Raw genomic sequence first — 55639 nt, 5'->3', positions numbered from 1 at the left:
ATGATGACCGATCAGCATCTTCACGCCAGAGCGCTCGACTTCATCGACCAGCGACTGCGCTTCCGCTACTGTCGGCGCGATCGGCTTTTCCAGGAGCGTCGGCACGCCCGCCGCGAGACAGACGCGCGCATGCTCGACATGCAGCTGATTCGGCGTCGCGAGCACGACGCCATCGGGGCGATCCCGCGCCAGCAGTTCATCGAGCGTTTTATAGAGCGGCACGCCTGCCTTCGCGGCGATGCCCGCGGCGGCGGGCGCCGGATCGACGATGGCCGAAAGCGTGCACGTCGCGCTGCCCTGCGCGACGCCCATATGCGCCTGGCCGATATAGCCCGCGCCCGCCACTGCGATACGAGTCTTGCCTGAGTCTGTGTTCACGTTGATTCACCGGGTTGTCAAAAAGAGCGCGCACGAGGGCACGCGGACGGCGCGGGTTTCGCGCCGCCGTGATGAAGCCATTGATTCGATGGGGATTTACGAGGTGCGCGCCTTCGCTACCGATTCGGCGCGCAGATGGTCGTACTCGGATTTCTCGACGGGCCGCGCATCCGGCTCGCCCAACTGGCTGAGCGGAATGCGATACGTCTCGCGCGCGCTCCAGGCGGCGATCGCGGAGATGATCGTCACAACGAGCGTGATCGTGCCGATGGTGAACGGAATGTTCGTCGATCCCGGCGGCGCGACGCTCGCGAACAGCGCGGGCAAGAGCGCCGTGATCGTCGTGCCGACGTTCTGCGCGATCGCCATCGCGGAGACGCGCGTGCGTGTCGGGAACAGCTCGGGATAAAAGCTCGGAAAGATCGCGTTATAGCCCTGATAGACGATGCCCCACATCAGCAGCGAAGCGACGATCGCGAGGCCCACGTTGTGGATGCTGATCGAATAGAGATACAGATACGACAGCAGGCCGGAGGCGATCGCGCCGACGATGATCGGCGGCTTGCGCCCGATCTTGTCGGAGAGATTGCCGACGATCGGAATCACCACCACGGCGAGAATATTGCCGACCACCGGAATCCACAGATACACGCTTTTTTCGAAGCCGACGCCGTAAGCCGCCTGCACCGCATAGGCCGCGCCGAAGATCGTCGCCACCACGGGAATCACGTTCATCAGCGCCATGCAGACGACGCGGATCATGTCGCCCAGGTTGTACTTGAAGGCATCGACGATCGGCGAGCGCGGCACCGCGCCCTTCTCGCCTTCCTTCTCGAAGGCGGGCGTTTCGTGCACTTCGCGCCGGATGATGTAGCCCGCGATCAGCACGAACGCCGAAAGCAGGAACGGAATGCGCCAGCCCCAGGAATTGAACGCGTCTTCGGGCATGTAGTACGCGAGCGGCAGGAACACGGCGGCGGCGAGGATCTGGCCAGCCTGCACGCCCTGCAGCGTGAAGCTCGCGTAATAGCCGCGACGGCCGAACGGCGAGTGCTCGAGAATCATCGAGCTCGCACCGGAAATCTCGCCCGCGACCGCGAAACCCTGAATCAGCCGCAGAATCACGAGCAGCGCGGGCGCGAGCATGCCGACGCTGTGATACGTCGGCAAAAGGCCGACGGCCATCGTCGAGAAGCCCATCAGGAACATGCACAGCACGAGCACGTTCTTGCGGCCGTGAGTGTCGCCCAGATGGCCGAGCACGAACGCGCCGATCGGCCGCGCGACGTAGCCTACGCCGTAGGTCGCCAGCGACGCGACGATCGCCACTTTCGGATTGCCCGATGGAAAGAAGAGCTGGGGAAAGATGAGCGCGGCGGCCTGCGCGTAGATGAAGAAATCGTAGTACTCGAGCGCGGAGCCGATCCAGCCGCTCGCGGTGGCCTTCTTCGTCTGCTTGTGGTGGTCGGCGTGCGACCCGCCTTTGGCGTCGGGTGAAAGAGAGTTCGTGTCCATGACGTCTCCTTGTTGTGATCGTTCTACGGCTCTCCGGCCATCTTCACGACGATGTTCCTGCATCGATATCACTTCTCGCCGGACAACGTCCGATACGCCGCGCGCAACGGACATCCATCCATGATCGTCCCTCAACCGAAAGCTTTCGATGAGGCAAAACCCGCGCGCCGCGTCGGGCGGAACGGCTCAGGCGCTAAATTACTATGTCTCGCAGAAAACATAATTCGGCTCACGGGAAACTCAGAATGCGCTCACAGCGAATAATTGAAGTTTCGGACGGTCGCGGGCCGTGCGATCCCGCCTGAGTCTTCGCCAAGTCATGCCTAAAGTTTGAGCAAATGGCGCCGTAAATGCGCTTACCTGCGGTGACAACACCGCCGCCATCCTTATTCGTCCGCACGCAGGCATGTCAGGCAATCCGTCCTTGATCGAATCGATACTGGCCACGCCCGCAACGGAAGGCCGGCCGGTCACGGCCGCCATTCGCGCGTCGCTGCTTTCGACGCTCGTGGAGGACATTCGCCCGCTGCTGTTTTCCGGCATCTCCGGCGCCTTCGTCGCGGTGATCGCGCTCGGGCGCCAGCAGGCGCTCTGGGCGATCCTCTGGGTCGCGGCCGATGCGCTGCTGCTCGCCGCGCGCGTCTCGATCGTATGCCGCTATCGTGCGCTCTGCCGGCCGAGCGCGCCGCATCCCGGTCCGTGGGCCGCGCGCTACGCGCCGTTCGCGCTCGCCGCCTGCCTCGTGACAGGACTGGGCACGATGGCCTGCATCATTTCCGGCGACGCCGTGCTGGCCTCGCTCGCGATCATGGTGACCGCGGGCCTGCTCGGCGGCATCGCGTCGCGCAACGCGGGCATTCCGCATCTCGCGATCGCGCAGGTTTGTCTGGGCGCGGTGCCGATCGGCGCGGGCGCGCTGTTCGCGCCGTCCGGCTTCTGGATTCTGGTGCCGCCGCTGTTTCTCTATATCGGCGCGATGTGTTCGGTCGTGCAGCGTCACTATCGCAACCTCGTCGCGCTGATGACCGCCGAGCAGCGTCACGCCGAAATCGCCGCGCGCTTCGACGCGGCGCTCGCGCACATGCCGCACGGCCTGTGCACCATCGATGCGGCGGGCAAGGTGGTCATCGCGAACCGGCGGGCGGCGGAACTGTTCGGCGCGACGGTCGAAATGCTGCGTCTGAACGTCTCGCTGCCGGAATTCATCGGCTATGTCGGGCTCGCGAAGTTCGGCGAGACGCTGCGCGCGCAATTCTCCGAGCGCTGCGCGCAATGGCTCAACGACGGCCAGCGGCCGCTCGATCTGCCCCTGCGCGACGGCCGGCATCTCGAACTGAGCCGCAATCCGGTGCCGGACGGCAGCGCGGTGATCATCATCGAGGACGTGACGGAGCGCCGCCGCGCGGAGGCGAAGATCCTGCACTGGGCGCACCATGATTCGCTCACCGGCCTGCCGAACCGCCGCTATCTCGGCGATCACGCCGAGCGTCTGATGGCGGGCGGCGCGGGCCGCGAGAAAGTGATGGTGATGTACGTCGATCTCGACGGCTTCAAGCGCGTCAACGACACCCACGGCCACAACGCGGGCGACGAGCTGCTCAAGCTCGCCGCCGACCGCCTGCGCAACGTGATGCGGCGCGGCGAGCTGGCCGCGCGTCTGGGCGGCGACGAATTCGCGATCGTCGCGACGTATATCGCGGATACGTCCAGCGCGACGCTCGCGCGCAAGGTCATCGCGGAGCTGTCGGCGCCCTACGCGCTCGCCAGCGGCGAGACGGTGCGCGTGGGCGTGAGCGTGGGCATCGCGCGCGCCTTGCCGGGCGAGCTGTTCGAAAGCGCGCTCAAGCGCGCCGACGCCGCGCTCTACGAAGCGAAGACGGAGGGCCGCGGCGGCTATCGCTTCTCGGAACGCGACCTGCCATCGATCGCAGACGATGCCGCGCTCGCTGACGGCGCGCAGCGCGGGCGCGCTTGGTAGACGCCTACGTTTGTTCCCGCGCCACCGCGAGCGCCTGCTGGTTCCCGACCGTCCACTCCGCGAGCCATGCTTCGAGCTTCGCGGGCGGCAGCGGCCGGCTCAGGTGAAAGCCCTGCGCCAGATCGCAGCGCAGCGCCCTGAGACGCTCCAGCATCTCCTGACTCTCGACACCTTCGGCCACCACCTTCAGCCCCATGTTGTGCCCGAGGTCGATGGTCGAACGCACGATGGTTTCGTCGTCCTTGTGCTGCGACATGCCCATCACGAAGGACTTGTCGATCTTCAGCTCATCCACCGGCATGCGCTTCAGATACGAAAGCGACGAATAGCCCGTGCCGAAATCGTCGATGGACAGGCGAATGCCGAGCGCATGCAGTCGGTCGAGCGTTTCGATGGCGTGATTCGGGTCGTCCATGATCGCGCTCTCGGTGATCTCGATCCAGATCCATTCCGGCGCGACGCCGTGTTTGTGCAACAGCGCGTCGAAGGTCTCCGGCAGCGACGACTGGATCAGCTCGCGCGCCGACACGTTCACCGACACCGCCAGTTCGATGCCCTGCGCGCGCCACGCCGCGCACTGGCCGATGGCTTTATCGGCGACCCAGCGCGAAATGGTCTTGATGTAGCCGGTCTGCTCCGCAAACGGAATGAACTGATCGGGCGCGACGAAGCCGCGCGTTGGATGCTCCCAGCGCACCAGCGCTTCCACATATTTCACGCGATGCGTCGCGAGATCGACCTTCGGCTGATAGTGGAGCGTCAACTGATCGTGCTCCACGGCCTGCCGCAGCTCGCTCATCAGCGAGAGACGCTCGGCGCTGTTCTGGTCGTGACGTTCGTCGTAGAGCGCGTAGCCGAGATTGGAGCGCTTCGCCACATACATCGCGATATCGGCGCGACGCAGCAGCACGTTCATGTCCGTGCCGTTGTGCGGAAACGTGACGATGCCGATGCTCGCGCCCACATCGACGAGCTGTCCTTCGATCGTGATCGGCTCCTCCAGCGCGCGCAGCATGCGCTGGGCGAGCAGGCGCGCGGCGGGCAGGTCGTCGGTGGGCAGCAGCACGGCGAATTCGTCGCCGCCCAGACGCGCGACGGTATCCGTCTCGCGCAGCAGCGCCGCGCGCAGGCGCTTGGCCACTTCGCAGAGCAGCATGTCGCCGATCGGATGCCCGAGCGTGTCGTTCACGTACTTGAAGCGGTCGAGGTCCATCATCATCACGGCGAGCGGATGATTGCCGCGCATCGCGGCGGCGATCGCCTGCTGCAGGCGGTCGTTGAAGAGCGCGCGATTCGGCAGGCCGGTCAGCCGGTCCATATACGCGAGTTCGGTGATGCGCCGCTCGCGCTCCGCGATGCCTTCCTGCATCTGGTTGAACGCGCGCGCGAGCTCGCCGATTTCATCGTTCTGGCGAATCTCGATCGGTTCGGCATAGTCGCCGCGCCCGATGCGTTTCGAGAACTGCGCCAGCGCCGCAATGGGCCGCGTGACGGAACGCGCCGTCAGCATGCTGCCGACGACCGACACGATCACCCCCAGCAGCGTGATCAGCAGGAGCGTGGACTGCAGGCGATGAAACGGCGCGAGCGCCTCGTTCATCGAACGTTCGAGCAGCACCGCGACGGCCTGTCCTTCGGAATGCAGGCGCAGGATGCGCGTCGCGTAGCCGTCTTCCGCGAGTTGCGCCTGATCCTTCAGCGCCGCGCGGGCGTCCTGCGGCAGCGAACTCGCGAGTACGCCCCACTCGCCGTTGTCGTTCACCGTGAGAAAAGACACATCGAGCGATGTCAGCGAACTCATCTCGCGCGCGAGCGCGTCGTCGATGGCGAAGCCCATCACGACCCACGCGATCGTGATCGGCGCTTTCACCGGCACCGCGACCAGCTGATACGCGCGCCCGCCGATCATGCCGAACGACGAGGCATCGCCCTTCGTCGCGACTGTCCGGATGAGCTTCGGAAACGGAAACGCCATGCCTTCGTGACCGACATCGGCGCTGTCGGCGATCAGCTTGCCGTCGAGATCGACGAGCATCACCACATCCGCGTGAACGCGGTCGCCGTGATTCCGCAGCGCGGACCCGACGGTCTTGCCGTCGTGCGTCGCGACCGCCTCGCGAAAGCCGAAGTCCGCGGCGACCACGCTCGCGGCCTGCGTCAATTGCTCGCTGTTGCCATGCAGAACCTGCGCGAACACGCGCTCGGCCACGGATAACTGCTCCTCGGCGTTGCGATGCGCGTTCTTGACGATCACCGAGTTGATGACCACGAACGCCGCCGCCTGCGCAACGAGCATCAGCATCACGAAGACGAGCGCGATCCGCGCGCGCAGGCTGTGAAGGAACATGGGGGCGGCTTCCTTATTCGGCTGCTTTCAGCTGCACGGAGAACTTCGCCACGCCGTCCGCCGCAAGCGCGCTGACTTTCTGCTCCGGCTGCGCGTTCGGGTCGCTTTGACGAAAATGCCAGACGATCACCTTGTACGAGTCGGCGGGCACGTTCCCGATGGTCGCCGCGCCGTGCGCATCGGTTTTCGCGAACCACGGCGTATCCACGATCAACAGATAAGCGACCATCGCGTCATGAATATTGCAGCCCATCACGACGAGGCCGGGCTTGTCGAACACGACCGGATTAGCCGGAATGCCGTGATAAAGATTCAGCTCGAAGCGCTTGGGCGGCGAGAACGAATAGACATCGTGCTCGATGTTGTCCTTGTTCGGGAAGGTCACCGAGGCGCCCGTCTGCACGACCGAGACCATCGGCACGAAACGGCGCTTGATCTGGTCGATGACCGCGCCCGCCGGCTTCGCTGCGGCAATCTTGCCGTTGACCGGCAGCGCATACACGATGGCGTCGGGCACCGGCGCGCCGGCCTGATCGACCACTTGCACGCGCACGCTGGCGGCATGGACGAGCGTCGCGCCTAACGCGCATGCGGCGAGAAAGTATTTGAGCATCTTCATTCGCGATCCTGTATGTCGCGGTACATCGGCGCGAGTTTCGCGAGCAGCCTGTTCTGCGCGTGAAACGGCACGCCGTTCTTGTCCATTGCCGCCTGCAAGTCCTCGACCAGCGCGTTGAACGCGGCGCGATCGATGTTCTGGCCTTCGTGCGTGCGCTTCATGTTGCGGCCCGTGTAGACGCACGGCCCTTCGAGCAGCACGCACAATTGCTCGACGAGCTTCTGCTTGATGCGCTTGACCGGCGCGTTGTCGAAGTACGGCGCGGTGCGCGGGTCGGAGAGCACGTTGTCGTACGTGTCGTCGACGATCTTCGTCAGGCCTGGCTTTTCGCCGAACTGTCTGTAGAGCGCGTCGTCGGCGTGGGCGTTGGCGCAGGCGAGCGTGAGAACCACCAGAGCGGCGTGGCGTAGCTTCATCGTCAGAACCCTGCCTGCAAGGAAACGTAGAGGCCGCGCTGATTCTTCGCGGTCGCGATATCGCCGAGCGCGACATACGCGGCCGTCAGCGAGACGTGCTTGTTGGGCGCCCACGCGACGAACGCGTCGTAAGCGTCCTGTTCGCGCGCGAACGAAAGGTTGTTCGGCTTCATGCGATATTCGCCGCCAATCGCGACGTTCTTCGAAAGCAGATACGCCACCGACGATTCGAACTCCGCGTGATACGCATTCGATCTGTCGCCGCCGAAGCCGAGCAGGCCGAACTGGTTCGCCTTCGTGAAGCGCAGCGTGCCGTTGAGCAAGAGGCTTTGCGCCAGCAGCAACTTGGTCGCGGAAAGATAGAAGTCGGTGCCGGAGTTGCTCGCCGCGCCGACCGCCTTCACGATATCGCCCTGCTCGTTGTGCTTGAATTGCAGGCCCGCCGCGATCTGCGGCAGCCACGTGTCCTGATCGAGCACCGCGTCGCCGAGCACGCGCACCTTCACGCCGAAGATGTTCTGGTTGAACTTGAAGTTCTCTCCGAGCCCGAGCGTCGCGCCGACATCGCGCGTGTCGAAGCTCTGACGCGCAAGCGATAGCTCCACGCGATCGGCGATGCCCACGGTCAGGCCCCACGTGCCGAGCGCGTAGTCCTGCGTGCGGATATAGGTGCCGTGCGCGTTCGCGCCGAGCTGGTTCGCCGTGCCATAGCCGCCGATCACGGCCCACGGCGTCAGGCCGCCGCCGGCCGCGCCTTCCACTTCCGACACGCCGCCCGTGAGCAGCAGCTTGCCGCCCGTGAGTGGCACGACGGGCGGATCGTCCGCGCGCGCGGCGGACGAGAACGAAACGAGCGCCGCCGCCGTGAGGGCGGCAAAGCGCAATCTGGATTGAATCAAACGCATGCGAGAGGCATTCGGACGGGTTGAGAGTGATCCCGCGTGCCGCCGCGGGAATGCCGCGTCGTTCACGCGGCGAACCTGGCGTCTGGGAGCAACGCGCGCCGGATAGGCCGCGTCTTGTCATCCACGGGTAAACGGCGTCATTCCAGCTGACTTGACGGCCGTTCGTAAGAAAATCGAAGCCAAACGTTTGCAAATCGACTCAAAAGCGACCGCACGCCTGCGTTACGCTCATCGGGAATCTCGCCATGCAAACAGTTTGCTGTCACAAAGCTTTCGTAGCCTCCTTGCGTCCACAACCAAAACCGGTTCCATCCGACGAACCGATACGCAATTGAGGGAGCAAAGAGAATGACGAGAGAACGACGCGCGCTTCTGGCCCTGGCTCTGACTTCAACGGCGATGCTTGCCGCCTGCGGCAGCGGCGACGACGACAACGGCACGCCCGCGACGCCCGCAGTCGCCGACGGCACCAAAGCCACGCTCGCGATGCTCGAAACCACCGACATCCACACCAACGTGCTCTCGTACGACTATTTCAAGCTCGCCGAGGACAAGTCGATCGGACTGGAGCGCACCGCGACGCTGATCGCCGCCGCGCGCGCCGAGTTTCCGAACACGATGCTCATGGACGACGGCGACACGATCCAGGGCACGGCGTTGTCGGACTATCAGGCCCTTGTCGCGCCGATCGACTGCAAGACGACGCTCGCCGTCTACAAGGTGATGAACGCGCTCCAGTACGACGCGGGCACCATCGGCAATCACGAATTCAACTACGGCCTGCCGTTCCTCGCCCAGGTCACGGGCTCGAAGCTCGACGTGCCGAATCTCCCGCCGGTCGCGAGTCAGCAAACTTGCGCGGGACCGTCGTTTCCGCTGGTGCTCTCGAACGTGCTCGGCGCGAAAACCGCGCAGCCGATCTTCAAGCCGTACACCATCGTCACGCGCAACCTGAAAGCGACCGGACCCGACGGCAAGCCTGTCACCGTGCCGGTGAAAGTGGGCGTGATCGGCTTCACGCCGCCCGCGATCATGTCGTGGGACAAACGTAATCTCGACGGCAACGTCTACACCGAAGGATTGCGCGAAAGCGCGCAGAAATACGTGCCGCAGATGCGCGCGGAAGGTGCGCAGATCGTGGTCGCGCTGTCGCACGGCGGGCTCGACGCATCGCCCTATTCGCCTTCGATGGAAAACGGCAGCTACTATCTCTCGACCGTGCCGGGCATCGACGTGCTGATGATCGGCCACTCGCATCAGGTCTTCCCGGACGCGAACAGCACGGTCGCGCAATTCAATCTGCCTGGCGTGGACAAGGTGAAAGGCACCGTCAACGGCGTGCCCACCGTGATGGCGAATTTCTGGGGCAAGCATCTGGGCGTGGTGGCGCTCTCGCTCACGTACTCGAACGGCGCGTGGAGCATCGACAAGAGCGCGACCAGGGTCGAAGCGCGTCCCATACAGAACGCCGACAAGACTTACGTCGCCGCCGACCCGTCCGTTTCCGCCGCCATCGCCGCCGAGCATCTCGCGACCATCAACTACGTGAAGACGCCGATCGGCTCGACCGATTTCCGCATGACGACCTACTTCGCCGATGTCGGCGACGTGTCGGCCATCGAGATCGTCAATCAGGCGCAGGCGCAGTACGTGTCCGACTACATCGCCGCGAATCTGCCGCAATACGCCGGCATTCCGGTGATATCCGTCAGCGCGCCGTTCAAGAGCGGCTTCGGCGGCGGCAGCGATTTCACGGACGTATCCGCCGGAAATGTGGCGATCAACAACGCGGCCGACCTTTATCTGTACCCGAACACGGTCTATGCAGTAAAGGTCACAGGCGCGGATCTGAAAGCGTGGCTGGAGACCGCGGCTCAGCGATTCAATCGCATCGATCCGACAAAAACCGCCCCGCAGGAACTCGTGAGCTCGTATCCGGGTTATAACTTCGACATGATCACGTCGAAGGACTTCAGCTATGAAATAGACGTTACGCAGACCGTCGGCAATCGCATCAGGAACCTGAGCTACAAGGGCACGGCGATTGCTAGCGACCAGCCGTTCATCGTCGCGACGAACAATTATCGCGCGAGCGGCGGCGGCAATTTTCCGGGACTCGACGGCAGCAAGACCATCTACGCATCGCCCGATGCGAACCGTGACGTACTGATCACTTACATCAAGCGCGTCAAGGCGGTGACATCGGCGGAGAACGGGGTGGATCGAAGCTGGCGCTTCACGAAGGTGAGCACGCAGGGACCGGTCACGTTCAAGTCCGCGCCGAATCTTGCCGCACTCGCGCAGACACAGGGCATCACGAACATCACGCAAACACAAACCGACGACGGCACGGGCAAGGGCCTCGCGGTGTACTCGATCAATCTCGCGCAATGAACGTACTAAACGGACTTCATGGAATGCACGGCCGGATCTATCGATTCGGCACTTTCGCGATCGCGGCGTCGGTGGCCTGCAGCGCGATCGCATTGTCGCGCACGCCCGAGCGGCAGGTCGACGAATGGCGCATGCGCGCGCTTTCGACGCGCGACTGGCTGTCCACCGCCAAGCTGCGCTTCGCCGCGTGGTCCGGCAGCGAGGCGGCGGCGTACGCGCTCGGCTCGGTGCTGGTCGTGCAGAAGGACCCATCGCGCGTGCAAGAAGGGATCGACTGGCTCGAACGCGCCGCCGAGGCCGGCGAAGTGCCCGCGCAGCTCGCGCTCGGCCGCGTGCTGCTGAAAGGCGCGACGGGCGAGACGCCGGACTATGCGCAGAGCCGCAAGTGGCTCGAACGCGCGGCGCGCTCGCTGCCCGCGACATCGCCCACGGTCGCGGCGAATCCCGACGGGCATGACGCGCCCGCCGGCGCACAGGCGGCATATTCGCTGGCGTCGATCTATCGCAACGGCTATGGCGTGCCGCGCGATCCGGCCGCCGGCACGCACTGGCTTTCGCTCGCGGCGTCGTGGGGCGTGGCGCAGGCGCAGTTCCAGCTCGCCAACGTGTATCGCGAACGCGGCGACGATGCCCAGGCGCTGGAGTGGCTCAAGCGCGCGGCGGCCTCGGAAAATCCGGAGGCGAATCTCGAGCTCGCCATGGCTTATCGCAACGGCGAGCTCGGCTTGCACAAGGATGAAGCCGAGTACTGGAGCTATGTGAAGGAGACAATGCACGACTACAAGCATCAGGCGCAGAACTGAAGTCCCCGAAGCATCACCCGTTCGTATAGGCGCGCCGAGCCGTTCGTAGAATGGCCGGCGCGTCTGCGCTTCTCTAAGCTGACGTCATGGCCGGCACAGGGAGCGCAGCATGAGCGATACATCGACACGCAGTCTTTTATCGGGTTGCGCCGCGTTGCTCATCCTGGGCGCGTTCTACGTGATCAACGCGCCGCACGACTGGCGCGCGCTGGATCACGCGGAGTTCGTTACCGAGTTGCCGCTCGAACGCGTTGCGCTGAACGAAGCGGCCGCGACCACCATCGAAACGGCGCGGCGCTGAATCAGGGCCGCTGGGCGCGCGACGGCGTCGATGCGCCCGACGGCATCTTCACGCCGAGCGCCTCGGCCTTCAGCACGAGATCGGCGAGCGAGCGCGCCGCCATCTTCTTCATCGCCTGACCGCGATGAATCTTCACCGTGATCTCGCTCAGACTCATTTCCGCGGCGATCTGCTTGTTCATCAGGCCCGAGACGACGAACGCCATCACCTCGCGCTCGCGCGGCGTAAGCGAATCGTACGAACGCCGCAAGTCGGCCACCGAACGGCTCGCCGCGCGCCGTTGTTCATCGGCTTCCAGCGCCTGCGCTACGGCGTCGAGCATGTCCTGGTCGCGGAACGGCTTGGCGAGAAAATCCTTCGCGCCGGCTTTCATCGCTTTTACGGTCATCGCGATATCGCCGTGCGCCGTCATGAACACGATCGGCAAACCGAGCTCGCTCGCGGCCATCTGCTCCTGCACGGCAAGGCCGCTTTGCCCTTTCAGGCGCACATCGAGGATCAGGCAACTGGGCACTTCGGGCATGTCATACGCGAGAAACTCGTGCGCGGAGGCGAACGTCGTCACATTCAGGCCGACGGAGCGCAACAGCATGTCGAGCGCGTCGCGCATCGATTCGTCGTCGTCGACCACATAGACCATCGCGCCGTTCGCCTTCGTGTTCTTGTCCGCGTCCCTGTCAGTGCTCATCGTCTCCCCCCGCGTTTTCGGGCAGCACGAAGCACAGCCGCGCGCCGCCCTCCTCGGGCGCTTCCGCCCAGATCCTGCCGCCGTGCGCCTCGATGATCGAGCGGCAAATCGACAAACCCATGCCCATGCCTTCGGCCTTCGTCGTGAAGAAGGCTTCGAAGAGCCGGCGCGCGGTCTCCTCGCCGATGCCCGTGCCGGAATCCTGCACGGTGATCTGCGCATAGCCTTCATCGCTATGACTCGCGCCCGTCGCGATGCGCAGCACGCGCGGACCGTCCACGGCGGCCATGGCCTGCGCGGCGTTCATGATCAGATTGATGAGCACCTGCTGCAACTGCACGCGATCGCATTGCACGGTGAGCGGCGACGGCGCGAGCGCGGTACGCACGTCCACGCGATGCCGTTCCAGCTCGCGGCGCACCAGTTCCACGGTCTCGCCGACGATCTCGTTCACATCGAGCGTCGCGGGCTGGCTGTCGCGCTTTCGCGCCATCGCACGGATGCGGGCGATGACCTCGCTCGCGCGCTTGGCGTCGCGGATCATCTGCGTGATCGACTGCTGCGCCTCCGCGATCTCCGGCTTCTCGCGATTGAGCCAGCGCAGGCCGGCGCCGCCGCTCGTGACGATCGCGGCCATCGGCTGCGTGACTTCGTGCGCGATCGAAGCGGCCAGTTCGCCCAGCATCGTCACGCGCGTGACGTGCGCGAGTTCGGCGGTCGAGCGCGCGAGCGCTTCCTGCGCGAGCTTGGTCTCGGTGACGTCCATCAGCGCGCCGACGTATTCGTCGCCCTCGCGTTCCGTCGCCGCGCGATGCGCGACATAGTGCACGTGTTTCACGCTGCCATCGGGCAGCAGCAGACGGTGCTCGACGTCGATATCGCGCGCGCCGGAAAGCGCCGCTTCATGCGCGCCGCACACGATGGCGACGTCGTCCGGATGCGTGCGCGCGAGAATCGCGTCGAGGGAAGGCGCGACGTCGCGCGAGTAATCGAAGATGCGATACGCCTCGTCGGACCACCACATCGCGCCCGCGGGAAGGCGCGCCGCGATGCTGCCGGTGCGCGACAGGCGCTGCGCGTCGAGCAGAAACGCTTCGGTGCGCCGCAGTTCGGCTTCCATGCGCTTGCGCTGCGTGATGTCGTTGCTCGTCGCGAGCACGGCGCGCGGCATGCCTTTCGCGTCGCGCAGCAGCGCCGCCCGGCTCGCGATGACGATCTCGCTGCCGTCATGCCTCATGCGCGTGATCGCGCCGTCCCAGCGGCCCGAACACAGGAGCTCGGTGCGGATCTGCGCGTGCGGCACGGGAGATTTCGCTTGCGTCATGCGCTGGATCGGCTGGCCGATCGCCTGTTGCGCCGAGTAGCCGTAGAGCGCCTCGGCGCCGCGATTCCAGAACGTGATGCGCTCGTTCATGTCGTGCGCGACGATCGCGTCGTGCGCGAGATTGAGCAGTTCGAGCTGCTCCTGCATCTTGGTTGTCGCGGCCTGGTTGCGCAGCGAAAGCATCCCTGTCGTGACGATCGCGAGCAGGCTCACCGCGCAGCGCGCGAACGCTCCGCTCGACACGGTTTCGTCGTGCGAAAGCAGAAAGCCGATGATCGTGAGCAGCACGCAGCCCCACGCCGTGGCAATGGTCGCGGTGCGGTTTCCCGTCGATGCGACCAGCAGCACGACGATCACATACAGCACGGCGATGGCGATATCGAGCGGCGTGAGCGCGTCGATGAGGAAAACCACGAGCGCGATGAGCGCCGCGAGGATGGATACGATGCGGGTATCGGCACGCAATGCGCGCGGCGCGCTCTGGAATGTCTCCATTACGGCGCGCGGAGACGAACGACGAACGAAGCAAACGGGGGTGTCATGGGCGTTCGATAAAACGTTCGTTGAGGACGATCGCGGTACGCGCGCCGCACGGGGCCGCGCCTGCCGGACCACGCAGATTCTAATCCTTCAAAAAGCCCTGCCTGATGCGCTCCAGACACTCCGCGACGGCGTTTCCGTCGACGGGCTTGCTGAGAAAGCACACCGCGCCGCCGTCGAGCGCCTGACGGCGCGCCGCATCGGAGGCGAATGCGGTGATGAACATGACGGGCACGTCGAAGCGAAGCTCGCGCAGCCGCTGCTGCAATTGCAGGCCCGATATGCCGGGCATGTTGAGATCGGTGATGACGCATGCGAGGCCGTCGAGCGAATCGGCTTCGAGAAACGATTCCGCCGACGAATACAGACTGACCTCCCAGCCGAGCGAACGCAGCAGGCTGGAAGAAGCGACGCGGACGGATTCGTCATCGTCGATCACGGAAACTCTCGATGGAACTGGCAAGGCGTTGTCCTGTACCGGGCGTGAATGTCGGCGGGCACGGGACGGGTCCACCGCTTGAATGAAGCCATCTTACGCAGCCGGCCACGGCCGGGAAATCATATGTACGTATAGGTCTCGTGCAGGCTCTCGCTCGCTTCCAGAAACCGCAGCAGCGCGCGCACCTTGCTCGAATGCCGCCGGTTCGGCAGATACGCGGCGTAGATGACGGCGCCGGCGTCGTGCGGGGTCGCTTCGTGGTCGTCCAGCAGCCGCGCGAGACGCCCGGCGCGCAGGTCCGCCTCGACGAGCCACGCGGGCAACAGCGCGATGCCACGCCCCGCGAGCGCGCCTTCCAGCAGCATGTCGATATTGTTGGAAAGCAGATGCCCATGCACTTCCACGCGCGCTTCCCGTTCGTGCGCGCGAAACGTCCACGCTTGCCGCGTGCGATGACTGCCGCCATACGCGAAGCGCAGGCATTCGTGCGCGGCAAGCTCCTCGGGCTTTTGCGGCGCGCCGCTGCGCGCCAGATACGCGCCGCTCGCGACCAGGAAGCGCGGATTGTCCGCGAGCTTGCGCACGACGAGATTGCCGTCGCGGTCCGGCGAACCGATGCGCACCGCCAGATCGATGCGCTCCGCCGCGAGATCCGCGTAACCATCCGCGACGACGACATCCATGAACACGCGCGGATGGTCAGCCAGAAACGCCGCGAACAACGGCGCGAGCCGCAGCCGCCCGTACGCCGACGGCACCGCGACGCGCAGCGCGCCGACCGGCGACGCGCCGCTGTCGAACACGCTTTCGTCGGCTTCAGCGAGCTCGTCGAGCAGCTTGCCGATCTGTTCCACGTAGGCGATGCCCGCATCGGTCAGGCTCACCTTGCGCGGCGTGCGCGTGAGCAGCGCCGCGCCGAGCGAGGCTTCGAGCGCATCCATCAGACGGGTGACGGAAGAGGTCGCCACGCCGAGACGCTGCGCGGCCTTCGCGAAGCCGCCCGCGTCCGCGACTTCGATCAGCGTTTTCAACGCCTGTAATTTGTCCATGATTTCATTGCGTGCAGCGCAACACAAGCTTGCTTTTCAAGTGTATTCCAAAGAATACACGCAACGAATAAGCTACGCATCGATGCTCAATCCCGAACCCAGGAAAGCACGTTACGCGGCGACACCGTATAGTCGCCCTCTGCCATACAAGGAACCCTCATGTCGACCCCCACATCGAGCGCGCTCGACGGCACGAAACACATCGAACTCACGCGCGGCCTGATCGCGCTCTTTGCGTTCTGCTGCGGCGCGATCGTCGCGAATCTGTACTACGCGCAGCCCATCACCGAACTCATCGCGCCCGACCTGCACATGGCGAACGGCATGGCGAGTCTCATCGTGTCGCTCACGCAGATCGGTTATGCGCTGGGGCTGTTCTTCATCATGCCGCTCGGCGATCTGCTCGAAAACCGCAAGCTGATGATCGCGACCGCGCTCGTTTCCATCGCGAGTCTGACGGCCGCGACGCTCACGCACACGCCCGGCTGGTTTCTCGTGATCTCGCTGCTGATCGGGTTTTCTTCGGTGGCGGTGCAGATTCTGGTTCCGCTCGCGGCGCATCTCGCGCCGGACGAATCGCGCGGCAAGGTGGTCGGCACGATCATGAGCGGCCTGTTGCTCGGCATCCTTTTATCGCGGCCGATTTCGAGCCTCGTCGCGGGCCATTTCGGCTGGCGCGCGATGTTCGGCGCAGCCGCCGTGCTGATGGTCGTCATCACGACCGTGCTCGCGCTCACGATCCCGCGCCGTCAGCCGAGTCATCAGGCGACGTACTTCCAGTTGATCGGCTCGCTCGGCCATCTGGTGCGCGCCATGCCGGTGCTGCGGCATCGCTCGCTGTACCAGGCGCTGATGTTCGCTTCGTTCAGCCTGTTCTGGACCGCAATTCCCGTCGAGCTGACGCGGCATTACGGTCTCACGCAGACGGCCATCGGCATCTTCGCGCTGATCGGCGCGACGGGCGCGACGTCCGCGCCGATCGCCGGACGCCTGGCCGACGCCGGCCACACGGTGCGCGCGACCTTCATCGCGCTGATTCTCGCGGCGATCGCGTATTTGCCGGTGGTGATTCATCCGGCGTGGGGCGTCGGCGCGCTCGTCGTGACGGGCATCGCGCTCGACTTCGCCGTGCAGATGAACATGGTGCTCGGCCAGCGCGAAATCTATGCGTTGCACGCGGCGAGCCGCAACCGGCTGAATGCGGTTTATATGACGAGCATTTTCGTGGGCGGCGCGCTCGGCTCGGCATTCGCGAGTCCGCTTTACGAGCACGGCGGCTGGACGCTGGTCGCGACCGTCGCAACGGTATTTCCGCTGCTCGCGCTGGCGCATTTCCTTCTGGTCGGGCGGCATCATTCCGCCGCGACCTATTCGCAGGGCTGATTCAAGGCTTGGGAATGCGGATGCGGCTGATCATCAGCGAGCCGGAGATCGCGTAGATCAGCACGAGCGGATGCAGCGTGAAGCCGCCGATGCGCCATGTGCCGAGCCACATGCTTTCGCCGATCGCGCCCGACCACGCACCGATGGTCAGCAGCAGCACGATGAGAAACGAGGTGGGGATCGGCGTGCCCTCGAAATGCGTGACCTTGCCGCTCGCGCCCGACATCTCTTCCGTGGTGACGTTGTAGCGCGCGAGCCGCGACACGCCGCACGCGACGAAATACGCGAGGATCACGCGGTCATAAAGCCCGCGCATGCCGAATCCATAGCCGATGATCGCCGGCGCGACGCCGAACGAGATCACGTCGGCGAGCGAATCCAGCTCCTTGCCCAACAGGGATGCCTTCTGCCGCCACCGCGCGATGCGGCCGTCGAGCACGTCGAAGACTAGCGCGGCGAACACCAGCGCGCAGGCGAGATAGATATGCAGGACGTCGGAATCGTCGAGATAGGACATCGACGAGAACAGCGCGCCTGTGCCGCATACCGCGTTGCCCAGCGTGAACCAGTCGGCCAGGTGGAAATCGCGGATCATCGAGAATCGTTTCATTCGTGTCTGTTTTCGTGATGTTCGCTCGGGCGTCCGACCCGGGCGCCGCGCAATCGTTCAAGTCTATCATCGCGCCCTCTTTCGAAAGCACGCCGCATGCCCGCGAACCTGAACGCGAACGTACAGGTTTGCGTTATACTCTGCGGCGTTCGTTCTTCTTGCGCCGTCCCGCCATGTCTCCGACCAAGCCCGCGCTGCTCACCGTCCGCGACGCCGCGGAGCGCCTGCAAGTCACCCCGCGCACGCTCAAGTACTACGAAGAACGCGGGCTCGTCACGCCCACGCGCAGCGAGGGCCGTTACCGGCTCTACAGCGAGCAGGACCTCGAATCGTTCGCGCGCGTTCTGCGGCTGCGCTCGCTCGGGTTCTCGCTGGAAGGCATCGTCGAGATGCTCAAGCGGCCGCTCGAAACGCTCGGCGAAGGCCGCACCGGCTATTCCGCCGTGTCACTGCGCGAAATCGAACAGGCGCTGTCGCAACAGATCGAAGCCGTCGATGCGCGCATCGGCGCCGTGCGACGCGAATTGAAGGAAGCGCAGGCGGTGCGCGGCGAACTGGCGAAAGACCTCGACTATCTGCGGCGCAGAATCGCCGGCGAAAGCAAGGAAAGCCTGTTGCAGGAACGTCTGTCCGCGCGCAAGCCGCGCAAGTCGAAACCCGCCGAGGACGACGCTGAATGAACGTCCCTCCGGTCAGATCCTCGAAGCCGCTCGCGGATCGACTGCTGGGCGATCTGTTTCCGTGGGCCATTGCGCTCGCCACCGGCCTGGACTATTTCGACAACTCCGTCTTCGCGTTTTTCACGAGCTATATCGCGGGCGGCGTCAACGCGTCTCCCGATGAACTCGTCTGGGCGTCGAGCGCATACGCGGTGGCGTCCGTGCTCGGCATTCTTCAGCAACAGTGGTGGATCGAGCGGCTCGGCAACCGCCGCTATATCGCCGGCTGCCTGTTTCTGTTCGCGGCGGGCGCGGTGGCGGCGACGCTCGCCGAATCGTCCGTCGAACTGGCGCTCGCACGCGGCTTTCAGGGCTATTTCATCGGCCCGATGATGAGCGCGGCGCGCATTCTCATTCAGACGCGTTTCACGCCGCAGGAACGCCCGGTCGCCACGCGCCGCTTTCTGAACATGATCCTGCTCGGCACCGCGCTCGCGCCCTTGTGCGGCGGCTATCTCGTCGCGTGGGTGGGATGGCGCGCGCTGTTCTCGTCCACCGCGTTCGCGGGCATGGCGCTCGGCGTTCTCGCGTTCGTGGCGGTGCCGTCGACCGGGCGCGTGCATCCGGAAGAACGCAGCGATACGCACTTCTGGCCGTACCTCATCTTCGCGTTCGCGCAAGGCGCGTTGCAGATCGTCATGCAGCAAGTGCGTTTCCAGCTTTTCAGCACCTCGCCCGAACTCATCGTGCTGACCGCCGCAGGGCTGCTTTCGCTCGGCTGGTTCGCGTGGCATCAGTGGCATCATCCGAAGCCGCTGCTGCGTCTGCATGCGTTGCGCGAGAAGACGTTTCAGGTCGGCATCGCGTTGTACATCGCGTTCTATTACATCAACAACGCAATGAGCTTTCTCGTCTCGCGTCTGCTGGAAGGCGGCCTGAATTATCCGGTCGAAAACGCGGGGCGGCTCGTCGGATTCACGTCGATGGTCTCGCTCGTGATGGCCGCCGTCTATTTCCGTTACGCGTCGCGCATCAAGCACAAGAAGTGGCTGATCGCGACCGGCTTTCTGCTGGCTGCGTTCATCGGCACATGGATGATCAACCTGCCGCCCAGTGTCAGCATGCCCTGGCTCGTTGCGCCGATGGTGCTGCGCGGCCTGCTGCTGCTCTTCATCGCGCTGCCGGTGGCGAATCTCACGTTCCGCGTGTTCGACATCGACGAGTACAGTCATAGCTATCGCTTCAAGAACATCGTGAAGCAACTGACGTATTCCTTCTCCACGGCGACCATCATCATTCTCGAACAGCATCGCGTCGCGCTGCATCAGACGCGGCTCGCCGAAACCGTCAATCCGTACAACCCGAACTTTCAGAGCGCGTATGAAACGCTGATTGGCGGATTCGAGCGCATGGGACACGGGCTTGCACAGGCGAAAAGCCTTGCGCTCGTGGAGATCAGCCGGCTCGTCACGCAGCAGGCGAATTTCCTCGGTTCGCTGGATGGCTTCTATTTCATCATCGGCGTCGCGCTGTGTGCGAGCGTGATCGCGATCTGGCAGAAGAGAATCGACTGACGCGTTTATCATGAGCGCACGACCTACTCTCTCGCGCTCATTCCATGCTCCCGTCAGGTGATTCGTACGAAGCCGTAGCAGCCCGATTCGAATGGCGCATTCCCGCGCGCTACAACATCGCGCAGGACGTGTGCGACAAATGGGCGGACGGCTCGGGCCGGCTCGCGCTGATGGTCGAGGCGGCGGATGCGTCGCAAACGCGCTATAGCTTCGACGACCTCAGGCGTCTCTCGAACCGCTTCGCCAACGCGATGAAAGCGCGCGGCGTCGAGCGCGGCGACCGCGTCGCGATCTTCGTGCGGCAATCGGTGGAGGCGGCCATCGCGCATCTCGCCGCTTATCGCATGGGCTGTATCGCGGTGCCGCTGTTCGCGCTGTTCGGCATGGACGCCATCGAGTTCCGCCTCGCGCATTCGGGTGCGAAGGCCGTCATCACGGACGCCGAGGGTGCAGCCAAAATCGCGCGGATCCGCGACGCGCTGCCCGAACTGCAGCATCTCTTTTCCACCGAAACCGATTTCTGGCCCGCCATCGAAGCCGCATCCGACGATGAAACCCTCGTCGACACCGCCGCCGATGATCCCGCCGTCATCATCTACACGTCGGGCACGACGGGCAAGCCGAAGGGCGCGCTGCACGGGCATCGGATTCTGCTCGGGCATCTGCCGGGCGTGGAGATGTCGCAGCAATGCTTTCCGCGCGACGCCACGTTGTTCTGGACGCCCGCCGACTGGGCCTGGATCGGCGGCCTGTTCGACGTGCTCATGCCGTCGTGGCATCACGGCGTGCCGGTGCTCGCGCGCCGCTTCGACAAGTTCGACGGCGCCGCCGCGTACGACCTGCTCGTGCGCAACCAGGTAAGTCACACGTTCCTGCCGCCGACCGCGCTCAAGATGATGCGCGCCACGCCCGGCGCGCAACGCGAGGGACTCGCGCTGCGCTCGGTGGCGAGCGGCGGCGAATCGCTCGGCGCGGAGTTGCTGGCGTGGGGCCGCGCGATGCTCGGCGTCACCATCAACGAGTTCTACGGGCAGACCGAATGCAACATGGTGCTGTCGTCGTGCGAGAAATGGTTCGAGCCGCGCAACGGGTTCATCGGCCGCGTGGTGCCGGGGCACGACGTCGCGGTCGTCGATGACAGCGGCTCGCCATTGCCGCACGGCACGCAAGGACATATCGCGATCAGGAGACCCGATCCCGTGATGTTCCTCGGCTACTGGCGCGACGAAGCCGCGACCGCGCAGAAGTTTCGCGACGACTTTCTCCTGACGGGCGATCTCGGCACGCTCGACGACGAGGGCTTCTTCCGCTTCATCGGCCGCGACGACGATGTCATCACGAGCGCGGGTTATCGCATCGGGCCGGGTCCGATCGAAGACTGTCTGATCAGGCATCCGGCGGTGCGCTTCGCGGCGGTCATCGGCGTGCCGGATGCGAAGCGCACCGAGATCGTCTGTGCGGTGGTCGTGCTCAACGACGGCTTCCAGCCCGGCGATGCGCTCGTGCGCGAATTGCAGGAACACGTGCGCACGCGGCTCGCGGCGCACGAGTATCCGCGTGAAGTGCACTTCGTCGCCGAACTGCCGATGACCGCGACAGGCAAGGTCATCCGCAAGTCGCTACGCGCGCACTTCACGCCGGACAAGGGCTAGGCCGGCTCGCGCAACATCTCCGCGACCGCGCGCATCGCGAGCGTGTAGCCCTGCACGCCGAGCCCGCATATCACGCCGCGCGCCGCCAGCGAAACGAGCGAATGCCGATACTGCTCGTCACGCTGATGGATGTTCGTGATATGCACTTCGATCACCGGCTTTTTTATGAGCTTGATCGCATCGAGCACCGGAATCGACGCGAACGAGAAGCCCGCCGGATTGATGATCACGGCCGCTTCCTTCTCGAACGCTTCCTGCAGCCAGTCGACCATCACGCCTTCGTGATTGGTCTGGCGGAAGTCGCTCTGCAGGCCGAGTTCATCGGCGAGCGTTTCGGAGCGCGCCTGCACTTCTGCGAGCGTCGTGGTGCCGTAAAGATGCGGCTCGCGCTTGCCCAGCATGTTGAGATTGGAGCCGTTCAAAATATAGACGAGTGGTTTCATGTGCAGCGTCGATTCAGTGGGATTGCAAGGAGGAATGCGAAGTCGCGCCGGCCACTTCGGCCGCGGAATCGGTGCGGTTCATGTCGATGCCGAGCGTTTCGGGCGCCGTGAGAATCATCGCGAGCGAGATCACGTTGAACACGACGCACACCGCCACCACGCCCCACGGCGAGCCGTTGCACACCGCGAAGAGCCACACGGCGAGCACCGGCATCGGGCCGCCCGCGACGAGATTCGCGCCCGTGTAGGCCAGCGCCGAACCCGAGTAGCGCACGTTGGTCGGGAACGCTTCGGCGAACGCCACCGGCTGGATGCCGCTCTGGAACTGCGTGAAACCCAGGAAGAAGCCCATCGCCAGGAGCATCGGCATGAAGCTCTTCGTGTCGAGAATCTGGAAGTAGACGAAGAGCATCAGTAAAGTCGCCGTCGAGCCGATGGCGAGCGCGCGGCGGCGTCCGATGCGATCGCTCAGCATGCCCCCCGCCAGCGCGCCGACGATCGCGCAGACGTTCGCGCCCATCAGCAGCAGAAAGCCGGTCTGCTTCGGCACGCCGAGGGTCTTCGTCACGTAGGAGAGCGAGAACACGACGATCAGATAGAAGATCGCCGCCGGGCCGCAGAAGAACAGCATCCAGCGGAGCACGGTGCGCCAGTGCAGGCGCAGCGCGTCGCGCAGCGGGCTGCCGACATCCGCCACTTCGGTCTTCGACAGCGCGACGAACGCGGGCGTCTCCGATACGCGCAGCCGGATATACACACCGACGATCACGAGCACGAAACTCAGCACGAACGGAATGCGCCAGCCGTAGCTGTCGAAGGCCTCGGCGGACATCGACGACGACAGCGCGAGCAGCACGCCGTTCGCCATGATCTGGCTCAACGGCGAGCACAGGCCGAGCAGGCCCGAATACTTGCCGCGCGAAGCGGGGCTGGCGTGCTCGATCGCCATCAGTTGCGCGCCGGTCGACTCGCCGCCGAGCGCGAAGCCTTGCAGGATGCGCAGGATCACGAGCAGCAACGGCGCCCACACGCCGATGCTCGCGTAGGTCGGCAGGAAGCCCATCAGCATCGACGCGAGACCCATCACCGTGACGGTGCCGAGCATCAGATTGCGGCGGCCGAGCTTGTCGCCGAGATGACCGCAGATGATCGCGCCGAGCGGACGCGCCGCGAGCCCGACGCCGAAGGTCGCGAGCGACGCCAATAGCGCGGAAGTCGAATCCATCGCGGGAAAAAACAGCTTCGGCAAAACGGTCGCGGCGAGCGCGCCGTAGAGCGTGAAGTCGAACCATTCGAGCGCCGTGCCTATGGCGGCGGCGGTCACGGCGCGGGTGCGCATCGCCTGATGCGCGTCGCCTGAATCGTGCATGTTCGCGTGCATGTCTGCGTGTCTCCTCTCTGTGTTTTGAGCCGTCCATTCCGGCATGGCGCACAGATTAACAGCAGTGGTGGGACATCGTTCCAGGGTGGAATTTCATCCCGGCATGTGCAATCATGCCGCTCGAACCCCACATGAAGAGCGAGACAAAGCGATGCCCGGCGTCACCGAACGAACCCTCGCGGTCCTCGAATTTCTCGCGACGCAAATGGAAGGCACGCCGCTCGCGATGATCTCCGACCAGCTCGAAATCCCGCGCAGCGCATGCCACCGGCTGCTCGTCGACCTGAAGCAATGCGGCTACGTGCGACAGTTGCGCGAGCACGGCGACTACGTGCTGACGACCAAGCTCGTCGGTCTCGGGCTGAGCTATCTGGCGACGTCAGGCATCGTGGATATCGCGCAAAGCATGCTGGACCGTCTTGCCGAGAGTTCCGGCGAGCTGGTGCGTCTCGCAATCGTCGATGGCGACCGGCTCACGTGGGTCGCCAAGTCGCAAGGCGCGCTGAAGGGTTTACGTTACGACCCGGACATGGGCATGGACACGATCCTGTCGTGCAGCGCCACGGGACACGCATGGATGATGACGATGACCGACGAACGCGCGCTCGAACTCGTCTCGCGCCAGGGCTTCGGAACACCGAAGCAATACGGGCCGCGCGCGCCGACCACGGTCGCGGGCCTGCTCGAATTCGTGCACGCCGCGCGTGCTCGCGGCTACGCGACGATCAACGAGGTCTTCGCGCCCGGCATGACCGCGATGGCCGCGCCCGTGCAGCGGCGCGGCTATGCGGCGATCGGCGTGATCAGCATCGCGGGGCCGCTGGTGCGGCTCACGGAAGCGCGCATGGCCACGCTCGGGCCGACACTGCTGGCGGCGGCGAACGAACTGGCGGCGGCGAGTCTCGCGTCGCCGTTGTTCAGCAGAGCGCGCTGATCGCGTTTCAAAGGCGGGTGCGCAGTTCGGCGAGTTGATCCACGAGCCTGTCGACGTGTTCGTCGGTCGTGCGCCACGACGACACGCTGATGCGAAAAGCCGGGCGCGACTGCCACACTGTCGGCCCGAACCAGACCTCGCCCGACGCCTGTGCGGCCTGGCGAATCGCCACCGTATGCTCGTCGGTCGCGGCGCGCACCAGCACCTGATTGATGACCACGCGATTGAGCACGTCGTATCCGGCGTCGCGCAATCCTTCCGCGATCCTCGACGCCTGCGCGCAGTGACGCTCGATCATGCTCGCGACACCCGAACGGCCGAGTGCGCGCAGCGCCGCCCAGATCGGAATACCGCGCGGTCTGCGCGAAAACTCGAGATTCAGGTTCTTCTGCGCATCCTGCGCGCCGCTCAGATACGCCGCGTCGCTGTTCATTGCCGATGCGAGCGCCGCGGCATCCCGGCAGATCACCATCGCTCCGTCGTAAGGCGTGTTGAGCCACTTGTGGCCATCGGTCGTCCAGCTGTCGGCGCCGTCCACACCTTCCGTCAGGAAGCCCTTCGACGATGCGCGCGCCCACAGACCGAACGCGCCATCCACATGCACCCACGCGCCCGCCGCCCGGGCACGCGGAATCAGCGCGGCGAACGGGTCGAATTCGCCGGTGTTGACCTCGCCCGCCTGCATGCAGAAGATCGTCATGTCGTCGAGAGGCGGCATGCGGTCAGGATCGATGCGCCCGTGTCCGTCCACCGGTGCGACCACCACGCGCTTCATGCCGAAGCCCAGCACGCGCAGCGCCTTCTTCACGGTGATGTGCGCCATCTCGGAGATGACGACCTTGACTTCCGGTGCGCCGATGAGCCCGTCCGCATCGAAATCCCAGCCTTTGCGCGACAGCAACGTGCGGCGCGCAGCGGCGATGGCGACGAGCGTGCACGCGGTCGCGCTCGTGCCGAAGCCGACCGCGCTCTCACGGGGCAGATCCAGCGCTTCGACAACCCAGCGCGCCGCGATGCGTTCGACGGTGGCCGACACCGGCGAGTTGTCGAACGACGACGCGCATTGATCCCACGCGAGCATCAGACGTTCAGCCGCCGCCGCCGCGGGCAAGGTCGCGCCAACGACAAAGCCGAAATAGCGCGGACCATTGGAGACGGCTGTTGCGGGCGAGCCGCGTTCATCGAGCAGACGAAGGCCGTCGAGAGGCGGCCGGCCGAGATCGGGAAGGGGCTCGTCGAATGCTTCGAGGTTCGCCAGCGTGGCGGCATCGGGAAAGACCCGGCGCTCGTCCACCGATTCCAGATACCGGCGTGCGCGCTGATTCGCTTCTTCGAGCAGGGTCAGTTCATCCATGTTTTCATTATTCATTCGACCGCCGCCACGCAATCGATTTCAATGTCGAATCCGCCGGGCCACGCGGGCACGTTGACGAAAATGCGCGCGGGCGGATTCGGGCCAAAGAAACGCGCATAGATTGCGTTGACGGCGCCGAATGCCTCGACGGACGTGCAATAGACATTGCACTTCAACACCTGATCGAGCGAAGAGCCCGCCGCCTCCACGCACAGCTTCAGTTGCCGGAGCACGAGCTCCGTCTGCAGTTCGATGCCGGCGTCCGCCACCACCTCGCCGGTTTCCGGGTCGAAGGGCGGAAAGCCCGACACGTACACCGTGCCGTCGTGGCGCGTGACGGCTGAAGTCGGCGCCTTGAAGCGTTCGAGCCACGTCGAAAGAGGTTCGACGCGGATGATTTCGCGAGCCATGTTCCTGATCTCCTTTGTATTCTGAAACTACGCGCGCTCGCCAAAAATTCCGTTGAGATCGTTCCCCGCCGCCGCATCTTTGAAGCCGTCGAAGCGGCCATCGACGAGACCCTGCGCCGCACGCATGAAGCCGCCCCATGCAGCGCGCGCGAGCCCGCCGCCGACGCTCACGCGCCGCACGCCCAGCGCGGCGACATCGTTCAAGGTGAACTCCGAGACGCCGCCTATCAGCAGATTCACCGGCTTCGGCGCGACCGCCTTCACGACGGCTTCGATCTGCTCGCGTGTCTTGATGCCGGGCGCATAGAGGCAATCCGCGCCGGCATCCGAATAGGCTTTGAGACGCGCGATGGCGTCGTCCAGATCAGGCTTGCCCGCGAAGAAATTTTCCGCGCGACCGACGAGCAGGGTATCGCCGCCGCTTTCATCGATTGCGCGCCGCGCGGCCTTCATGCGCTCGACCGCGACATCGACCGGGAACAGAGGCGTCGATGCATCGCCGGTCGAATCCTCGATCGACAAACCCGCGACGCCCGCCTGCACCGCGAGCTTCACGCTCTGCGCGACTTCCGCCGGACTCGCGCCGAAGCCGCTTTCGAAGTCCGCGTTCACGGGCAGATCGGTCGCCTCGACCATTTCGCGCAGGTGGGCGAGCACGGCGTCGCGCGTGACGTGATTGTCCGCGCGTCCATGCGACCACGCGAAGCCGGAACTCGTCGTGGCGAGCGCCTTGAAGCCGAGCGTCGCGAGATAGCGCGCGGAGCCGACATCCCATGGATTGGGCAACATGAAACAACCGGATTCGTGCAGCGTGCGAAAGGCCGCGCGCTTTTCGGCGACGGTGCGGGGCATGACGTGTCTCCTTTCTGTCCAGGGGTCAGAGAAGGAAGATACGCGAATACGTGCGGGCGCGTATTTCACCCGCGCGGCGCCCGGTTGATTAGCGCCCGCTAAGTCTCTCTTAAGCGAACGCAGACTACGCTCGAAGCTTTCCAATTTCAATGAGAGACGAGATGGCGCATGCCAAGAAAGCGCTCGCCAAGGTTCCGGAAGTGACCCTGGCGTTCTGGATCATCAAGATCGCGGCAACCACGCTGGGAGAGACCGGCGGCGACGCACTCTCGATGTCGATGAATCTCGGCTATCTGATGAGCACGTTCATCTTCGCGGGCGTGTTCATCGCCGCGGTGATCGCGCAAATCAAGGCGGAGCGGTTTCATCCGGTGCTGTACTGGATCACGATCATCGCGACGACGACCGTCGGCACCACGCTCGCCGACTTCGCGGACCGCTCGCTCGGCATCGGCTATGCGGGCGGCAGCGCGATTCTGCTCGCGTTGTTGTTCGCGTCGCTCGCGGTGTGGCATCGCTCGATGGGCTCGGTGTCGGTCTGGACGATCTCATCGCCGAAAGCGGAGGCGTTCTACTGGGTGACGATCATGTTCTCGCAGACGCTCGGCACCGCGCTCGGCGACTGGACGGCCGACAGCGCGGGCTTCGGCTACACGGGCGCGGCGCTGATCTTCGGCGGCTTGCTGCTGCTGATCGTGATCGCCTACTACGTCACCGATATTTCACGCACCGTGCTGTTCTGGAGCGCGTTCATTCTGACGCGGCCGCTCGGCGCCGTGGTCGGCGATTTCCTCGACAAGCCCGTCGCTAACGGCGGACTCGCGATGAGCCGATACGGCGCATCGATCGCGCTCGTCATGTTCATCGTCGTGTGCGTGGTGATGTTCAGGCAAAGGCCCGCGCGCGTGGCGCACTGACGCGTCCGCTAACGAGGGCCGCAGAGTTCCTGACAGCGCTGCTGCGAGTAATTCCATGCGGAAAATGGAATGTTCGGGTCGCCCTCGCCCGGAACGATCCAGGGATCCGGCCCGAACATCCTGAAGGATTCGAACAGCGCCGCAGCGCTCATTTCCGGTCCGGTCGCATCGAGCAGAAATTGATCGACCACGCGCCGTGCATGCGTCAATGCGGCGTCGAGGTCCTCGAACCTGAATGGGCCGCTCCGATAGTCGGCATCCATGTAGTGACCGAAGTCGTCGACATACAGCGTGCGCTGGTTCATGCGATGACCTTGCTCAAAGCTTCGATGACCGGCTTGTCGTAGGCGCTGTTCAGCACGTCGCCGAGCTTCGCGGCCGGAACGAGGATCACGGCCTGACTTTCCCAGCCCATGTCCGCGGGATTGCCGGCGACGCGCTCCGCAAGGTAGTAGCGCGTGCAGGACTGACTGCGCTTCACATCCACCAGATGCGCGATCAGGCGCACACGCAGGCCGGACTCCTCGAATGCCTCGATCAGCGCGGTGGCCTGTGCCGACTTTTCGTGCATCGTGCCTTTCGGGAAAGTCGCGTCATAGTTGCCGAAGCGGTTGGTCGGAGCGACGAGCCACACCCGGCCGTCCGGCTCACGGACCACGACGCCCGCCGCGCCCTTGTATCCCGACGGCACTTCGAAGGCCGGTTCGCACAGCGTCTCCGGTTGTTCCGATGCCAGCGGCACATCGCTTTCGGAGCGCGTGGAAGTTCCATTGATATACGCCGGAACTTCGCCATCCGGCACCACGCACGCGATGGCGTCCGCCTGACTCCATGCAGCGAGCGCGGAAGGAGTGCTGGGCTTCCTGATCTCGACATGGCCGCCGGAATCGTTCCTTCGCGGATGGATCACCGGGCCTGTGTTCTCGCTCTTCTGCAGCTCATACAAGGCGTGCCATACGTCGTGGTAGACGTGCGCCCGCTCCGCGCCCTGTTTCTGCGCGACCTCGCTCTTGAAGTTGCTGTATTGCAGATCCGCGATCATCGACGCCATCGCGGCGGTCACGCTCGCACGCGGCGCAACCGCGCGAAACCGGTAGTCGTTGGTCCTGCTTTCGGTGATCGGGCCGAGCCGCGGCAAATACTGTACGCGCAATGCTTCGAGATCGCCACGCACGCGGGCGCGCACAGTGAGCGTATCGGCGGCGATGTCGCCCGGCTTTTGCACGACGCTGAAGAAACCGATCGAAGTGATGATCCACATGAGGCGTTACCTCTATTCTTGTCCTTGGTTATTCGGGCGCCGCCAGAGCTCGACGACTTAGTTGCATTAAACTACTTACTATCTTAAGCCGAGTTAGTGGCACACTGCAACTAAGAAAGATGCCGATCAAGAAACTGTTCCCGTTCGTGACCGCCGACATCGCGCTCTTCACCATCGACGACGACACACTGCGCGTGCTGCTGGTCAAGCGCGCGAACCCGCCGGCGAAAGGTGCGTGGGCGCTGCCCGGTGGCGCGATCGATCCCGACGCGGATGCCAGCCTCGACGAAGCGGCGCGGCGCGTGCTTTCAGGCAAGACGCTGGTCGACGTGCCGTTTCTGGAGCAGGTGGCCACGTTCAGCGGCGCGGCGCGGGATCCGCGCGGCTGGTCGTTGAGCGCGCTGTATTACGCGCTGCTGCCGCGCGATCAGATATCGGCGGTGGCCGGCAGGAAGACGGAAGCGATCGCGTGGGCGAACGCATTCGCGGCCGATGTCGAACTGGCGTTCGACCACGCGGAGTTGCTGGCCACGGCGCTGGAGAAGTTGCGCGACAAGGTCGAACGCGCCGCGCTGCCGCTGCATCTGCTTCCCGAGCGCTTCACGCTGACCGAGTTGCAGCGGACCTGCGAGATCATTCAGGGCCGCGCGCTGGATAAAAGCTCGTTTCGCCGGCGCCTTAAGGACGAACCGAACCTGATCGAACTGGAGGGCGAATTCCTGCGCGGCGCGCAACGGCCCGCGCAGTTGTATCGAGCGATCGAGGGCTTTCGCTTCTGATGCTTCGCGGCAAAAAAAAGCGCCCCGGCTTCGTTCGCACGGGGCGCCTCAACGGCGTCAGTCAACCGTCACCTCACGCCGCACTCGCCACCTCAGGTTCGTTCACCCGGCCGAGAATCATGTCCGCCGCCTTCTCCCCGATCATGATCGTGGGCGCGTTGGTATTGCCCGAGACGATCGTTGGCATGACGGACGCATCGACCACGCGCAAGCCCTGCACGCCACGCACGCGCAATTGCGGATCAACCACCGATGCAGCATCGCCGCCCATGCGGCACGTGCCCACCGGATGAAACGCGGTGTCCGCGTGGCTTCTGATGGTTTCACGGATGACGTCGTCGTCGGACCCGTCGGCGCGCAGATTCGCCACGTTGGCCACGCCCCCGAAACGCGCCAGCGCGGGCTGCTCCAGAATCCGCTTGAGTACATGCACGCCCGCAACGAGGGTATCCATGTCGCGTGAATCGGAAAGCATGTTCAGATCGATGAGCGGCGCCTCGCGCGTATCCGGCGACTTCAGGCGCAGTTCGCCACGGCTGTATGGACGCAGCACGCACATGTGGACCGAATAGCCGTGCCCGTAGCGCATCGGCCGCGTCACGGCCGCGGTCATGAAATGCGCCTGGAGATCGGGATCGGCGAGATCGGCGCTGCTCTTGAAGAAGCCGCCCGCCTCCACGATGTTGCCCGTCAGCATGCCTGAGCGCTCGCGCTGGTAGCGTCGCCACTCTTTCAGCAAGCGCCAGCCGCCGCCGATGGACGCGCCCAGCAGATCCGTCGTCCGCACCTTGAGCTGACAAAGCAGCACGTCGACGTGTTCCTGCAGATTGCGTCCGACTTCCGGCGACGCGGCGATCACCGGCACGCCGAGTTCGCGCAGATGGTCCACGGGCCCGATGCCGGACGCCATCAGCAATTGCGGCGAACCGAACGCGCCGGCACTCACGATGACTTCACGGCGCGCGCTGATCGTCATGAGCTGACCGTCGCGGCGAATCTCGACGCCTATCGCGCGCGTGCCCTCGAACACGATGCGCACGGCCTGCGAGTCGGTCAGTACTTGCAGGTTCGGATACCGGCTCAGACGCTTGTCGTCGCCCGAATGCAGATACGCGCGCGCGGCATTCCAGCGCTCGCCGTTGCGCTGCGTGACCTGGAAGCAGCCGACGCCTTCCTGCGTGTGGCCGTTGAAATCATGGTTGTACCGATGACCCGCCGCCTGCGCCGCCTCGATGAAATAGCGTGAAAACGGATTGGGCGAGCGCAGGTCGCTCACGGCGAGCGGACCCTTGCCGCCGTGCAGTTCGTCATCGCGACCGCCTGCGCGCTCGTTGCACTCCGAGCGTTTGAAATACGGCAGCACCTCGTCCCAGCTCCAGCCGTCGCAGCCCGCCTGCGCCCAGCGGTCGTAATCGCGCGGCACGCCGCGGATGTAGATCATGCCGTTGATCGACGAACTTCCGCCGAGCCCGCGGCCGCGCGGCTGACGCCCGCGACGTTCGTTCAGAAGCGGCTGGCGCTGCGTGCGATAACCGTAGTTGCGCGGCCCCGCCTTGCCGGCAGTCAGCACGAGACCGAGCGGCGTCGTGACGAGCGCGCTGTGATCCTGCGGCCCCGCCTCGATGACCGCGACGCTGTGCGTCCCGGTCTGCGCGATGCGCCCCGCCACCGCGCAGCCCGCCGAGCCCGCGCCCACGACGATATAGTCGAAAATCGTATCCATGTCTCATAGCCTCCGGCGCTCGGGCCGACGCATCAAACCGGGTCCCAGCTGAACACGTCGCCGGATACGTCGAGCGGAACGAACGACGGCGCCATGGCCGGACGCAGATGGCTCGCGAGCGTCTCGGGCGTCCAGCCTTCGGCGCGCTGCATCGCGCGAATCGGGCGCGGCTGGCTCATCAGGAAAATCTCGTTGCGGCGCACGGTGAAGATCTGCGCGTTGACATCGGCGGCGGCGTCGCTCGCGAGAAACACGGCGAGCGGCGCGATATCGGCAGGAGACATCGTGCGTGCTTTCGCAAGACGCTCGGCCTGATCCGGCGTCTCCGGAATCGAGCCCGCCATGCGGCTCCACGCGAACGGCGAGATGCAGTTCGAGCGCACGTTGTAGCGTGCCATGTCGAGTGCGAGCGACTTCGACAATCCCGCGACGCCCAGCTTCGCCGCCGCATAGTTCGCCTGCCCGACGTTGCCGATCAGCCCCGACGTGGACGTCATGTGCACGAAGCAGCCGCTCTTCTGGGCGCGAAAATGCGCGGCCGCGGCGCGGCTCACATTGAACGAGCCGTAGAGATGCACGCGCAGCACGGCGTCGAATTCTTCCGGCGTCATCTGATGGAAGATACGGTCGCGCAGAATCCCCGCGTTGTTCACCACGCTGTCGATGCGCCCAAACGTGCCGATCGCCGTCTCGACGATCCGCTCCGCGCCCGCCGTGTCCGCAACGCTGTCGCGATTCACGACCGCTTCGCCGCCCGCCGCGCGAATCATGTCGACGACTTCCTGGCCCGGATCCTCACCGCTCTCACCACCGTTCACACTGACGCCGACGTCATTCACGACGACCTTCGCGCCGTGCTTGCCCATCAACAGCGCGATTTCGCGTCCAATGCCGCGTCCCGCGCCCGTCACGATCACGACCTTGCCGTCCATCATCTTTTCGCTCATGTCCCTTGTCTCCTTTAAGTCAGCGGAACGCCGCCGTATTCGTGATCTCGCGCCCCTGAATGAGCGCGAGAATGCCGTTCATGCCGTCGGGCACCTGGAAGACGCGCGCGTCGCGCCACATCTGTTCGAGCCCGAGTTCCTCGCTAATGCCCATTGCGCCGTGAATCTGCATCGCGAGATGGATCGCGCGCTCGCAGGCCTGCGTCGCGTAGCGTTTCGCCATTGCCGATGTGCCGTTCGCGCGCAGCCCGCGATCGATGCAATCGAGCGCGTAGTAGCACATGAGGCGCGACGACACGATCGCCGTTTCGATATCCGCGAGATCCTGCTGCACAAGCTGGTGACTTGCGAGCGGCTTGCCGAACTGCTCGCGCGATGCGGCGTAATCGCGCGCGAGATCGAACGCCTTTTGCGCGAGATGCACGCACATCAGGCCGAGCAGCGGACGATTGCCGTTCCAGGCCATCGTCAGGGTCTTGGCCGCGTCGCCCGCATCGCCGACGATATGACTCGCCGGCACGCGCACGCGCTCGAACACCAGTTCGCTCAGATGCCCCTGACGCAAGCCCGTGATCGTCGTCTCGCGTATTTCGATGTCGATTTCGCTGCGATCGATCAGCGCGCGGCGCGTGATCGGCCGGCCCTTTTCATCGACGCCCGTCACGCACGAGACATTGATGACATCCGCAATCGACGCATTCGTGATCCACATCTTGCGGCCGGTGAGATACGCGTCGTCGCCGTCGATTTCGAGGCGTGTGCGGATCGCGCCCGAGTCCGATCCCGCGTTGGCTTCCGTATTCGCGGTGCACGCGATCTTGCGGCCCGCGATCAGGTCCGGCAGATAGCGTTCGCGTATGTGGGCCGGACAACCCAGATGAATGCGCAGGATCGTGCCTTCGTGCGACGCGAGCGACAGCGCGACCACCGGCGGCAACTGCTCGAGAATGAGCCCGTAATCGAGCATCTTCAGACCACCGCCGCCCGCCTCGGCCGGCAGGCGCGGCGCGGTGATGCCAAGTTCCGCGAAGGCGCTGAAGATGTCGAGCATCGCGGCCTTCGGCAAGGGCTTGTCGGGCGCGTGCGCGCGCAAGACCGGCTCGACGCGCATGCTCACCATGCGCTTCGCGGCCGCGACCATCATGTCCTGTTCTTCGGTCAGTGCGAAATTCATTCGTCCACCCGCTTTCTATGAGCCTCGATAAACCGGCGCGCGCTTTTCCGCGAACGCCTTGCGTCCTTCAATGCGGTCGTCGCTGTCGCGCAGCAGTCCCCATTCACGATTCGCCTGCGCGACGAAATCGCGTGGCGCGAGATGCGCCGACTGCACGGCGAGCTGCTTTACCGCCTGCACCGCGAGTGGTCCGTTCGCGGCGATGCGCGATGCGAGCGTCATCCCCAGATCGAGCAGATTCGCGAGCGGCACGACATCGCTGACGAGACCGATGCGCGACGCCTCGTTCGCATCGATACGCTCGCCCGTCAGCGCCATCTTCATCGCGTGCGCGGCGGGAATGGCGCGCAGCAAGTACTGCACGCCGCCGCACGCGGGCACGCTCGCCACCTTCACTTCGGGCAGGCCGAAGCTGGCGCTTTCCGTCGCGATGCGCAGATCGCATTGCAGCGCGAGCTCCAGCCCGCCGCCCAGGCAATAGCCATTGATCGCGGCGATCATCGGTTTCCAGATGCCTAGGTCGGAGAAGTCGAGCAGACGCGTGTAGCCGCCCTGCTCGCTTTCCGCGCGACGGCTCTTGTAGGCGCCCGCCGCGAAACCTTTCTCGGGCGGCAACGTCGATTTGAGATTCGCGCCGGTGCAAAACGCGCGCTCGCCCGCGCCGGTGATGACGATCGCGCGCACCGCGTCGTCGTCCTGACAGGCGGCGAGATGCGTGCGCAGCGCGTGCAGTTCGTCGACGGCGAGCGCGTTGAGCGATTCGGGCGCGTCGAGCGTGAGAATCGCGACGTGGTTGTCGAGCCGGTAGTGAACGGTCATGGCGCGCTCCTCAAACGCTCGGGCTCGAAAGCGAGCGCCCGCCGCAGACATAGAGCGTCTGCCCGGTGATGTACGACGCGGCGCGGCTCGTGAACATCAGCACCGCGTGCGCGATATCCTCCGGCTGGCCGATGCGCTGCACCGGCACCGTCGCCTTAAGCTTCTGGCGCTGCTCGTCGGTGTAGCTCGCCATCAGCGGCGTTTCGACGATGCCCGGCGCGATCGCGTTCACGGTCACGCCGTTCTTCGCGAGCTCGATCGCGAGTGAGCGCGTGAGGCTCACGACGCCGCCCTTCGCCGCCGAATAGTTCGACTGCCCGAAGCCGCCGAGCCATGCGCGCGACGAGATGTTCACGATGCGTCCATAACCTTGCTCGATCATGCCCGGCACGACCGCATGCGCGCACAGGAATTGCGACTTCAGATTGACGTCGATGACGAAGTCCCAGTCTTCCTCGCTCATCTTCACGAAGCGCTTGTCGCGCGTGATGCCCGCGTTGTTGACGAGAATGTCCGGCGTCTTCCAGCGCGCGGTGATTTCCGCGACGGCGTGGCGCACTTCGTCGGCCTTCGTCACGTCGACGCGCATGCCCACGAGCCTTCCTTCCTGCGTCGGCAGCGCTTCCAGCGCCGCGCCGTTGAGATCGAACACGGCCACGTTGTGTCCCGCATCGAGCAACGCCTTCGTGAGGCCCAGACCGATGCCTTGCGCGCCACCGGTGACGATCGCGATTTGCTTGTCCATGAGTCGTGATTCCTTCGATCAGTGGCCGAGAATGTGAACCGCGGACGCGGCGTGATCGACGCCCGCGATGCCGCCGCCCGTGCATTGCGTAAGCGCGAGCGATGCGCCTTCGATCTGCCGTGCGCCCGCGCGGCCTTCGAGCTGCCACACGGCCTCGACCATCTGCGCGACGCCGGTCGCGCCGAGCGGATGCCCCTTCGCGAGCAGGCCGCCGCTCGGATTCACGGGCACGCGTCCGCCGAGCGCGGTCGCGCCGGAGCGCAGCAGTTCATGCGCTTCGCCACGCGGGCACAGCCCGAGCGCCTGGTAATAGATGAGTTCGGCGATGGTGAACGCGTCGTGTAGTTCGACCATGCTGAGATCGGAGGGCCGCACGCCGGCTTCGCGATAGGCGAGTTGCGCCGCGCGCGCCGTGATTTCGGCGGCCAGAATGTCTTCGAGGCCGGTTTCCTGCCGTCCCGACTGCACGACCGACGCGAGCACGCGCACCGGCTTCGCCCGCTGTTGCGGCTTCTTCGTGGTGAGCACGAGCGCGGCCGCGCCATCGACCGACGACGGGCAACATTGCAGCAGCGTCAGCGGATCGAAGACCATGCGCGAGTTCATGACTTCATCGACGGATGTTTCGCTCTTCGTTTGGGCGTACGGATTCAGCGCGCCATGACGACGGTTCTTCACCGCGACCCCGGCCAGCGTCTCCGGCGTCACGCCGAATTCGTGCAGATAACGGGTCGCGCGCATCGCGTAGACCGAGGGCAAGGTGAGACCGGCGCGCGCGTACATCGCGGTCATGTAGTCGTTGCGTTGCAGGGGCAACGCGCCGCCGCCCATCGAAGTCAGCTGCTCCGCGCCCAGCACGACGACCGTGTCGTAACGGCCCGCCTCCAGCGCGTGAATCGCGAGATGCACGGCGGACGCGCCGCTCGCGCAGGCGTTCTCGACGTTGTAGATCGCGGGGCCGGTCACGCCCGTGTCGCGCAACAGCACTTGCCCGAGCACCATGCCGCCGAACACGTTCGCGGCGTAGAACGCCTGAATCTCTTCGGGTGCGATCTCCGCGTCCGCGAGCGCGCCGGCGACAGCGCGTTGCGCGAGATCCTGCATCGGGCCCTCGTAGCGGCCGAAGGGCGTCATCGCGACACCGGCAATATAGATGGACGATTTCATCGGCGAGCTCCTTCTTCCAGCGGCTCGAATGCGTAGATCTCGCCGTCCTCGGTTTCGATCAGGCAGGCTTTCAACGCGTCGCCGATCGCGGGGCGGCGACCCGGCGGATACATCAGACGGCCGAAGATGCGCAAGCCTTCCGGGTAATCCGCGAAGCCGAGCGGCATCGGCGGCTTGCCGGTCTTCGGGCTCGGATGCATCACCGTGAAGCTGTAGAGCGCCGCGGTGCCGGCGAGCGCGACGAGTTCGGTCGCGTCGATGAGCGGCGAGGTCGGCGGCAGCGGCGGAAAGTACAGCGCGTCACGGCCGCGATGCCGGTACGCGAGCAGCACCACGCGCCCGTCCTCGATACGCCACGGAACATTGTTTTGCGTCTCTGTCATTGTCGATCCTTGTCGTTTGCGCTCAGACGCGCTCGAACACCGCAGCGAGCCCCTGGCCGCCGCCGATGCACATCGTCTCCAGGCCGTAGCGCGCGCCGCGCCGCGCCATTTCATGCAGCATCGTCGTCATGATGCGCACGCCGGTCGCGCCGATCGGATGGCCAAGCGAGATGCCCGAGCCGTTGACGTTCACGCGCGCGTCGCCTTCCATGCGCCATTCCCGCAGGCAGCTCAGCACCTGCACGGCGAAGGCTTCGTTGATCTCGATGAGGTCCATGTCGGCCAGCGTGAGGCCGACGCGCGGCAGCAGGCGCGCCACCGCCGGCACCGGGCCGATGCCCATGCGCAGCGGGTCGCAACCCGCCGCCGCCCAGCCGACGAAGCGGCCCATCGGCGCGCCGCCGTGCCGCGCGAGCCAGGCATCGGAAACGACGAGACATGCCGACGCCGCATCGTTCTGCTGACATGCGTTGCCCGCCGTCACCGTGCCGTCGCGCAGCAGCGCGCGGAGTTTGCTCATTTCGTCGAGGCTCGCGTCCTCGCGAATGCCTTCGTCGCGCGCGAACAGAACCGTTTCGCCCTTCTTGCGCGGCACGGGAACGGGCACCACCTCGGCATCGAAGCGTCCGTTGCGCCATGCATCGGCGGCGAGCTGATGACTGCGGGCCGCGAAGCGGTCGCTGGCCTCGCGCGTGATGTCGTAATCGCGCGCGAGATTCTCGGCGGTTTCCGCCGCGCCGCCCGCCATCACGCCATAACGGCTCACCGGCTGCGAGTTCACGCGGCCGCGATCGAGCCGGTCGTGCAGTGAGACATCGCCCAGACGCGAGCCCCAGCGCATCTTCGTGGTGTAGTACTCGATGTTGCTCATGCTCTCGACGCCCGCCACCAGCACGCAATCGGCGGCGCCGGTCTGCACTTGCAGCGCGGCGTCGATCACAGCCTGCAGGCCCGAACCGCAACGGCGGTCCACCGCGTATCCGGGCACGTGCTCAGGCATTCCCGCGAGCGACGCGGCATATCGGCCGATGCACGGCGCCTCGCTCGATTGATAGGACTGGGCGACGATCACTTCGTCGATCGAATCGGCCGGTGCGCCGGAGCGTTCGAGCACCGCGCGGATCACGTGCGCGGCGAGATCGGCGGCGGCGAGCGGCGCGAGCGAGCCGCCGAATCTGCCGACCGGCGTGCGAAGCGGAGCAACGATATAGGCATGTCCCATTGCAGGTCCCGAGTAGGTTCGATGGTCTTGCACGATGCGAACCAGTAGACCAGCGGCGCGAACGCACGCGCCCACCGCCGATGGGGGGCGTGCCAGCGCCATCGAAAAGCCATTGAAATGCCACCTATCGGCGGTGGGTTGCGCGTGGCGACGCGACGCGATACTGCCCTGCGACCCATCCAACCCCACGAGGACAGAAACCATGCCCACAGAAACCATTCGATTGCGCGAAGCGTCGCTCGTCATCGACGACGGCGTGGCCGAGTTCACGCACGAGCGCCCCGAATCGCGCAACGCGCTGTCGCTCGGCTTGCGCGCGGACTATGCCGAAATGCTCGATCACGTGGAACGCAATCGCGAGGTGCGTGCGCTGATCCTGACCGGCTCTGGCGGCAGCTTTTGCGCGGGCGGCGATCTCAAGTCGCTAAGAGAGGCGCGCGCGAATCCCGAGGCCGGCTCACCCGATGCGATCCGCCGCCGTCTCGCCGACGGTCATGTCTGGATGCAGCGGCTGCGCAACCTCGAAATGCCGGTGATCGCCGCCGTCGACGGTCCCGCCGTCGGCGCCGGATTTTCGATCGCGCTCGCCGCCGATTTCATGCTGGCGTCAACGCGCGCGATTTTCTGCATGTCGTTCGTCAAGGTGGGCCTGGTGCCGGATCTCGGCGCGGCGTATCTGCTGCCGCGCGTGATCGGGCTTTCGGCGGCGAAGGAACTGGCCATGACCGCGCGCCGCGTCGATGTGCAAGAGGCGAAGGCGCTCGGCATCGTGCACGCGATTCACGCGCCGGATGCATTGGCCGATGAATCGCGGCGCTTTGCGCGGCGCTTCATCGCCGGGCCGCGCGAGGCGCTCGGGCTCACGAAGCGTCTGCTCAATCAAAGCTTCGAGGCGCACTATGCGCCGCTCGCCGAATACGAAAGCGCGGCGCAGGCGGTGGCGTCGAGCGCGCGCTATCACGGCGCCGCGGTCGACGCATTTCTGGAAGGCCGCGCCGCGCCTTACGACTGGGAACGGTCAGGCCGCTGAGGGCCAGGGCGTGAATCAGGCGAGATCGCGCATGCGCTCCACGGCTTCATCGCGCCCGCTCACGCCCAGCTTCGCGTAGATGTTGGTGAGGTGCCACTTGACCGTCTCCGGCGAAAGCCCGAGCGTGCGCGCAATCTTCTTGGTCGAGAGCGCCTCGCCCAGCAGCCTCACCACTTCGACTTCACGCTCGCTCAGCGCCTTGATGCCGTCGCCGGCCGCGCGCCGCCGCGCCGTGCTCGTGCTTTGCGCGGGCGTGACGTGCGGCGGTCGCGGCTGCGCGCTCTGCAGCCGTTCGACGTAGAACGTCAGCACCGGATCGAAGGCTTCCTCGCGAGCCATCCCACCAATGAGATCGAGCACGGACGGATCGGCGTCGAGCATGCTGCGCATCAGCCCGAGCCGGTGCCCGATGCCGAGCGCCGCCACCACGTTCGCCCGCGCAGCCGATGCGCGGCCCATGCGCATGTCGACGACGGCGCGTTGCAGACGCAGTTTGGCGACGTATCCCTGCCGCCGATGCGTCTCGCACCAGGCAATCGTCTCGTCCAGCGCGAGTGCCGCCGGCTCGAAATCTCCCGTCGCGATATGCACGCGTATCGCAGCCGAACGCTCGGCGAAGCGCAAGCCGTCGAAGATCGGCGTGTCGGGCGCGGGCGTCGCATCCGCGAGCGCCCGCAGACGTTCGAGACACGCCTGTGCCACGCTGAATTCGTCGTTCGAGAGACGCCGGAACACCTGTGCCGCGAGACTCGCGCCGAGCACGCGGGGCAGCGCCGCCGACACGCCGTAGTCCTCGAGACGCTCCAGCCACGCGAACGCTTCCAGCCGATGCCCCGCCGCCCAGCGCGCGCCCGCGAGCACCAGCATGCCGCGCAGCACGACATCGGCGACGGCCACGCGTTCGATCATGTCCGCGCGGCGCTCGAGCAGTTCGCGCGCGGCATCGGCCTGATTCTGTTCATACAGCACTTCGCCCAGCAACGCCGCCGCGACGCACGCCGGCTGATTGCACGAGCGCCCGTGCCGCTCGGCCTCGCGCAGCACCGAGCGGTAGACGCGCTCCGCCTGATTCATCTGGCCTTCGAGCGCGTAGCTCAGGCCGATGAAGCAGCGGCCCATCAGCGTGCCCGCCGCCGTGCCGATCAATGCCGCGCCACCGCCCGTGCCGTGGCCGTGAGCCTGCTGGATCTCGCGCGCCTGCTCGAATTCGCCGCGCTGCATGTGGATCCATGACAGCACGTTGTGGCATCCGGCGACCGTGACCGCATCGGCCGATGGCGGCGGGTCGAGCAGCTTCGAGAGCAGCGCGGCCGCCGCGCTCGCGTCGTCACGCTGGATCGCGAGCGCCACGCGCAACACCAGCACCTTGAAACGGTCCGCCGCCGCCTGCGCGGGCAGGTCGGCGTCGAGCGCGTCGAGGCTCGCCGCGCATGCTTCGGATTCCATGTGGAAAAGCTGCTGCCGCGCCATCCAGATCCGCAGGTTCAGGCTCGATTGCACCTGAGCGAGCGGCAGTTGCCGCACCAGCGACGCGAGCGTGCGCATTTGCCCGTTCAGAAAGAGCGACTGCGCGCATTCTTCGATCAACGCGGCCGCGCGCGCGGGCTCGCCCGCCTTCAGCGCGTGATGCACCGCCTCGCCGAGATGTCCGTGCGCGAGAAACCACTGGCGCGCGCGCGCATGGACTTCGCGGCGCGTGCCGTCGCTCCAGCTTTCGAACCGTTCGAGCAGGGTATGACGCAACAGCGGATGCAGCCGATACCAGATTTCGTGCCCGGTCGCATTGAGCGGCGCGATGAAGAGATCGTCGTTTTCCAGGCGCGTGAGCAGTTGCGCGGTGCGCGCGTGATCGGTTTCGTTCCGCTCGAAGAGCGCCGTGCACAGCGAAGCGCAAAAACGGTCGCACGCCGCCGCGCGCGTGAGCAGGTCGAGTTCGGCGGGCGCGAGCTTCGACAGGACCTCGCGCTCGAAATACAGCGCGAAAGTGCGCGCGTCGCGCACCTGTTCCTGAATCGTGAGGTCGATCGCGCCGGATGTGGGCGCGCGGCGCTTCTTCTTCAGACCGAGCGAGAAGAGTTGCAGGCCGGAGACCCAGCCGTCCGTGAGATCGTTCAGACGCCGCGCGCTCGCGGCATCGACTTCGCCGAGTTGCGCCTTGAGAAATCTCTCCGCTTCGTCCGCTGAAAAGCGCAGGTCGCTCAGGTTCAGTTCGATCGTCTGATCCTGCGCGCGCAGGCGATCCATAGAAAGCGGAATCGGACCGCGCGACGCGAACGCGACATGCAGGTTGTCCGGCGCGTAGTCGAGCAGCCATTGCAGCGCTTCGAGGATGCGTGCATCGGTGAGGCAGTGCAGATCGTCGAGCGCGATCACCAGCTCGCGCCGATGCTCGACGATGCCCCGCAACAACGCGATGATCGCCCGCTCCATGTCCTCCTGGCCGCGCCCCAGGCCCTGCAGCAGAACGGCGTCGCGGGCGATGGCCGGCTCGACTCTTGCGACGCTCGCGAGCAGATAGTCGAGCCAGACGCTCGGTTCGTTGTCGGCGGCGTCGAGCGAGAGCCACGCGACGTCGTAGCCGAACGGCGCGAGCGCGCGGCACCACGCGACGAGCGTCGTGGTCTTGCCGTAGCCGGCCGGACTCTGGAGTACGAAGCAACGGCGACGGCGCTCAGCGAGCATGCGCGAGAGCAGACGCTCGCGCGCCGCGATGCGCCGGGTGCTGCACGGCACCGCCAGCTTGCTGCTGACGAGCGGCTTGAGCGCTGCCGCGTCCAGGCCTTCAGACGATTGTTCAGGACTCGATGACATACCGGAGCTCCGCCTCCTGATTTTTCACGACGAGGCTGCGAGCTTTCATCGCGACGAAAATCCCATACCTTCTCGCATGCGGACCGATTCCGCAAGCGGGGACTTACGGCTATTCAGGCTTCGAAGCCCAGACCGCACGCGCGCATGCGAGCGACGTCCGGCTCGCCGAAGCCCCAGTCCGCGAGCGCGGCCAGGCCATGTTCGCCGCGACCCGGCGCGCGCGCGCCCACCGCGGAAGGCGTCGCAGAGAAACGCGGTGCCGGCGCCGGCACCACCGCACCCTCGACTTCGACGAAGCTGCCGCGCGCAACGTGATGCGGATGCGCCGGCGCCTCGGAAAAGCTCAGGACCGGCGCGACGCAGGCGTCGCTGCCTTCGAAGATGCGGCACCATTCGTCGCGGGTGCGCGTCGCGAACGCCGCCGCGAAACGCTCGCGCAGTTGCGGCCAGCCATGGCGATCGTGTTGATTCGGCAGATTAGCGGCGGCAAGGCCCAGTTTCTCGAGCAGTTCGGCGTAGAAACGCCCTTCCACCGCGCCGACCGCCATGTACTGGCCGTCCTGCGTGCGATAGCTGTCGTACCACGGCGTGCCGCCGTCGAGCAGATTGCTTTCGCGGGTTTCGCGCCAGTTGCCCGCGGCGATTTGCCCCCAGACGATCGACGCGAGCTGCGCCGCGCCTTCGGTCATCGCGGCATCGACGACCTGACCGTCACCGCCGCGCTGCACGTGACACAGCGCCGCCACGACGCCCAGCGCGAGCAGCATGCCGCCGCCGCCATAGTCGCCGACGAGATTGAGCGGCGGAACCGGCGCCTCGCCCGCGCGGCCGATGCCGGACAGCACACCGGAAAGCGCGATGTAGTTCAGGTCATGGCCGGCGCGCGCCGCGAACGGGCCGGTCTGCCCCAAGCCGGTCATGCGGCCGTACACGAGTTTCGGGTTGCGCGCGAGCGCGGCGTCGGGACCGAGCCCGAGGCGCTCCATGATGCCCGGCCTGAATCCTTCGATCACGACATCCGCGCGCGACATGAGATCCAGCGCGGCTTCGACGGCTCGCGGCTGCTTGAGATCCAGCGTCACCGAGCGACGGCCGCGTCCGGTCAGATCGAAGCGCTTGCCCGCCTGCTTCGGGCCGAGGTCGTCGGCCGCGACGGGACGGTCGATGCGCAGCACGTCCGCGCCCATGTCGGCGAGCAGCATCGCGCCGAACGGGCCCGGTCCGATCGCTTCGAATTCCAGCACACGAATTCCGCTCAGCACTCCCATTCTGTGTCTCCTGTCGTTTGACTGGACACGATAATGCTGAACGGAGTGGCCGGACCCACCGGGAAAGGGTGGTTTTGTGTGACACGCTCAGCTTCGCGGACCGTAGTCAAGCTTCGGATACCAGTCCGTGCCACGTCCCTCGGGCGTCATGTCGAGCACGGTCCAGAGCGGCATCGGGTCGGGCGCGCCACGCGGATCCTCGCCGGGATCGGCCGTCGCGAAATCCATTTCGCCACTCCAGAAATGCCGGATTACGCCGTCGCGCTTCGTGAATACGTTGAGCGCGGGCTCGTCGCCGCCTTCCTTCGAGATCGCGTGATAGTCGCGGCTGAACTCGCCGCTCGTGTCCGAAAAGAGCCGCAGATCGCGCCAGCCGCGTTCCTGCTTGAACGCCACGAGCCGCGCGAGCGGCGAGCGCGCGATCACTGCCAGCGCCACGCGCTGTTCGATATCGCGCGCCTCGCCCTCCCACGCCGACAGCAGCGACGTGCACATCGGACACGGCCGCTCGCGTTGCGGCCCGAACATGTAGCTATACGTGACGAGCGTGTCCTTGTCGCCGAACAGGCCGGCGAAATCGACCGCGCCGCGTTCACCTTCGAAACGATAGTCACCCGTCACTTCACCGCCGGGCGGCAACGCGCGCCGCATCCGCGCGACGCGCTCGATGTGCCGCCGCAACTCGATCTCTTCGGCCAGCAGCGCGATGCGCGCCTGACGATATTCGGCGCTTTCGTTCGGAAAGGTCATGGTGGCGCGTTGCGCGAGTTCCGCGGCGGGAACGGTGTTCGATGCAGACGTCATGAGTCGTCTCCTCGTCGATGAAGGAAGGTCAGTCGCGATCGGGCGCGCCCAGCGGAAAGAGCGACCGGTAAGGCCGCGCCTCGTCGACGGCGCGCGCGAACGATGGCCGCGCGAGCAGACGCTTGCGATACGCGAGCACGTTCGGATACGCGTCGCCGATGCGATGCGTCCAGTCGGCATAGAACAGAAACGGCGCGGCGCCGCAATCGGCGAGACTGAAGGTGTCGCCTGCCGCCCATTCGCGCGTGGCCATCTTGCGCTCGAGGAACGCGTACGAGGTGTCGAGCATCGCGCGGGCGTCGGCGACACCGCGGGCGTCGCGTTCGTTCGGATTGCGCATCGCGTCGAACACGATCTTCTGCTGCGGCGTCGACAGATAGTTGTCGAAGAAGCGGTCCATCCAGCGGACTTCGAGCGCGGCGCGCGGATCCTCGGGGACGAGGCGCACCGGACCCGGGTGATACAGCCCCAGATATTCGACGATCACCGTCGCCTCCATCACCGGCCGGCCATCGTCGACGAGCACGGGGAAGCGTTTCATCGGCCAGATTTCGATGAGTTCGCGCATGGCGTCCGGCGTCTCGGGCGTCAGCGCGCGCCACTCGAACGGCGTGGCGTTCTCGTAAAGCGCGACCAGCGCCTTCTGACAGTATGAGGAAAACGGGTGTGCGTAGAGTTGCAGGCTCATCGGATGTCTCCGGTTGTCAGTGATATGCGGAACGCGGAAGCGAGGATCATCCGGCGATTCCTCGCGCCCCTGCTTGCCATGACGAACGGTAACTGCGCAAATCGACAGCAGATTGGACAAATTTTGTTGTGCAGCGCGGCGTCTACGTTTTCGATTTGCTAACGTGCGCGATTCCGCCGCATGCGAACATCATGACGCACGACAACAAGATCACCATCGCCGTCGCGGACGATCGCCCCGTCGTACTCCGCGGCCTGCAAAGCTGGCTCGAATCGGATGCGCGTTTCAGGGTGCTGTCGTGCGCGCGCAACGCGCAACAGTTGCTCGCGTGCCTGAGCAGCGCCGGGTGCGATCTGATCGTCCTGGGTTGCAGCGTGGAAGCAGCAAGCGCGGATGACTTCGCTCTCCTGCGCGAATTGCGCCACGCGTATCCCGAGACGCCCGTCATTGCGCTCACGGACGAAACTCGCGCGGTCGCGCTCGCGCAGATTCAACGTAACGGCGCTGCGGGACTCCTTTCCTCGCATGACAAGGCGCACGCCTTCGAGCGCGTGTGCGACCGGGTGCTGTCCGGCGCCAGGAACGTCGTTTCACCTTGCATCGCGGCCTCGCTCTCCGCAACGACTTCGGACGACCCGGCTGAGGAATCGGGCCGTGTCAATCCCGGCCCGGACTACAGCGGTGCTCGCGTGAGCGTCACGCAGTTCGTCGCTCGGGCGCTCGACGATACGGACACCTGCAGTAGTCGATCTTCGAACTGTTTTCCTGCCTGAACGCAGGACGTCGCTTCCCGCTCGTCTCGAGCTTCCAGCCGCCGTCCAGCCATCAGGCAGACGGTGCGCGCCGCAGTAACTTCCCTCGTGTACCCGATTCGTTGACGCCAGTGTGGCGCTGACGCGTGCTCGCGTCCGTCATCCTGCGTCCCGTCGCGCTTCCTGGCCCATACCCGGCCGGATGTGCGCGCCCATGCGCGTTTGTCCGTATTCATTTGACCGACAAGGAGCCGTTATGCCCGACAGCGACTGTTGTCCCACAGACCCGACAAGCCCGATAGGTCCGCGATCACGCGCGTCGTCATAGCACAACCCGGATAACTAGCGCAAGTCCGTGGCGCGTCTTCCGTGCTCCGGCTTGCGGAGCAACGCGCCGCGCCCGGCGCACGGAGAACATCATGAACTTCCTCCTTCTGTCGCAACTGCCACGCGTCGACGAATCGCGCAATCACTACGACGCCTTGCTTCATCTCGATGAACGCGAAGCGCGTGTCGGCGCGTTCCGTCGTTTCTTTCGTGGGATCGCCGCGTTGCTGCGCCGCGCCTGAAGCGCGTTTTCACGCCATCGACATCTGCGCGTGAGATGCTCGCCGGTTTATTTCGCAACAGGCTTCGTCATTGCCCCGATGAGCGTCGATTTCGCCCTGCGCCTCTTGGCCGCATTCGCTTGCGGTGTCGCAATTGGATTCGAGCGGCAACTGCGCCAGCGCACGGCCGGCTTGCGCACCATCACGCTCGTCACGAGTGGTGCGTGTCTGTTCGTCACGCTCGGCATGCTGACGGGCAATGGCCAGTCTGGGGCGACCCAGATCGCTGCGTATGTGGTATCGGGTGTCGGCTTCCTCGGCGGAGGAGTCATCATGCGTGACAAGGGGTCGATCCAGGGCATCAACACGGCAGCGACGCTTTGGTGCTCCGCGGCCGTCGGCGTGCTCTGCGGCACGGGGCACTATGGCCCGGCATTCGCAGGCACGGGCGTCGTTCTCGTTACCAATACGCTGTTGCGCGAGCTGAGCCGTGTCATAAATGCGACGCCCGTTTCCAGCGCCGACCTGGTGCGCGAATACGCTCTGACGGTGATCGGGCGTCAGGAGGATGAAATCCACATACGTACGCTGCTCTCGAATGCAATGGAATCGCAGCCCCTGTCCTTTCTCAATCTGACGAGTGAGGATACCGACGGAGAGACTCCCCGAATTAAGGTTACGGCGACGGTGCGCATGCATCCGAAAGATCAGGCGAAGCTCGAACGTATGGCGAGCCGCATGAGCATGGAGCGCGGCGTATCGAGCATAAGCTGGTCAGCAGCGGAAGTCGAAAGCGCGCCGGAGTGATCCTGGTTTTCATCGCCGTGCTGTCTCACGGGGTTGCTTGTACCAGCCGGTCGGCTTTGCGCCGGCTTTGGCGGTTCCATATAGTCAACTTCGGCGATCAGGTTTTGAGTTGAATGCGCTTGAACGGCCCGGCGAGCAGCCCGTACGCGAACATCGCTGCAATGCCGTGCGCGCCGACGAACCACAGCGCGCGGTCAAAAGAGCCCGTGCTCGCGACGACATAGCCGATGACGATCGGCGTGACGATGCCCGCCGTGTTGCCGATGCCGTTGAACACGCCGCCCGAGAGCCCCGTCATTTCACGTGGGGCGACATCCGAAAGCACGGCCCAGCCGATCGCGGCAAGCCCCTTGCCGAAGAATGCCAGCGACATGATGACGACAATCGCCGTATTGGTCGTCGCGAACGGCGCGGCCATGATCGCGGTCGCGAGCAGCATGCCGAGCATGAACGGCGTCTTGCGTGCGAGCGACATCGACACACCGCGACGAATCAGAAAGTCCGACAGCAGACCGCCGAGAATGCCGCCTGAAAATCCGCAGATGGCGGGCAGCGCGGCGACGAAGCCGACGGTCATCACGTTCATGCCGCGCTCCTTGATCAGATAGATCGGGAACCAGGTGATGAAGAAGTATGTGAGCGCCGTGATGCAGTACTGGCCGATATAGATCGACCACAGCATGCGGCTCGTGAACAGCGTCGATATTTCGCGGCGCGTGAAGCGGCGCCGTGTGGTCGCGACACTCGCATCGAGACTGACGAGCGCGCCATTGCCCGCGATGTAGTCGTATTCGGCCCGGCTCATGCGTTTGTGCGACTTCGGATCGTCCATCACGGCGAACCACACTACCGCGACAACGATGCCCAGGCCGCCCATGAAGAAGAACACATGATGCCAGCCGAGCGCATGCGTGAGCCACGCCATCAGGGGCGTGAAGAGCACCACCGCGAGATATTGCGCCGAGTTGAACAGCGCGCTCGCGGTGCCGCGCTCGTTGGTCGGAAACCACGTCGCCACGACGCGGGCGTTGGCCGGAAACGCCGGCGATTCGACGAGCCCGAGCATGAAGCGCATGACGAAGAGCGCGGCCGTCGCGGAGGCTGCCGTCGAGAATACCGACACCGAGCCCTGACTCAGCGTGAAGATCGACCAGAGAGCGATACTCGCGCCGTACACGCGTTTCGCGCCGTATCGGTCGAGCAGCCATCCGCCCGGAATCTGGCCGATCGCGTACGCCCAGCCGAACGCCGAAAACACGATGCCGAGCGCGGACGCGGACAAGCCCAGATCCTTCGACACGAACGTGCCCGCGATCGAGAGCGTGGCGCGGTCCGCGTAGTTGAGGACCGTTACGAAGAAGATCAGCGCGAGGATGCAGTAACGGAAGCGTCCGACGCGGGCCAGGCTGGCGCTCGCCGCGGACGTGGCGATATCGAGGTTCTTCAAGGTGTCTCCTCCCAAGTCTTGTCGGGATGGTTATGGTTCGGGCGATGCCGGGTCAGGGCGTGACGCTGGTCTCTGGCCTCTCGCCCGCAAAGCTGGCGGCGAGACTCGCGAGCACGATCTCGCCCATGGCGGCGCGCGTCTGCACGGTCGCGCTCGCGCGATGCGGCTGCAGCACGACGTTTTTCAGCGTGAAAAGCTCGGCGGGCACGTTGGGCTCGTCGACGAACACGTCCAGGCCCGCTCCCGCGATGCGCTTTTCCAGCAGCGCGCGCACGAGGTCCGCCTCGTTGACGAGCCTGCCGCGCGCGACGTTGATGAGATAACCGTCCGGGCCGAGCGCATCGAGCACGGCTGCATCGACGATGCCTTCCGCGTCGTCCGCCGATGCAGCGAGAATCAGCGCCTCGGATTCACGCGCGAGGTCGCGCAGATCGGCGACGAAGCGATAGCGCAAAGCGGGGATTTCGCGCAGATCCGTGTAGGCGATCGGACAGCCGAACGCCGACGCACGCGCCGCGATCGCGCGTCCCACGCGCCCCAGCCCGACGATGCCCACCTTCATGCCGCTGAACTTGCGCGCGAGCGGCAGACCGCTCTTGCCCCACTCGCCGTCGCGCACGTACGAATCGCCGACGCACAGGCCGCGGCACGCCGAGATCAGCAGGCCGATGGCGAGATCGGCGACGTCGTCGGTGAGCACGCCCGGCGTCGTCGATACGTGGATGCCGCGCGCGCGGGCATGCGCGAGATCGACCGCGTCGGTGCCGATGCCGTTGATCGCGACGATCTTCAGCGACGGCAGCGCATCCATCAGCTCGTTGCTGATCCCGGTCGCGCCGCCCGTCACCACGCCACCGATGCGGTCCGCGACCTCGTGCAGGAAAGCGGTCTTGTCGGCGTGCTCGTAATAGCGATGCACCGCGTAGCGCGCCCTCAGTTCGCGGTCGAGCGACGGGAGCACGGGATTGATCAGCAGCACGTCGGACATTCTGTTTCCTCGAAGAAGGTCGGCTTATCTCGGAAGTCAGTATATTCAGGCGATCGATTGAGGTCTAAGCTATATTCCGCATCGATCAATACCTAAATTGACATGATCATCGAGCTGAATCAACTGCGCTGTTTCGTAGCCGTCGCGGAGGAATTGCACTTCGGGCGTGCCGCCGCGCGGCTCTTCATGACGCAGCCGCCGCTCTCGCGACAGATCCAGTTGCTCGAACAGGCGCTCGATCTCGTGCTGTTCGAGCGCAACAGCCGCAGCGTCAAGTTGACCGCTGCAGGCAAGACGTATTACGAAGACGCCGTGCGGATCTTGCGACTGTCGACGCAGGCCGCGGATTCGGCGCGGCGCGTGGCGCGCGGCGATGCCGGTCAGGTGATCATGGGCTTCACGGCCGTGTCGGGCTATCACCTGATGCCGGGTCTCATCGCGGCGGCGCGGGACGAATTGCCGGGCATCCGGGTCGTGCTCAAGGAGATGGTGTCGTTACAGCAGGTGAAGGCTCTGGAATCGCGCGAGATCGACCTCGGCATCATGCGCGCGCAGTTCTTCATGCGCGGCATGGAATTTCAGCGTATCGCTCGCGAGCCGTTGCAGCTCGCGATACCGGCCGGGCATCCGCTGGCGAAGCGCCGCGCAATCGCCGCGAAGGATCTCGACGGCCTGCCCTTCGTCATGTATTCGCACGACGGCGGGAAGTACTTCCACGATCGCATCGCGGGACTCTTCGCGGCGAGCGGCGTGCAGACGGATCATGTGCAGTACATCGACCAGACGCACACCATCGTGGCGCTGGTCCGCGCGGGCATCGGCGTGGCGATCGTGCCCGCGTCGGCACGCGAACTGTGCTTCGCCGAAGTCGTATTCCGGCCGCTGTGGACAAAGGAGGCACACGCGGACATCGACCTCGTGTGGAGCGAGGAGCAGACGAATCCGGCGGTAGAGAAAGTGCGGCGCTTCGCGATCGAACATTTCGCGCGGCTAGAGAAGCACGCGCCGAAGAAGTCGTGAAAGCCTGACAAGACGCCCGCCGGCGCGCGGTCAGCAGTTTCTTCGACTTCGTTTCCTGGACGATCTTCCGACCACGGCGGACAAGAAGATTGCGCATGTTTATTCTCCGCAGGCACTTACAAAAAGTTACAAGTGGTATAGAATCTGCATGTTCAATGCATTGCGCATCTGAACAACGGTTGCGCGCGCGGCCGCTCCTGTCATTCGCACTACAAAAAATATTCTAAAATCTATAAAGACCACATGAAAAAAGCAGTCCGCCTGGTTTCTGCGATCGCAGCATTGTCGTCGCTCGCGGCATGCGTTGCTCCGCTTCCTCCTGTATTGAATGCCAATGGCAAGCCGTATCGGTTCGTCAAGCCTATGCTGAGTCCCGCGGATCGAGATAACGGGATTTATGTACTGATCGAAAAGAATATTGCTGACGGTCATTATCGTTTGCTCAACGTTTCGCCCTCAAGGCAGCCGATTCAAAATGAACGCCAGGAGCGCATCGTTTTCAATCGCTCCCGCACTCAGTATGCTCCGGACTTTACGCAGCGTGATTTCCACACTTACACGGACCGTGCGTTCTACAACACCGAAACGGTCGTGATGAATTGCGATCAACACAGTAGAGCAAAACTGTCCCAATACAGCCCCTGCAGCAGTTTCTTTGGGCATGTCTTCGTGCCGACGGGCGTCGCAAAGGTCTATGTCGCTGGTCAGATGAGTTACGAAGCCCATCGAAGATGGGAAGATCCGCAGACGAATCTTCTTCGCGTCGTTGAAGACCCGGAGATGGCGCTTCGTGAGGCCGGAGCGTTCGAGCAGGTCACTCAGTTCAAGCTGCAGTAAGACATCATCTTTCCTTGAAAGCTAAGCGGGCAGGCGACGCGCCTGTCTCGCTTGTCTCGCTTGTCTCCGGCCGGCTCACACTCCAACTTCGCACCTCGCATGAAAGCATCCAAGTGGCTTCTCGTATTGCTCGCAACCGTTGTTCCGTCCTTATATGCCTTTGCAGACGATGCCGCATCATCTCCAAAACCCGCGGCGACGCTTGAGAAGAATAATTCGTGGAGTTTCAGCAGTAGCGACCGCGCCCCGACGAAATTCGTCTACGTGGTTATTCGTAAGAATGGAAATCACTGGGATGTCGAACGCGTGACGGATCGCAGGCCTACGCTGAATCGAAACGACGAAGCCGAACCGTTTCTCGTGAGCAGTGACTTCCAGCAGTGGACGAATTACTTCAGTGACAACATCATCAACTGCAATTCGTTCGAAGCCGAGGAAACCAGCGAGAAAACCGTCTGCACCAGCGCTTTCAGAGGCAACAAGGTTGCCATGCAAGTCTTCCGGATCCTGTTTGGAAATAATCCCAACGCCGGAAAAACGCCGGTGGGTTATGACGTCGACAAAACGACCGCAGCCATTCAGAGTATCCGCCCGGAACAGGCGACGCAAAAACTCGATGCGTTCGAACACGGCGAAGTCAATTAACGTGTAAGAAATACCAAAGACCAATAGATCGAACCGGAGAACGAATGAAAGCAAAATTTGGGCTGGTCCTGGGGTTGGCATCATTGAGCGGAATGAGTCAAGAATCCGCGACTGCGGCAACGGGGGATGCGGCGAAAAATGTGGCGGTCGTAGCTGCTCCTGCGCAGCCTGCCAGAACAGTTTCGGTTTCGGCGCCGGTTGCAACACTGGACACGCCGGAGCCTCTGGCGAATGCGGTCAACAACGTGGCGTTCGCAGCTACTCCGTCGCAGCCCGCCAGCAGTGCAGCAGCGATGGCTGCGCTGCCCGAGGGCGTGGTGACGGAATCGAATCCGATGAAGTTGGCATATATCGCCCGGACGTCTAAAGAGGCGGCGTTCTTTCGGCCGAGCCCGAACATGCCCGAGATCGTCAACGAAGAAATGTTGCGCGGTTATGCTGAAGGCGGCAAGGCGGTCAAGCACGTAGTCACCGGCTACATCGGCTACATGCCGAAACTCAAAGTGCTGCCGTGCCCGGTCGGTTGCGAAGGAGAGGCCTACGAGAAGGCGGTGGCCCAGTTCATTGATGGCTACGAGGGCGATGGGGGTATCTTCCGGCATCGCGGCGAAATGATCGTCCAAGTTCGATGGTTCCATGCGCGCCCGTGGTATGCCCGCGCGGTTCCTGTCTACGGTACCGACTACTTTGGTGTCGAATTCATGCTCGAAGGCAAGGTAGTTTCCATCGGCAAACAATCATTGGTGGCCAAAGCGCACACGCAAAATGCCAGCGAGCTTGCTCACGACGTCGGCGCGCGCATTGGAATCGAGTTGATGAACTCTCTGGCGCTCGGCGCGAAGCCCGACTATCTTGACGCCGCCAATAACGTGGGCAAGGGATTCGCGGGCGCCATCGGCAACGTAAATGATGCAATCGGCAGTGCTCTCGGCGGGGAGGATGTGCGCGCGCGGATCGAGCCGGCCACCGACGCCAACAACAATCTGTTGCCCGCTATTGACGGGATCGGGCCGAACGAAATCGAACCCATCACCGCGATGCATTACATTTACTACACGAAGTTTTGACGAAGAGCCAGAGGCGCACCCGTTGCGCCACTGCGAGCCGTCAGGTTCGGAAGAACTCGCGAGGCTTTCTGATGAGCCGAATCGTGCATTACAGATCAGTACGCTTCTCAACGATGCGCAGATCCTGGCTATGAAGAGACGCGGAAGCGCTCTTCCTCCTTCTGAGTTTTCGCTTGAGCAAAGCGCTTCTCGCCCATCTCAGCTACATCCGTTTCGGGTGACTGTACCCGACCCACAACAGCCCATCAATTCGGCGCGATGTCAGTGGCCGATCGCCAAGGCACAGCGGCTGTTCGCGTATGAGAGGACGACATTTTCCGCCTCACGCAAAGCTGCGTGCTGCCGCTAAACCTGACTTCTCCCCGTGTAAGCGTCGCGCCATATCTCTTTGCGCAGTTGGGCCGGGTGACCGAACCCGAACCCCATCAGCCGGCCGCGACAGCACAACCTGTAAGCGCCGAAATAAAACCCGCCTGATCGCCAAAGCAAATTTCAATTAAAGCCGACTTAGACTGATATGGATCAATCGGCCTTGACAACTTCGAGCACTCAATAGGTTTCCTGCCCGTCATGGGCAGGTCTCCGCCCCACGGGATCCGTAACGCCAATTGGAGAACGACATCATGGAAAACAGGACAAGTGGCAGTTTTCTTTTCCGCATTATTCTTATGGCACTATGCTTGATAGGAACATCCGTTTTTTTATTCCCTACGAGTAGTCGCGCGCAGTCACCAGAGTCCGTCAAGCAAGCCATGGCTTTGCTTAAGAGTAAGACGGCGGAATTGGGCGGACCGGTCGTAAAAGGCGAGGACTCCGTTGCCGGAAAGCAGGTGCCGGCGTTGTACTTTGGTGGAACGAAGATGAATAACAACTTCGCCGTGGTCGATGAGGTTAAGCAGGCTATGGGCGGCACTGCATCGTTGTTCGTGAAAAGCGGCGATGACTTCGTCCGTGTGGCAACAAACGTGCAGAAAGCCGACGGATCGAGAGCCATCGGGACTGTCCTCGATCCGAAGGGCAAGGCAATTGCCGCCATTCGCAGCGGCAGTGCCTACTATGGTGATGCTGACATTCTCGGCAAACCCTATGTGACTGGCTATGATCCTATACGCGATTCTAGCGGGACCGTCATCGGTATCTACTACGTAGGCTATCCGAAAGCGCAGTGAGCGCACGCTAAGCGTCATGCTTCGCGGTGCTACGAAGAGTCCCAACGTGAGCAAGCGCTTGACGGAACGAGCCGCGCGCAGACATTTCGGGCGGCTCGTTCCGTCGAAAGCGCAGACCTGCAGCGGAGGCTCAATTTAATTGAATGGCCGCTTCCTGTTTGCAATCGATGCCTGAATCTCGGAGCAACGGTACGAGCGAATGCCGCTTCCTGGCCGGGTTGAGGCGGAGCCACCGGCAATTTGCTAGCCGGAAACCAGCCATTAAGCGATTGCGGACGAGACCTTGGCTATTCCAACTGCATGGCGACCTCGACCGGCGGTTCATGGCCGGCAGGACGGCGTTCGACTGGGGCATAGACGTCTTTCGCATCTTGATGGCGCTGTATGCGGACGCGGCAGGCAAGCAGACACGTTCGACCGATACGCCATCGGACACATTGAAAGATGTGGATGCGGCGGCATCGGCGGCGCAGGCGTTCAAAGCGAAGCATCGACTGAGTCTGTCGTCGGGCGGCGAGAAGCAAGGCTGGTTACCACCGAGAGACTTTGCGCGGTGGAACGCGCGATCCGCGGCAGCGATGACTTTGGCCCGCGTGTCTTCATCGGTCCGGAAGCGCGCCATGTCGATGCTCACCATTGCCTCGAACTCCACGCCTCCTGCCGTGCGCGTCACCGTCTGCGAATCGACAGGGAACGGCTTCGGCCAGATCTTTCGCGCAGGCGCTTTCGTGTCCCGCAACCTCGAAGCGGTCGCCTAGCGGGTAACGAAAAAGACCGAACACCACGTCGTTCGAACGCCCCCCAGTTGGCTTGACCTTGGCTTCGCGCGCTACATTTCCACATTGGTCCGCTTTAAGTGCTTGGACAATGCGGTCGCCTTCGCTCTCAACGCTGTCTGCCTTACCAGAATCGAACGACACTGCAATGTTTGCGTGAGCATCGAGTTCGCTTCTGTCCATTCCGTTGAAATCTGTGTCGCCGCCGACCATCCCGATAGCGTAATACTGGCCGTTGTCTCGGTTCAAGCACGGGTCCTCCGGACTGACTGGTGTGACTTGACAAGCGTGTGCTTGAAATCCGTACGTATGCATTCCTATCAGCCGACAACTCAAATCACCGTACAAAACGGAGAGGTCGGTCATGTCGCGTGTTTTCTCCGCAGGAAAGCCGGCAGTAATCACTGGCCGGTTCTTCATGAACTTTACGTCTATCTGAAAAAGTGGCAAGAAGCCGACATCGTTGCCGACCGGCTGAACGAGGCGAATAACCGCCCAATCGTTGTTCGCCGACTCATTGTTGTGGCGATAGTCGCCTCTGGCCACGACCGTTCCAGAAACAAATGGCATTGAGAAGGGCTTCTCTTTGTCGCCTGTCTGGCCTACGGAGAAGGTTATAGCGCTTCGGTCTGCCCATTTCGGATTGGATACGACGTGTGCGTTCGTAAGGACATGGCACGCGTCAGCAAGAAAGCCCGTTGCCACCGAATACGACTTCTTTTCGTCCTGCAGATATCTTGAAGTACAAGAGCGACTCCGGAAACGAGGTCAGCACGGTTCTACGGGGTGAGCGATCTTTTGTTGGAAAGTATATTGAGCTGGCGGCCTCAAATCTGAAGTGCAACACCTGTTTCGTATAAGGTGTTGCGATGCACGAAAGAACTCAGTATCAACAGC

At 64.3% G+C, this 55639-nt stretch carries 53 protein-coding genes and 1 pseudogene (1 of these 54 cut by a window edge); 20 read left to right on the top strand and 34 right to left on the bottom strand.

What is annotated here, in order from left to right; all coding sequences use genetic code 11:
• Both AWB79_RS28755 and AWB79_RS28750 read right to left on the bottom strand, forming a co-directional pair.
• Nucleotides 1-378 carry the 5' portion of a Gfo/Idh/MocA family protein gene (locus AWB79_RS28755; RefSeq protein ID WP_269768012.1) on the bottom strand. Its footprint begins 681 nt before the window's first position, so only the first 378 of its 1059 coding nucleotides appear in the window; the start codon lies at nt 376-378; the stop codon falls past the left edge of the window.
• Nucleotides 379-474: 96 nt separating this feature from the next.
• On the bottom strand, nt 475-1893 hold the full coding sequence (locus tag AWB79_RS28750; protein ID WP_061170854.1) for an MFS transporter: 1419 nt from the start codon (nt 1891-1893) through the stop codon (nt 475-477).
• 406 nt (nt 1894-2299) lie between these two features.
• On the opposite strand from AWB79_RS28750, the gene AWB79_RS28745 reads away from it, so the two are divergent.
• Entirely contained in the window at nt 2300-3871 is a 1572-nt protein-coding gene (locus AWB79_RS28745) for a sensor domain-containing diguanylate cyclase (RefSeq protein ID WP_063963564.1), read from the top strand.
• A gap of 4 nt (nt 3872-3875) precedes the next feature.
• Here AWB79_RS28745 and AWB79_RS28740 read toward each other — a convergent pair whose 3' ends face one another.
• Genes AWB79_RS28740 through AWB79_RS28725 form a run of 4 tightly spaced genes read right to left on the bottom strand, consistent with a single transcriptional unit; the run spans nt 3876 to nt 8158 of the window.
• A complete protein-coding gene (locus AWB79_RS28740) occupies nt 3876-6218 on the bottom strand; it encodes a putative bifunctional diguanylate cyclase/phosphodiesterase (RefSeq protein ID WP_061170853.1) in 2343 nt (780 codons plus the stop codon).
• A 13-nt stretch (nt 6219-6231) separates the two neighbouring features.
• Nucleotides 6232-6837 (bottom strand): methylamine utilization protein, encoded by a 606-nt coding sequence (locus AWB79_RS28735; RefSeq protein WP_061170852.1) that lies wholly within the window; start codon nt 6835-6837, stop codon nt 6232-6234.
• Nucleotides 6834-7253, bottom strand: coding sequence for a group I truncated hemoglobin (locus AWB79_RS28730; RefSeq protein WP_061170851.1), 420 nt, complete (start codon nt 7251-7253; stop codon nt 6834-6836). Before AWB79_RS28730 ends, AWB79_RS28735 begins: the two co-directional genes overlap by 4 nt.
• Nucleotides 7254-7255: 2 nt before the next feature.
• Nucleotides 7256-8158 carry a DUF3034 family protein gene (locus AWB79_RS28725; protein ID WP_061170850.1) on the bottom strand — a complete coding sequence of 301 codons (903 nt, stop codon included), beginning with the start codon at nt 8156-8158 and terminating at the stop codon, nt 7256-7258.
• Between the two features lie 348 nt (nt 8159-8506).
• On the opposite strand from AWB79_RS28725, the gene AWB79_RS28720 reads away from it, so the two are divergent.
• From AWB79_RS28720 to AWB79_RS39760, 3 genes are all read left to right on the top strand, one after another.
• Complete coding sequence (locus AWB79_RS28720) at nt 8507-10552, top strand: bifunctional 2',3'-cyclic-nucleotide 2'-phosphodiesterase/3'-nucleotidase (RefSeq protein WP_061170849.1); 2046 nt, start codon at nt 8507-8509, stop codon at nt 10550-10552.
• 23 nt (nt 10553-10575) lie between these two features.
• Nucleotides 10576-11355, top strand: a complete 780-nt coding sequence (locus AWB79_RS28715) for a tetratricopeptide repeat protein (RefSeq protein ID WP_061170848.1) — start codon at nt 10576-10578, stop codon at nt 11353-11355.
• 109 nt (nt 11356-11464) lie between these two features.
• Entirely contained in the window at nt 11465-11656 is a 192-nt protein-coding gene (locus AWB79_RS39760) for a hypothetical protein (RefSeq protein WP_157695875.1), read from the top strand.
• A gap of 1 nt (nt 11657) precedes the next feature.
• Here the strand turns inward: AWB79_RS39760 and AWB79_RS28710 are convergent, their stop codons facing one another.
• The 4 genes from AWB79_RS28710 to AWB79_RS28695 form a co-directional block, all read right to left on the bottom strand.
• Nucleotides 11658-12344, bottom strand: coding sequence for a response regulator transcription factor (locus AWB79_RS28710; RefSeq protein ID WP_061170847.1), 687 nt, complete (start codon nt 12342-12344; stop codon nt 11658-11660).
• Complete coding sequence (locus AWB79_RS28705; RefSeq protein ID WP_061170846.1) at nt 12334-14163, bottom strand: PAS domain-containing sensor histidine kinase; 1830 nt, start codon at nt 14161-14163, stop codon at nt 12334-12336. The genes AWB79_RS28710 and AWB79_RS28705 overlap by 11 nt, the downstream gene beginning before the upstream one ends.
• 127 nt (nt 14164-14290) lie before the next feature.
• Nucleotides 14291-14647, bottom strand: a complete 357-nt coding sequence (locus AWB79_RS28700; RefSeq protein WP_082862494.1) for a response regulator transcription factor — start codon at nt 14645-14647, stop codon at nt 14291-14293.
• A 119-nt stretch (nt 14648-14766) separates the two neighbouring features.
• Nucleotides 14767-15696, bottom strand: coding sequence for a LysR family transcriptional regulator (locus AWB79_RS28695; protein WP_082862493.1), 930 nt, complete (start codon nt 15694-15696; stop codon nt 14767-14769).
• A gap of 159 nt (nt 15697-15855) precedes the next feature.
• Here AWB79_RS28695 and AWB79_RS28690 point away from each other — a divergent pair, with 159 nt between their 5' ends.
• A complete protein-coding gene (locus tag AWB79_RS28690; RefSeq protein ID WP_061170843.1) occupies nt 15856-17079 on the top strand; it encodes an MFS transporter in 1224 nt (407 codons plus the stop codon).
• A gap of 1 nt (nt 17080) precedes the next feature.
• Here the strand turns inward: AWB79_RS28690 and pssA are convergent, their stop codons facing one another.
• On the bottom strand, nt 17081-17689 hold the full coding sequence (gene pssA / locus AWB79_RS28685; RefSeq protein ID WP_014253085.1) for a CDP-diacylglycerol--serine O-phosphatidyltransferase: 609 nt from the start codon (nt 17687-17689) through the stop codon (nt 17081-17083).
• Between the two features lie 173 nt (nt 17690-17862).
• On the opposite strand from pssA, the gene AWB79_RS28680 reads away from it, so the two are divergent.
• The 3 genes from AWB79_RS28680 to AWB79_RS28670 are packed head-to-tail and all read left to right on the top strand — an operon-like array spanning nt 17863 to nt 21574.
• Entirely contained in the window at nt 17863-18369 is a 507-nt protein-coding gene (locus tag AWB79_RS28680; RefSeq protein ID WP_061170902.1) for a MerR family transcriptional regulator, read from the top strand.
• Nucleotides 18366-19922, top strand: coding sequence for an MFS transporter (locus tag AWB79_RS28675; RefSeq protein WP_061170842.1), 1557 nt, complete (start codon nt 18366-18368; stop codon nt 19920-19922). Before AWB79_RS28680 ends, AWB79_RS28675 begins: the two co-directional genes overlap by 4 nt.
• 44 nt (nt 19923-19966) lie before the next feature.
• Complete coding sequence (locus tag AWB79_RS28670) at nt 19967-21574, top strand: acyl-CoA synthetase (RefSeq protein ID WP_061170841.1); 1608 nt, start codon at nt 19967-19969, stop codon at nt 21572-21574.
• Here AWB79_RS28670 and AWB79_RS28665 read toward each other — a convergent pair.
• Together AWB79_RS28665 and AWB79_RS28660 are read right to left on the bottom strand one after the other, a co-directional pair.
• On the bottom strand, nt 21571-22017 hold the full coding sequence (locus tag AWB79_RS28665) for a type II 3-dehydroquinate dehydratase (protein ID WP_061170840.1): 447 nt from the start codon (nt 22015-22017) through the stop codon (nt 21571-21573). The genes AWB79_RS28670 and AWB79_RS28665 overlap by 4 nt on opposite strands.
• Before the next feature lie 13 nt (nt 22018-22030).
• On the bottom strand, nt 22031-23398 hold the full coding sequence (locus AWB79_RS28660; protein WP_061170839.1) for an MFS transporter: 1368 nt from the start codon (nt 23396-23398) through the stop codon (nt 22031-22033).
• A gap of 151 nt (nt 23399-23549) precedes the next feature.
• On the opposite strand from AWB79_RS28660, the gene AWB79_RS28655 reads away from it, so the two are divergent.
• Nucleotides 23550-24332, top strand: a complete 783-nt coding sequence (locus tag AWB79_RS28655) for an IclR family transcriptional regulator (protein ID WP_061170838.1) — start codon at nt 23550-23552, stop codon at nt 24330-24332.
• A gap of 7 nt (nt 24333-24339) precedes the next feature.
• Here the strand turns inward: AWB79_RS28655 and AWB79_RS28650 are convergent, their stop codons facing one another.
• The 3 genes from AWB79_RS28650 to AWB79_RS28640 are packed head-to-tail and all read right to left on the bottom strand — an operon-like array spanning nt 24340 to nt 26948.
• Entirely contained in the window at nt 24340-25686 is a 1347-nt protein-coding gene (locus AWB79_RS28650) for a pyridoxal phosphate-dependent decarboxylase family protein (RefSeq protein WP_061170901.1), read from the bottom strand.
• 11 nt (nt 25687-25697) lie between these two features.
• On the bottom strand, nt 25698-26096 hold the full coding sequence (locus tag AWB79_RS28645) for a RidA family protein (protein WP_061170837.1): 399 nt from the start codon (nt 26094-26096) through the stop codon (nt 25698-25700).
• A gap of 27 nt (nt 26097-26123) precedes the next feature.
• Nucleotides 26124-26948 (bottom strand): isocitrate lyase/PEP mutase family protein, encoded by an 825-nt coding sequence (locus tag AWB79_RS28640; protein WP_061170836.1) that lies wholly within the window; start codon nt 26946-26948, stop codon nt 26124-26126.
• Nucleotides 26949-27109: 161 nt separating this feature from the next.
• Here AWB79_RS28640 and AWB79_RS28635 point away from each other — a divergent pair, with 161 nt between their 5' ends.
• Nucleotides 27110-27865, top strand: coding sequence for a COG4705 family protein (locus AWB79_RS28635; RefSeq protein ID WP_096031627.1), 756 nt, complete (start codon nt 27110-27112; stop codon nt 27863-27865).
• An 8-nt stretch (nt 27866-27873) separates the two neighbouring features.
• On the opposite strand, the gene AWB79_RS28630 is transcribed toward AWB79_RS28635, so the two are convergent.
• Both AWB79_RS28630 and AWB79_RS38960 read right to left on the bottom strand, forming a co-directional pair.
• On the bottom strand, nt 27874-28170 hold the full coding sequence (locus AWB79_RS28630; RefSeq protein WP_061170834.1) for a hypothetical protein: 297 nt from the start codon (nt 28168-28170) through the stop codon (nt 27874-27876).
• A complete protein-coding gene (locus tag AWB79_RS38960; RefSeq protein ID WP_061170833.1) occupies nt 28167-29126 on the bottom strand; it encodes an NUDIX hydrolase in 960 nt (319 codons plus the stop codon). The genes AWB79_RS28630 and AWB79_RS38960 overlap by 4 nt, the downstream gene beginning before the upstream one ends.
• A gap of 119 nt (nt 29127-29245) precedes the next feature.
• On the opposite strand from AWB79_RS38960, the gene AWB79_RS28620 reads away from it, so the two are divergent.
• Nucleotides 29246-29905: an NrtR DNA-binding winged helix domain-containing protein gene (locus AWB79_RS28620; RefSeq protein ID WP_061170832.1), complete on the top strand. Its 660-nt coding sequence runs from the start codon at nt 29246-29248 to the stop codon at nt 29903-29905.
• A 73-nt stretch (nt 29906-29978) separates the two neighbouring features.
• On the opposite strand, the gene AWB79_RS28615 is transcribed toward AWB79_RS28620, so the two are convergent.
• From AWB79_RS28615 to AWB79_RS28580, 8 genes are read right to left on the bottom strand one after another with little or no spacing between them, the layout of a single operon-like run.
• On the bottom strand, nt 29979-31628 hold the full coding sequence (locus AWB79_RS28615) for a GMC family oxidoreductase (RefSeq protein ID WP_061170831.1): 1650 nt from the start codon (nt 31626-31628) through the stop codon (nt 29979-29981).
• 32 nt (nt 31629-31660) lie between these two features.
• The gene (locus AWB79_RS28610; protein ID WP_061170830.1) at nt 31661-32575 is read right to left on the bottom strand and encodes an SDR family NAD(P)-dependent oxidoreductase; all 915 of its coding nucleotides are present in this window, start codon (nt 32573-32575) and stop codon (nt 31661-31663) included.
• A 19-nt stretch (nt 32576-32594) separates the two neighbouring features.
• Nucleotides 32595-33749 (bottom strand): acyl-CoA dehydrogenase family protein, encoded by a 1155-nt coding sequence (locus AWB79_RS28605; protein WP_061170829.1) that lies wholly within the window; start codon nt 33747-33749, stop codon nt 32595-32597.
• A gap of 15 nt (nt 33750-33764) precedes the next feature.
• Entirely contained in the window at nt 33765-34568 is an 804-nt protein-coding gene (locus tag AWB79_RS28600; RefSeq protein WP_061170828.1) for an enoyl-CoA hydratase/isomerase family protein, read from the bottom strand.
• Nucleotides 34569-34578: 10 nt separating this feature from the next.
• Complete coding sequence (locus tag AWB79_RS28595) at nt 34579-35313, bottom strand: SDR family oxidoreductase (RefSeq protein ID WP_061170827.1); 735 nt, start codon at nt 35311-35313, stop codon at nt 34579-34581.
• 18 nt (nt 35314-35331) lie between these two features.
• Complete coding sequence (locus AWB79_RS28590; RefSeq protein ID WP_061170826.1) at nt 35332-36480, bottom strand: thiolase family protein; 1149 nt, start codon at nt 36478-36480, stop codon at nt 35332-35334.
• Nucleotides 36477-36863 (bottom strand): Zn-ribbon domain-containing OB-fold protein, encoded by a 387-nt coding sequence (locus AWB79_RS28585; RefSeq protein ID WP_061170825.1) that lies wholly within the window; start codon nt 36861-36863, stop codon nt 36477-36479. The genes AWB79_RS28590 and AWB79_RS28585 overlap by 4 nt, the downstream gene beginning before the upstream one ends.
• A gap of 22 nt (nt 36864-36885) precedes the next feature.
• Nucleotides 36886-38085 (bottom strand): acetyl-CoA C-acetyltransferase, encoded by a 1200-nt coding sequence (locus AWB79_RS28580; protein ID WP_061170824.1) that lies wholly within the window; start codon nt 38083-38085, stop codon nt 36886-36888.
• A 202-nt stretch (nt 38086-38287) separates the two neighbouring features.
• On the opposite strand from AWB79_RS28580, the gene AWB79_RS28575 reads away from it, so the two are divergent.
• Nucleotides 38288-39115 carry an enoyl-CoA hydratase/isomerase family protein gene (locus AWB79_RS28575; protein WP_061170823.1) on the top strand — a complete coding sequence of 276 codons (828 nt, stop codon included), beginning with the start codon at nt 38288-38290 and terminating at the stop codon, nt 39113-39115.
• Nucleotides 39116-39130: 15 nt separating this feature from the next.
• On the opposite strand, the gene AWB79_RS28570 is transcribed toward AWB79_RS28575, so the two are convergent.
• The 4 genes from AWB79_RS28570 to AWB79_RS28555 form a co-directional block, all read right to left on the bottom strand.
• The gene (locus AWB79_RS28570; RefSeq protein WP_063963563.1) at nt 39131-41926 is read right to left on the bottom strand and encodes a winged helix-turn-helix domain-containing protein; all 2796 of its coding nucleotides are present in this window, start codon (nt 41924-41926) and stop codon (nt 39131-39133) included.
• 113 nt (nt 41927-42039) lie between these two features.
• Nucleotides 42040-43194 (bottom strand): CaiB/BaiF CoA transferase family protein, encoded by a 1155-nt coding sequence (locus AWB79_RS28565; protein WP_061170822.1) that lies wholly within the window; start codon nt 43192-43194, stop codon nt 42040-42042.
• Nucleotides 43195-43281: 87 nt separating this feature from the next.
• Entirely contained in the window at nt 43282-43998 is a 717-nt protein-coding gene (locus tag AWB79_RS28560; protein ID WP_061170821.1) for a DUF899 family protein, read from the bottom strand.
• Between the two features lie 28 nt (nt 43999-44026).
• On the bottom strand, nt 44027-44686 hold the full coding sequence (locus tag AWB79_RS28555) for a glutathione S-transferase family protein (RefSeq protein ID WP_061170820.1): 660 nt from the start codon (nt 44684-44686) through the stop codon (nt 44027-44029).
• Between the two features lie 191 nt (nt 44687-44877).
• Here AWB79_RS28555 and AWB79_RS28550 point away from each other — a divergent pair, with 191 nt between their 5' ends.
• From AWB79_RS28550 to AWB79_RS28545, 3 genes are all read left to right on the top strand, one after another.
• Complete coding sequence (locus tag AWB79_RS28550; protein ID WP_061170899.1) at nt 44878-45459, top strand: response regulator; 582 nt, start codon at nt 44878-44880, stop codon at nt 45457-45459.
• A gap of 398 nt (nt 45460-45857) precedes the next feature.
• Nucleotides 45858-46007: a hypothetical protein gene (locus AWB79_RS40185; protein ID WP_198399119.1), complete on the top strand. Its 150-nt coding sequence runs from the start codon at nt 45858-45860 to the stop codon at nt 46005-46007.
• A gap of 78 nt (nt 46008-46085) precedes the next feature.
• Nucleotides 46086-46793 carry an MgtC/SapB family protein gene (locus AWB79_RS28545; RefSeq protein WP_061170819.1) on the top strand — a complete coding sequence of 236 codons (708 nt, stop codon included), beginning with the start codon at nt 46086-46088 and terminating at the stop codon, nt 46791-46793.
• 97 nt (nt 46794-46890) lie between these two features.
• On the opposite strand, the gene AWB79_RS28540 is transcribed toward AWB79_RS28545, so the two are convergent.
• On the bottom strand, nt 46891-48240 hold the full coding sequence (locus AWB79_RS28540; protein ID WP_061170818.1) for an MFS transporter: 1350 nt from the start codon (nt 48238-48240) through the stop codon (nt 46891-46893).
• A gap of 52 nt (nt 48241-48292) precedes the next feature.
• Nucleotides 48293-49228, bottom strand: coding sequence for a 2-hydroxyacid dehydrogenase (locus tag AWB79_RS28535; RefSeq protein WP_061170817.1), 936 nt, complete (start codon nt 49226-49228; stop codon nt 48293-48295).
• 102 nt (nt 49229-49330) lie between these two features.
• Between AWB79_RS28535 and AWB79_RS28530 the strand changes: the two genes are divergently transcribed.
• The 5 genes from AWB79_RS28530 to AWB79_RS28510 all read left to right on the top strand — a co-directional run bounded on the left by AWB79_RS28530 (nt 49331) and on the right by AWB79_RS28510 (nt 53966).
• Nucleotides 49331-50248: a LysR family transcriptional regulator gene (locus tag AWB79_RS28530; protein ID WP_061170816.1), complete on the top strand. Its 918-nt coding sequence runs from the start codon at nt 49331-49333 to the stop codon at nt 50246-50248.
• A gap of 243 nt (nt 50249-50491) precedes the next feature.
• On the top strand, nt 50492-51085 hold the full coding sequence (locus AWB79_RS28525; RefSeq protein ID WP_232471055.1) for a hypothetical protein: 594 nt from the start codon (nt 50492-50494) through the stop codon (nt 51083-51085).
• Nucleotides 51086-51184: 99 nt separating this feature from the next.
• Entirely contained in the window at nt 51185-51730 is a 546-nt protein-coding gene (locus AWB79_RS39755) for a hypothetical protein (protein ID WP_157695874.1), read from the top strand.
• A gap of 44 nt (nt 51731-51774) precedes the next feature.
• Nucleotides 51775-52797: a hypothetical protein gene (locus AWB79_RS28515; RefSeq protein ID WP_157695873.1), complete on the top strand. Its 1023-nt coding sequence runs from the start codon at nt 51775-51777 to the stop codon at nt 52795-52797.
• A 623-nt stretch (nt 52798-53420) separates the two neighbouring features.
• Entirely contained in the window at nt 53421-53966 is a 546-nt protein-coding gene (locus tag AWB79_RS28510; RefSeq protein WP_061170812.1) for a Cache 3/Cache 2 fusion domain-containing protein, read from the top strand.
• Between the two features lie 130 nt (nt 53967-54096).
• On the opposite strand, the gene AWB79_RS41085 is transcribed toward AWB79_RS28510, so the two are convergent.
• Together AWB79_RS41085 and AWB79_RS41080 are read right to left on the bottom strand one after the other, a co-directional pair.
• Complete coding sequence (locus AWB79_RS41085; RefSeq protein ID WP_198399118.1) at nt 54097-54603, bottom strand: hypothetical protein; 507 nt, start codon at nt 54601-54603, stop codon at nt 54097-54099.
• A 565-nt stretch (nt 54604-55168) separates the two neighbouring features.
• A pseudogene (locus AWB79_RS41080) lies at nt 55169-55447 on the bottom strand (trypsin-like serine peptidase); the annotation flags it as partial.
• Nucleotides 55448-55639: the final 192 nt, after the last annotated feature.

The organism is Caballeronia hypogeia (assembly GCF_001544875.2).
GTDB classification, from domain to species: domain Bacteria; phylum Pseudomonadota; class Gammaproteobacteria; order Burkholderiales; family Burkholderiaceae; genus Caballeronia; species Caballeronia hypogeia.
Note: the sequence above shows the minus strand (reverse complement) of the source record. Positions and strands in the feature narration are given on the sequence as shown.

Coding starts and splice junctions, on each gene's coding strand:
- AWB79_RS39755 (WP_157695874.1), top strand. CDS start 51,185: ATGAAAGCATCCAAGTGGCTTCTCGTATTGCTCGCAACCGTTGTTCCG.
- AWB79_RS28595 (WP_061170827.1), bottom strand. CDS start 35,313: ATGGACAAGCAAATCGCGATCGTCACCGGTGGCGCGCAAGGCATCGGT.
- AWB79_RS28570 (WP_063963563.1), bottom strand. CDS start 41,926: ATGTCATCGAGTCCTGAACAATCGTCTGAAGGCCTGGACGCGGCAGCG.
- AWB79_RS28525 (WP_232471055.1), top strand. CDS start 50,492: ATGAAAAAAGCAGTCCGCCTGGTTTCTGCGATCGCAGCATTGTCGTCG.
- AWB79_RS28745 (WP_063963564.1), top strand. CDS start 2,300: ATGTCAGGCAATCCGTCCTTGATCGAATCGATACTGGCCACGCCCGCA.
- AWB79_RS28710 (WP_061170847.1), bottom strand. CDS start 12,344: ATGAGCACTGACAGGGACGCGGACAAGAACACGAAGGCGAACGGCGCG.
- AWB79_RS28615 (WP_061170831.1), bottom strand. CDS start 31,628: ATGGATACGATTTTCGACTATATCGTCGTGGGCGCGGGCTCGGCGGGC.
- AWB79_RS28640 (WP_061170836.1), bottom strand. CDS start 26,948: ATGCCCCGCACCGTCGCCGAAAAGCGCGCGGCCTTTCGCACGCTGCAC.
- AWB79_RS28635 (WP_096031627.1), top strand. CDS start 27,110: ATGGCGCATGCCAAGAAAGCGCTCGCCAAGGTTCCGGAAGTGACCCTG.
- AWB79_RS28515 (WP_157695873.1), top strand. CDS start 51,775: ATGAAAGCAAAATTTGGGCTGGTCCTGGGGTTGGCATCATTGAGCGGA.
- AWB79_RS40185 (WP_198399119.1), top strand. CDS start 45,858: ATGAACTTCCTCCTTCTGTCGCAACTGCCACGCGTCGACGAATCGCGC.
- AWB79_RS28690 (WP_061170843.1), top strand. CDS start 15,856: ATGTCGACCCCCACATCGAGCGCGCTCGACGGCACGAAACACATCGAA.
- AWB79_RS28725 (WP_061170850.1), bottom strand. CDS start 8,158: ATGCGTTTGATTCAATCCAGATTGCGCTTTGCCGCCCTCACGGCGGCG.
- AWB79_RS39760 (WP_157695875.1), top strand. CDS start 11,465: ATGAGCGATACATCGACACGCAGTCTTTTATCGGGTTGCGCCGCGTTG.
- AWB79_RS38960 (WP_061170833.1), bottom strand. CDS start 29,126: ATGTGGATCATCACTTCGATCGGTTTCTTCAGCGTCGTGCAAAAGCCG.
- AWB79_RS28550 (WP_061170899.1), top strand. CDS start 44,878: ATGACGCACGACAACAAGATCACCATCGCCGTCGCGGACGATCGCCCC.
- AWB79_RS28715 (WP_061170848.1), top strand. CDS start 10,576: ATGCACGGCCGGATCTATCGATTCGGCACTTTCGCGATCGCGGCGTCG.
- AWB79_RS28590 (WP_061170826.1), bottom strand. CDS start 36,480: ATGAAATCGTCCATCTATATTGCCGGTGTCGCGATGACGCCCTTCGGC.
- AWB79_RS28680 (WP_061170902.1), top strand. CDS start 17,863: ATGTCTCCGACCAAGCCCGCGCTGCTCACCGTCCGCGACGCCGCGGAG.
- AWB79_RS28620 (WP_061170832.1), top strand. CDS start 29,246: ATGCCGATCAAGAAACTGTTCCCGTTCGTGACCGCCGACATCGCGCTC.
- AWB79_RS28560 (WP_061170821.1), bottom strand. CDS start 43,998: ATGACGTCTGCATCGAACACCGTTCCCGCCGCGGAACTCGCGCAACGC.
- AWB79_RS28605 (WP_061170829.1), bottom strand. CDS start 33,749: ATGAATTTCGCACTGACCGAAGAACAGGACATGATGGTCGCGGCCGCG.
- AWB79_RS28535 (WP_061170817.1), bottom strand. CDS start 49,228: ATGTCCGACGTGCTGCTGATCAATCCCGTGCTCCCGTCGCTCGACCGC.
- AWB79_RS28670 (WP_061170841.1), top strand. CDS start 19,967: ATGCTCCCGTCAGGTGATTCGTACGAAGCCGTAGCAGCCCGATTCGAA.
- AWB79_RS28630 (WP_061170834.1), bottom strand. CDS start 28,170: ATGAACCAGCGCACGCTGTATGTCGACGACTTCGGTCACTACATGGAT.
- AWB79_RS28730 (WP_061170851.1), bottom strand. CDS start 7,253: ATGAAGCTACGCCACGCCGCTCTGGTGGTTCTCACGCTCGCCTGCGCC.
- AWB79_RS28750 (WP_061170854.1), bottom strand. CDS start 1,893: ATGGACACGAACTCTCTTTCACCCGACGCCAAAGGCGGGTCGCACGCC.
- AWB79_RS28610 (WP_061170830.1), bottom strand. CDS start 32,575: ATGAGCGAAAAGATGATGGACGGCAAGGTCGTGATCGTGACGGGCGCG.
- AWB79_RS28735 (WP_061170852.1), bottom strand. CDS start 6,837: ATGAAGATGCTCAAATACTTTCTCGCCGCATGCGCGTTAGGCGCGACG.
- AWB79_RS28665 (WP_061170840.1), bottom strand. CDS start 22,017: ATGAAACCACTCGTCTATATTTTGAACGGCTCCAATCTCAACATGCTG.
- pssA (WP_014253085.1), bottom strand. CDS start 17,689: ATGAAACGATTCTCGATGATCCGCGATTTCCACCTGGCCGACTGGTTC.
- AWB79_RS28580 (WP_061170824.1), bottom strand. CDS start 38,085: ATGGGACATGCCTATATCGTTGCTCCGCTTCGCACGCCGGTCGGCAGA.
- AWB79_RS28645 (WP_061170837.1), bottom strand. CDS start 26,096: ATGGCTCGCGAAATCATCCGCGTCGAACCTCTTTCGACGTGGCTCGAA.
- AWB79_RS28565 (WP_061170822.1), bottom strand. CDS start 43,194: ATGGGAGTGCTGAGCGGAATTCGTGTGCTGGAATTCGAAGCGATCGGA.
- AWB79_RS28530 (WP_061170816.1), top strand. CDS start 49,331: ATGATCATCGAGCTGAATCAACTGCGCTGTTTCGTAGCCGTCGCGGAG.
- AWB79_RS28655 (WP_061170838.1), top strand. CDS start 23,550: ATGCCCGGCGTCACCGAACGAACCCTCGCGGTCCTCGAATTTCTCGCG.
- AWB79_RS28705 (WP_061170846.1), bottom strand. CDS start 14,163: ATGGAGACATTCCAGAGCGCGCCGCGCGCATTGCGTGCCGATACCCGC.
- AWB79_RS28585 (WP_061170825.1), bottom strand. CDS start 36,863: ATGACAGAGACGCAAAACAATGTTCCGTGGCGTATCGAGGACGGGCGC.
- AWB79_RS28545 (WP_061170819.1), top strand. CDS start 46,086: ATGAGCGTCGATTTCGCCCTGCGCCTCTTGGCCGCATTCGCTTGCGGT.
- AWB79_RS28740 (WP_061170853.1), bottom strand. CDS start 6,218: ATGTTCCTTCACAGCCTGCGCGCGCGGATCGCGCTCGTCTTCGTGATG.
- AWB79_RS28555 (WP_061170820.1), bottom strand. CDS start 44,686: ATGAGCCTGCAACTCTACGCACACCCGTTTTCCTCATACTGTCAGAAG.
- AWB79_RS28660 (WP_061170839.1), bottom strand. CDS start 23,398: ATGCACGCGAACATGCACGATTCAGGCGACGCGCATCAGGCGATGCGC.
- AWB79_RS28510 (WP_061170812.1), top strand. CDS start 53,421: ATGGAAAACAGGACAAGTGGCAGTTTTCTTTTCCGCATTATTCTTATG.
- AWB79_RS28600 (WP_061170828.1), bottom strand. CDS start 34,568: ATGACCGTTCACTACCGGCTCGACAACCACGTCGCGATTCTCACGCTC.
- AWB79_RS28575 (WP_061170823.1), top strand. CDS start 38,288: ATGCCCACAGAAACCATTCGATTGCGCGAAGCGTCGCTCGTCATCGAC.
- AWB79_RS28650 (WP_061170901.1), bottom strand. CDS start 25,686: ATGGATGAACTGACCCTGCTCGAAGAAGCGAATCAGCGCGCACGCCGG.
- AWB79_RS28720 (WP_061170849.1), top strand. CDS start 8,507: ATGACGAGAGAACGACGCGCGCTTCTGGCCCTGGCTCTGACTTCAACG.
- AWB79_RS28695 (WP_082862493.1), bottom strand. CDS start 15,696: ATGGACAAATTACAGGCGTTGAAAACGCTGATCGAAGTCGCGGACGCG.
- AWB79_RS28675 (WP_061170842.1), top strand. CDS start 18,366: ATGAACGTCCCTCCGGTCAGATCCTCGAAGCCGCTCGCGGATCGACTG.
- AWB79_RS41085 (WP_198399118.1), bottom strand. CDS start 54,603: ATGGTGAGCATCGACATGGCGCGCTTCCGGACCGATGAAGACACGCGG.